A 56,225-nucleotide genomic window follows, 5' to 3' on the forward strand; every position below is an offset into this window, starting at 1 on the left:
GAGAAAGCCTTGCTGCTTCGACCCCACACCGAGCGATGCCAGATAGCGGTGAGGACGGTGGGATCGAGCGGTTCCGACGCCGTGCAGCCAGGCTCACACAGCCCTGAAGAGACCGAGGCCCGAGGAGATATTGATGGCGAAGCCGCCCGCGAACGCGACCGCGACGATATCGCCCGCTCCGGTGAACACCGGCACCGGCGCCGGGGCGCAGTCGCAGGGCCGCTGCGCCGTTTCCCGATCCGCCACGTCGACCATGCCGGACGCTCCGGTCGTCGTGTTCGACCAGTAGATCCGGGCGTGGGAGTCGAAAATGCTGCCACCGCCGAAGGGGCTGGGATTGGCGACGCCGAAGGTGGTGACGCCGGGTTGGTCACCGACGGTCGCCGTCAGGTAGACGTTGAATTGCGATGGAATACCCCATGTTTGGGTCAACTTCATCAGCGGAAGCTGGAACGTGGTCGTCTGCGCGGCGTGAGCGACGGTGTGCTGTCCCAGCACCAGCGCACCGGCCACCGTACCCGCGACACCCAGCTTGACGCCCGCGCCGGCAGCCCGGCGAACCACGTTATTCGTCACTAGCCCTCCTCACAGTCGATTCCGGCCCGCATCCGTGCCGGTGACGCCGTGACGATCGATGACATGATCGGATCAGCGTTGCCGACGGCCGCATTCACCGCGCTGCCTGCGCATTCGGCACGGAGCGGTAACGAGCACCTGCCAGTAAACAGCCCGGCGTGCGATATTCACGGCATCGACCCGCCCAGACTTGCGGCTCGCCGGTCGGCTGGACATCAGTGCTCCAGGAACGGCCTTGCCCACTCGGTGAACCGCTCCCCCAGCCCCGCCTGCGCCGCCGCGAGAACGGCCGCGGGGTCCTCCGCCACCGGCAGGCCGAAGTGCTCGTCGAGCCACGTCACGAACTCGTCGTGCCCGTCGCTGTACTCCTCGTCCTCCTCGCGGTAGAAGTACACCTCGTCCCAATCGACTCGTATCTCCGAGTCGAAGCCGAGGAGCTGAAACAACTCCCGCAGATGACGGGCGACGACATGCTGCCCGCCCTCGTCTCCGAAGACGACGACGGGCAGCGTCGCCGGATCGTCTCGGTCGTCGAAACGCCACAGCGCGTAGAACGAACCGGAACCGTTGGCCTGCGCGAAGGGAATCAGCCGGTCGGTGAACTCCGGATCCTTCGACCAGCCCGCCACCAGGCCCGAGAGGTCTCCGAAGTCGGTCAGGCCGAAACCGTCGGCGTAATTCTCGTAGCCGAGTCTCTCCTGCAACTCCATCAGCAGGTTGAGCTCCGCAACAGGCGAGTACGGGCTGTTCAATGCGTTCTCCAAGCAGGCATGTAGGGCAGTCCTGTTGTGGCCGCCCGGATTTCGAGATCATAAACTCCCACGCCCGGACGTTCTTCGCAGCTCGACCGCAACTTGTCGATGCCGATCACGACTTCTGTTCACCCGCAACGCCTTCGCAGGCTCCCGCGCCACCTCACGCGCCCAGATCGCGGCCTGGGTCGCGGAGCGAAGCGGCCCGGCCAACGACCCATAGCCGCGGCGACAGGGCGCGAACCCGGTCACATTCCTGTTGTGCCCCGCAAGCGGCCGCCGATACCCGGACGACAGCAGACGTTTTCACGGAGAGGCGGAGACACATGGCCGGTCGGCATCGTGCGATGAGCAGGCGCAGCAAAGTTCTGCGCGGAATACCGGTTGCGATGGCGCTGCCTGCTGCCGTCAGCCTCGGCGATCTGGGTGTCACTACGGCGCACGCCGCCCCCGCGCAGGCTGTCGAGCACGCGCCCGACACCGCCACGCTCGTATACGCGACCCAGTCACCGGCGGCGATCCCAGCCCACTTCGTTCCGAGCTCGGCCGTATCGAATCCGGTGGCCGAAAGTGTCGAGCCCTCGGCGGTAGAGCCGCTCCCCCAGGCCGCACCGGTCGCTCACGCGACGGCGATCGCGAGCCCGAACGAGAACGGCACCTACATCGGCCAGACCGCGGGCCAGGTGATCGGAGGCGTGACCGGAGCGGTGCTCGGCGGCACCGTCGGAGCCGCGCTCGCCACGCCTCTCGCCGGGCCGACGGGTGGTTCGGCCGTACCGATCGGAGTCGTCGCAGGCGGTGTGATCGGCGGCGTGGTCGGCACCTACGCCGGTTACTACGCGGGCTCGTTCATCGGATCGGCAGTGGCGGAGCAGGCTCCGGAGCTCATTCCGAACGTCCTCCCCTGAGCCCGTCCGACGGCTGATCCGGTGGCTGACGACCTGGCGATGATCGGCGATCGGATCGGCATGGGATTCCAGCTTGTCCGCGCACCGCGCCTAGGCGGCGGCCGCCCAGGCGCGGTGCGCGCTGGGTCCGCCGCACTGCTGGTCACGGGGAGGTTCTCGACCTGCCGTAAACCCGAGTAGTGAACTACCCGCGACATCCGCATTCGTATCGTTCAGGCTCGCATATCGCAGCCCCATACGTCTCGGCTCGGGAGATCTTCCATGTGCGCACAGCCTGCCGCTGCTCTGGAGCAGCCGGCTCGCGGACAGGGGGCGTCGTTCGACTACGACGCCTTCATCTCCTATACCCACCGCGATCGACCGGTCGCCGCCGGAATTCAGAAAGGCCTGCACCGCATCGGCCGGCGCATGGGCCACCTGCACGCACTGCGTGTGTTTCGCGACGCTACCGACCTCACCGCCAGTCCCGACCTGTGGGGCAAGGTCGCCGAAGCGATGGACCGGGCCCGGTTCCTGGTCGTCGTCCTCTCCCCGCACGCGGCCGCCTCGGGCTGGGTCGACAAGGAAGTCGCGCACTGGCTGGCGCGCCGCGGATCGGACAACCTGCTGTTCGTCGTCACCGGAGGACGCCTGATCTGGGACGAGAAGACCGGGCGGTTCGACCCGGACCGATCCGACGTGGCCCTGCCGGTGCTGACACGACCGGGTGTCCTGACGACCGAACCGTTCTACGTCGACGTCACCGACGATGCGCCGTGGGACCCGCGCGCACCGATGTTCCGGGAGAAGGTCATCGATCTGGCCGCCCCCGTCCACGGCAAGCCCAAATACGAACTGGCCAGCGAAGACCTGCGTGAGCAACGTCGCTTCCGGCGGTTGCGTCGTGCCGCTGTCACCGGATTGGCCCTGCTGACCGTCATCGCCCTCGCCGCCGCGACCATCGCGCTCGATCAACGGCGGGAAGCGATCCACCAGCAGCACGAGGCGGAACGACAACGCAACGAGGCGGTCGCTCTCGCCCTGGCCGCGGCCTCCCGCGATGCCGCGCCCGGCAACGCCGGGCTCGCACTCGCGCTTGCCGCCGAGAGCAGCCGAGCGACGCCGGCCCCGCTGTGGCAGGCCACCAGCGCACTGGTCAACGCCCGCATCGCCTTCGGCAAGGCCCCCGGGCAGCAAGCCGCCGCACCGCTCACCGGCCACACCGACTGGGTGAACGACGTGACGTTCAGCCCGGACGGAACCCGGCTGGCCTCCGCGAGCATGGATGGCACTGTGCGACTGTGGGATCCGGCGACCGGCGCGCCGGTCGGCGACCCACTCACCGGCGACCAAGAGCGGGTGTACTCGGTAGCTTTCAGCCCGGACGGCAGCCGGCTGGCCACGGCCGGCGCGGACAACACCGTCCGACTGTGGGACACCGCCCTCGGCAGGCAGGTCGGTCCCCCACTCACCGGACACATCGACAGGGTGAACGGGGTGGCGTTCAGCCCGGACGGCACAGTGCTGGCCTCCGCAAGCTGGGACGGAACGGTGCGGCTGTGGAATCCGGCGACCGGACAGCAAGTCGGTGAACCGATCGTCGGCGACTCCAACGCGGTGTCCGACGTGGCGTTCAACTCGGATGGCACTCGCTTGGCCACCGCGGGCGCCGATCACACCGTGCGGTTGTGGGACCCGGCGACCGGCGGACAGGTCGGTCCCGCGCTCACCGGCCACACGGACTGGGTGGCGGACGTGGCGTTCAGCCCGGACAGCGCCGTGCTGGCCTCCGCCAGTGGAGACAACACCGTGCGATTGTGGGACGCCACCACCGGTCAGCCGCTCGGCACCCCGCTCACCGGCCACACCGCCACGGTGCACTCCGTGGCATTCAGCCCGGATGGGACCCGGCTGGCCACCGCAGGCAACGACACCACCGTCCGTCTATGGGACCTCGCCACCGGTCATTCCCTCGGTGAACCGATCACCGGCCACACCGGCGAGGTGAACGCGGTGGCGTTCGACCCGGAAGGCACTCGGCTGGCCACCGGCGGTGATGACGACGCGGTGCGGCTTTGGGACGTCAGTACTCGCGCGCCGGTCGGTGCACCGCTCACCGGACACACCGACGGGGTGCTCGACGTGGCGTTCAGTCCGGACGACACCCGCTTGGCCACCGTCAGCCGGGATGGCGCTGTGCGGATCTGGGACCCGGCCACCGGCAAGCCGATCGGTGCACCGCTCACCGGACACACTGGCCCGGTAGCTGCGGTGGCATTCAGCCCCGACGGCACTCGGCTGGCGACCGCGGGCGCAGACAACACCGTGCGACTGTGGGACCCCGTTACCGGACAACCCGTCGGCCCTCCGCTCACCGGCCACACCGAGGCGGTGCTCGATGTGGCCTTCAGCCCGGACGGCACGCGGTTGGCCACCGCAGGACAGGATCGGACTGTGCGGCTGTGGGATCCCACCGGCGGACGGCCTATCGGTGCGCCGCTCACCGGCCACACCGGTCCGGTGTACTCGTTGGCGTTCAGCCCAGACGGTTCCCGACTGGTCACCGCAGGACTCTTCGACGACCATCCCGTGCGGCTGTGGGACCCGGCCACCGGCAAGCCGGTCGACGGACCACTCATCGACCACACCGGCGGGGTCTCCGCGGTGGCGTTCAGCCACGACGGCACCCGGCTGGCCACCGCCGACACCGACCACACCGTGCGGCTGTGGAACGCGACCGACGGACAACCCACAGGTCCGCCGCTCATCGGCCACACCGACGGGGTGAACAACGTCGCGTTCGCCCCGTCCGATACCTTGTCGGCCACCGCAGGCTCGGACAACACCGTGCGGTTGTGGGACCCGACTACCGGTAGGCCGATCGGTCCCCCACTCACCGGCCACACCGCCGCCGTGTACGCGGTGGCGTTCAGCCCGGATGGCATGCGGCTGGCCACCGCCGGCGCCGATCACACCGTGCGACTGTGGGACCGCCCCTGGGACGCGAACAAGGCGTGCGAACTCGCCACTCCGTTCGTGACCCGAGCCCAAGTACAGACCTACGTGCCATCCGGCTGGAAGATGACGTGCCGTTATGCCAGCTGAATCCAAAGCCTTTGCAAACCAAGCAGTTCGGCGCCGAAGCGGAGTCCGCACCTACCGGCCACGCCTCCGGAAGAGACGGATCGAGCCGGACGCCCAGAACGACACGAGGAGGTCGGCGGTGCACCACGACGATCAGCGATCCGAGCTTCGCACCCGACTCTGGAACGACGCACCGGAAGACTCCGACAACCGCACCGCCACCTTCGAGAGTGCGGTGCTCGAACAGTACCGGCTCTGCGTCGAGATGGCCGACCGGGTGAGCGCTAGGCGCGGCCTGGCGAACTCCTTCTTCCTGACACTCAACACCGGCATCTTCACCTTCACGGCCGCCTTCGGGAAAGCCCCGCCGAACGACAAGGTCTGGTGGCTGGCGATCCCCTTGGCCGCGATCCTCGGCCAGTGTTTCGCGTGGTTCTACCTGGTCCGCAGCTACCGGCTCCTCAACAGTGCCAAGTACCAGGTCGTCGGCGCCCTGGAGGAACGACTCCCCGCCTCCCCCTTCTGGCGTGCCGAATGGTGGGCGCTGGGTGAAGGAAAGGACCGAGCACGGTACTGGCCCCTCTCGCACATCGAGGAGTGGATCCCCATCCTCTTCGCGCTCGCCTACACCTCCGGGTTCCTGGCCCTCGTTTTCACCTGAATCCGGCTCTGTCCCAAGCATCTCGGGACCGAATCGGAAACAGTAACCACCCGGGTTCCGACGACCTCGATGCCTTCAGACCAGCGCGGCCCTGGTCTGCGCGTACGCGATGACGTTCTCTTCGTAGGCCGCCGCATCATGCTCCGACAAGCACACTCGGAGCCGGCGTATCGCGTCATCGAGTTGGGGCCCCGAACCACGATCGGCGAGCAGAACCACGATCACCTCCCACTCCCCGATCCCCTTGTCCGGCCGATCCAGCAGCTCATCCAGGTACCGATCCGGCTCCACCAGCTGCAATGCGCGGCGCGCGTAAGCGTGTACGCGGCGGGGCAACTCGGTGCGAATGGCATCGATATCGGCTTGCAGGACGTGCTGACCCGGTTGCTCCGGGTCGAGTCGCACCGACCACAGCGCGGTCAGCTCGTCCGGCAGACGATGGGAGGTGAGCAGGTCCGGGCCCGCGGCCTTCTCCAGCGGCGTCGGCGGCAGACCCAGCCGAGCGTCGCGCCAGTTGCAGAATTCCCACCAAGCCGTCGGCGTGGCGTTCAGCTCCAGCCCGAATGCGAGGACTTGCTGTCCACCGGTCCACGTGCGGGTCACCCGGGTGCGGCCGACGGAGGCGACACCACCCGGCTCGATCCGCACCCACACCGGATCCGAACCATGAAACCCATACGGCTGTAGCAACTTTCCTGTCTCACGCAGCACACGACGCAGCGCCGAATCGGGACTGACCATCCCGGCAGACTATCGGCGCGCCCCGACAGACCGGGCAGCTGCCGGGCGGCGCGGCGAACTCCACGGTGCAAGACCCGCCCGAAGTAGGATTCCCGCAGGAAAGTGCGGCTGTCAGCCGGACCGGCGCATCCAGGCCGTGATCTGACTGCGGTTGTTGACGCCGAGCTTGGTAAGGATGTGCTGGACGTGGTTCTGTGCCGTCCGTTCGGAGATGATCAGGATGCGCGCGATGTCGCGGTTGGTCGCGCCGGTGGCGACCAGTTCGGCGACCTCGAGCTCGCGGGGTGACAGTGTCGTCGACTGCGCGTACACGCCGATGATCGTTCGCAGGCGCTGCGCCCACGGCGCCATGCCGCAGCTCTCCGCGAGGGGCAGAGCTCTTTTCGCCAAAGCCAGAGCTTCCTCGGGTGCGTCCGCCACGACCAGTTCGGCGAGCTCGCAGTCGGCCTCGACCGCGAAGCACCGGGCGCCGATGTCACGGCAGATCCGTCCCGCGCTGCGCAGGTCGGCTGCGGCGGAGTCGGCGTCACCCAGCGCGGCAGCGAACTTACCCAGCCACAATTCGACCGGTCCGAGGTAGTGACCGCTTCCACCGGTGCCCGCCACGTGGAATCCGCGATGCTCGCCGAGGCGGTCGGCGAAATACCGGATATCGTCGACAGCCCCGAGCCTGCTGGCGACCGCACCTCCGGTCACCAGGGCATCCAGCAGGAAATAGGGCGGGATCTCCCACTTCTGCGGAGGCCCGAGGCTGCGGTACAACGATTCGCCTTCGTGCAGCCGGCCGAGTTCCACCAGCGGAAACGCCATGCCCAGTGCCGCGAACAATGCGTTGCGCACCTCGCCGCTCATGCGCGGCGGAGGCGGCGTGCACGAGACGTCGGACTGGCCGCCGTGATGGCCGATCACCGTGAGCAATGCGCGGTAGGCGCCTTCGCCCGCCGGGTGGGCGACCGACTCTGCCAGCCGGTATGCCTCCTCGCCGAGGCGTGTCGCTTCCGCGAGATCACCACGCCCTTGGGCGAGCGCGGCCTCGGCGATCAAGAGATGCCAGTTCGCCATCGGGCCGCCGGTGTGCCGCACGCACCAGCGCAGCCGGGACAGTTCGGTCGCGATGCCGGTGATCGCTCCGCGCGCCCAGAGGCTGTCGATGGTCCACAGGTGGCCCCACATCTCGGCCGCGGCGTCGCCCGTGCGGACACCGGCGGACACCATCTCGGCGGCGAGGACGGCGTACTCGTCGCGATGTTCCGGCCCGGTGCAGGCGAGCTGACGCGCGCGCAGCGCCGCCACCCTGGTTTCGTCGTCCGCCACTGTGGCGGCGAGAGCCATTGCCGCACCGCTGGTTTCGGCTACTTCATCGAGTTGCCCGAGATAGACGGCAGCCTCGGTGAGGCGGGCCAGCAGTCGTGCCCGCAGCAGGTCGGGGACATCGCCCGCCAGCGCCTCGGCGCACCACGCGTGAATGTCACGGTCCCACAACCGATCTCCGATCGGTTCGAGGACCAGTGCGCACTCGGCGGACAACGTCGCGTCGTTCGTGCGGCGGGCCAGGGCCACGGCCGCCGAGCAATCGGCGCGCGCCGCGGCCAGATCACCGGCCCGCTGGCTTGCCGTGGCCCGGGCAAGCAGCATCCGGCTCCGCTTGCCGGGCGGCGCGTCGTCGGCATTGGCCACCGCGAGCCCGTACAGCCGGACGGCCTCCTCGAAAGCCAGTTCACGCAACGCCAGATCGCCCGCGCGAAGCGCCCACCGCCGGGCGGGCTCGCGATCTCCGGCGATCGCCGCCTCCGCGTAGTGCCATGCCAGCGCTGCCGAAAACGCGTCCAGCGCATCGGGATACAACGCCTCGATGGCGTTCGCCGCACGCGTGTGCCATACCACGCGCTGTTGTAGCGGCAGCCCCTCCCGCAACGCCTCCTTGACCAGTGCGTGCCCGAATCGCATCGAGCCGGGCTCGGTCGTGGTGGTCAACAACCCGGTTGCGGCGGCCTCGTCCACGGCGGACAGGCATTCGGCTGCCGGTCGCCCGATCAGGCGGGCGACGACGGCGATCGCGAACTGGTCGCCCATGATCGAGGCGGCGCGCAGGAACTCCTGCGCCCGGGGTGACGACCGCGCCACTCGGCCCTGGATCACCTGCCGCAGGGTGGCGGGCACGGGCAGCCGGCGGTCCGCGCCGTCCCGGAACGCGCGGCCGAATTCTCTCAGGTAGAACGGATTTCCGCCGGTTGCCGCATGGACGCGCGCGGCGAGCTCGTCCGGCACCGGCTGCCCCGCCTCCGCCGCGAGACACGCCGCGGCCGCTGTCGAAGTGAGGCCGGCGAGGTGGATCGTGCGGGCCGCTGCCTCCCTCAGCAGCTCCGGTTTGATCACTCGCCAGCCCGGCGCCGCGTCGGCGAGGGTGTCGCGCTCGGTGACACACACCAGGATTCGCTGTGTCCGCAGCTGACGCACCACGTGCAACAGGCCGAGCAGCGAGGGTTCGTCGGCCCATTGCACATCATCGATGACGAACAGTGTCGGGGTCCCGTCGGAATCGAGCCGTGCCGCGAACCTCTCGAACAATGCCGCACGGCCGGAGATCGGTTCATCGCCGAAGCCGTCGCCGAGCACCGGTTGCCACAGCCGGAAGGGCGGCGCGTCGGGCAATTCCATCGCTCTCGACCAGAGGGTGCGTATGCCCCTGCTGCGCGCGCGTCCGGCGAGCTCCGTCATCAGCCTGGTCTTGCCGATGCCCGCCTCACCGGAGCACGTCACCAGCTGCGGGATTCCGCCGACCGCCCCGTCCAGGCTGCGGAGCAGATCGGCGAGCTCGCGGTCACGACCGATCAATCCGGATGTCACTCGCCGCCTCCTCCACCGGGTCAATCCATTGTGCCCCGGATGATTTCGGTGTCGAAGACCTCCCATCGCGTATCGGGACCCAGCCGCACTCCGGCCTTCTCGAACGCCGGGAACAGTCTCTCGGCCGCGTACCGATCGGCCGACACCGACGAATCCCAGACATCGACCACGTGCAGGACGCCGTCGGATTCCCCGACGATGTGCAGCAGGTTCCCCGTCACCGGTTCCGGGCCGAGCGCTTCGACCACGGCACGGTATTCCGTCAAACCGGCGCCAGGGGCATGGGTGATGTGAATGTATGGCATAGCTTCTCCGCCTTTCGCGAACTCACGGTGTTGACGCACCGAACGCTACGAGCGCCGACGTTTCGGTGACATCGGCCGAACTACTCAATGGCACTACTCATTCGGCGCCCCGCGGGAACGACGGAATGAGCAGCGAGGCTGAGTATTTCGGCGGATTCGACGCGTCCTCCGGGTCGATAGCGTCACAGTGTCGGTGACACCGATCTCGAAAGGACTTCACCGCCATGACATCTCCCCATTGGGACGGAGCCGAAGCGGCCGCCCGCGCGAGAGGGGCCGCGGAAGAATCCGGCAGGCTCGCTCGAAGCTACGGCGACGGCTGCCTCATGAGCACGGCGCTCGCGCAGGTGGTCGCCACTGTCTTGGCGGCCGTCGCGGCGCCGATCGTGGTGCAGGTGCTGAACCGCGTCGGTCTCCGGAGATCCGCGACGACCGACCACCGGTCACTCTGATCGGAAGCTCGAGCTAGCATGCTAGCAAGCTAGCGTGCTAGCATCCTCTCGTGGGCGACGAGGATGTGAAGCAGTTCAACGTCTATCTGCCGATCGGGCTGATCAAGCAGGTCAAATTGCAGGCGATCGAGTCGGGAATGTCGTTGTCGGCGCTTGTTGCCGCCGCGCTGCGCGCGTACCTCGGCGACACCCACCCGCAGTCACCATCAGGAGAGGATCAGCAATGAGGACCGAGGGCATCGATGCCGTGTTCCTGGAGACCCACAATTGGGGCAAGCAGGCCAGGTTTCTGCAGGAGCTGGGATTCGAGGTCGAGTTCGAGACCGGCCACGGTTCGGGTCAGTTTCGCAACGGTGACGGCCCATCCGTCTTCGTGGCCGAGGTCCCGCCGACCCAGGATCCGCGGACACTGCTGGTCATGAAGGTCGCCGACACGCAGAGCCGCCCCGGCGGCGATGTCGAGATCGTCACCGAATTCGAGCAGACCCACTACGGGACCCAGGAGATGACCGTCCGCGACCCGGACGGGCGGCAGTGGAATCTACAGGCACCGGGCAAGGAGTGAGCGCGATGCCGAACGAGCTGACGATCGCCCCGGATCAGACCGCGATCCGGACCGCGCTGTGGCGGGCGCTGCACGTGCGGATCGATGCGGCCCCGCATGTTTTCGACGACGAGATCGGGCTGCGGCTCGCGGGGCCCGAGGACGGCTGGGAGCAGCGCCCGGATATGGATCCGCAGACCACCGGCCCGATGCGCGCGGGCATGGTGTCCCGCGCTCGCTTCGTCGAGGATCTGCTCGCCGAACAGGTCGGCCAGGGCGTGGATCAGTACGTCCTGCTCGGCGCAGGACTGGACACCTTCGCCCAGCGCAGGCCCGAGTCGGCCGCGCGGTTGACGGTGTTCGAGGTCGACCAGCCCGGCCCGCAGGCGTGGAAGCGCCAACGCCTCGCCGAGCTCGGGTTCGACCTCACGGACCAGTTGCGGCTGGTACCCGTCGATTTCGAGGTGGACTCGTGGTGGGAGCGTCTGCTGGCCGCCGGTTTCGATCCGAGCAGGCCCGCGGTCGTGGCGTCCACCGGCGTCTCGATGTACCTCACGAGAGAGGCGAATATCGCCACCCTGCGTCAGATTTCGACACTCGCGCCCGGGTCCACCCTGGCCATGACATTCATGCTGCCGTTCGAACTCGTCGGCTCCGGCGAACAGCAGATGCGCCGGTTCGCCGAACAGGGCGCCCGCGCCTCGGGCACTCCGTTCATCAGCTTCTTCCGCCCCGACGAGGTCGTGTCGCTCGCCGAGGAAGCGGGTTTCCCTGCCGCCCAGCATATTTCGTCCGAAGAGCTGACGCGCCGCTACTTCGCCGACCGCGCCGACGGTCTGCGGCCCGCGGAATCGGAGCAGATCCTGGTGGCAACCTGCTGATGTCCCGGAGCCGCGCGCATTGTGGAGCGATGCAGTAGAGCGCGTGCCCGGGACAAGACCTCGTCGCCGCGGAGCGCTGCAGTGTCGAGAGCGACGGCCCTGACCGCGGCAGCGCCGAGCGGCGGCCGGTGCACGCCACTCGGTGATCGAAGCGAGGGGAAACGGTCCGTGATCGACTGACGCGGTGGTCGCAGCAGACGCGTCGCTACCTTCGACCGAGCGGATCCGGCCGAACCCCTCCGCGGTGGCGCAACGGCGCCCGAGGCCCAGGTCAGGGGCGATTGTGGCCGCACATCGAATCGAAACCCGGCCGCCGAAATGCTTGACTCGTTCCAGAAACCGGACGAGACTTCCGAGCGTGCCCACGGCCACGGAATTCCAGCAAATGCTGCGGGAAGTTTCGCTGCGCGTGACCGCTCCGCGTGTCGCGGTGCTGAGCGCGGTGCACGATCGTCCGCACGCCGACACGGATTCGATCATCCGCGCCGTGCGGTCCCGTCTGTCGGCGGTATCCCACCAGGCGGTGTACGACTCGTTGCGCGTGCTCACCGCGACAGGCTTGATCCGTTGTATCCAGCCGTCCGGCTCGGTGGCGCGTTACGAGTCGCGAGTCGGCGACAATCACCACCACGTCGTATGCCGGACCTGCGGGTTGATCGCCGACGTCGATTGCGCGGTCGGCGAGTCCCCGTGTTTGACCGCGTCCGACGATCGCGGCTTCTCGATCGACGAAGCCGAGGTCATCTACTGGGGCCTGTGCCCCGACTGTGCGGCATCACCACCTCGCTGATCGCAGCCCGCACCACCTCTCAGGAAGGAATGTCGTGACATCCGATAGCCGTCCATCCACTCCTGACGCCGGAACTCGAAGCACGAGTGAGAGCGAGAACCCGGCGATCACGTCCCCAACTCCCCAGACCGGCCATCGCCCCCGCACCAACGAAGACTGGTGGCCGGAGCAGATCGATGTCTCGGTGCTGCACGCCCACTCGTCCAAATCCAACCCGTTGGGCGAGGATTTCGACTACGCGAAAGAATTCGAGAAGCTCGATGTCGACGCCCTGAAGGCCGACGTCGCCGCGGTCATGACCGATTCGCAGGACTGGTGGCCCGCCGACTACGGAAACTACGGTGGCCTGTTCATCAGGATGAGCTGGCACGCGGCGGGCACCTACCGGATCGCCGACGGACGCGGCGGCGGCGGTCAGGGCGCGCAACGCTTCGCGCCGCTCAACAGCTGGCCGGACAACGCCAGCCTGGACAAGGCGCGCAGGCTGCTGTGGCCGGTCAAGCAGAAGTACGGCACCAAGATCTCGTGGGCCGATCTGCTGGTGTTCGCGGGCAACGTAGCCCTCGAGTCGATGGGGTTCCAGACCTTCGGCTTCGGCTTCGGTCGCCCGGATATCTGGGAGGCCGAAGAGGTCTACTGGGGCCCGGAGGACACCTGGCTCGGCGATGAACGCTACAGCGGTGACCGTGAGCTGGCGCGCCCGTTCGGCGCCGTCCAGATGGGCCTGATCTACGTCAATCCGGAAGGGCCCAACGGCAAGCCCGACCCGGTGGCCGCGGCACGGGACATCCGAGAGACGTTCCGCCGCATGGCGATGAACGACGTGGAGACCGCCGCACTGATCGTCGGCGGCCACACCTTCGGCAAGACCCACGGCGCGGGCGACCCCGATCTCGTCGGCGCGGAACCCGAAGCCGCCCCGATCGAGCAGCAGGGCCTGGGCTGGAAGAGCGCCTACGGCACGGGCAAAGGCAAAGACGCCATCACGAGCGGCCTGGAGGTCATCTGGACAGCCGCCCCGACCCAGTGGGACAACGGCTTCCTGAAAAACCTCTACGGCTACGAATGGGAGCTCACCAAGAGCCCGGCCGGGGCGTGGCAGTACAAGGCGAAGGACGGCGCCGGCGAAGGCACGATCCCGGATCCGTTCGGCGGACCCTCTCGGGCCCCCACCATGCTGACCACGGACCTGTCCCTGCGGGAAGACCCGATCTACCGGGAGATCACCCGCCGCTGGCTGGATCACCCCGAGGAACTCGCCGAGGCGTTCGCCAAGGCATGGTACAAGCTGCTGCACCGCGACATGGGACCGATCAGCCGCTATCTCGGGCCGTGGGTTGCCGAACCGCAGCTGTGGCAGGATCCGGTGCCCGCGGTCGACCACGAGCTGATCGACGAGCAGGACATCGCGGCGCTGAAGGGCAAGGTGCTCGAGTCCGGCCTGTCGGTCTCCCAGCTGGTCAAGACCGCCTGGGCGTCGGCGGCGACCTTCCGCAGTACCGACAAGCGCGGCGGCGCCAACGGCGCAAGGATCCGGCTGGAGCCGCAGAAGAGCTGGGAGATCAACGAGCCGGCCGAGCTGACCGAGGTGCTCCCGATGCTCGAGCAGATCCAGCAGGATTTCAACAGGTCGGCCTCGGGCGGCAAGAAGGTCTCGCTCGCCGACCTGATCATCCTCGCCGGGTCCGCGGCGGTCGAGAAGGCCGCGAAGGACGCGGGCTACGACGTCACGGTGCCGTTCGCGCCCGGACGAACCGACGCCACGCAGGAGAACACCGATGTGGAGTCGTTCGCGGTGCTCGAACCGCGGGCCGACGGGTTCCGCAACTACGTGCGCGAGGGCGAGAAGGCCCCGCTCGAGCGACTGCTGCTCGAACGGGCGTACATGCTCGACGTGACGGCTCCGGAGCTGACGGTACTGATCGGCGGCCTGCGCGCCCTCGGCGCCAATTTCGGCGGAACCTCGCACGGCGTCTTCACCGACCGGCCGGGCACCCTGACGAACGACTTCTTCGTCAACCTGCTCGACCAGGGCACGGAGTGGAAGGCGTCCGAGTCGACGGAGAACGTCTACGAAGGTTCCGACCGGCGCACCGGCCAGACCAAGTGGACGGCCACCGCCAACGATCTCGTCTTCGGATCGCACTCGGTGCTGCGCGCGGTGGCCGAGGTGTATGCGCAGGAGGGCGGCGAGGGGAGGTTCGTCGACGACTTCGTCGCCGCGTGGGCCAAGGTGGTCGACAACGATCGCTTCGACCTGGCCTGATCGATATCGACGATCCCCAGGCCGACCTTGCCGGGTCGGCCTGGGGATTTATTTGTCGCACAAGCGAATACGCGGGCGCGACCCTGAGAGATTGTCGTAGGACCGCAGGCTAGGTGGACGCTTGCATGTCGGCCACGATCCTCGCGACCCGTTCGCTGGCCTGTGTCGCCCAGGTGGGGTGAGTGGTCACGTAGAGGCGATCGGCCTCGACCGCGCCCAGGATGATCTCCGCGGCCTGCGCCGCGGGCATGGCCTCGTCCGCCAAGTGGGCGATGACGCCCAGCCCGGGTGCGAGACGCTCCCATTGCTCGGGAGTGAGCGTGCCGAGCCATCCTTCCTCGGGCTGTGTGGTAACGCTGTCGCCGAGCAGGGATCCGATGCCGTCGGTGATCCCGCGCAACATTTGGGTGTCGACCGGGCCCGGGCACACCACAGTGACACCGATCCCGGGCGCGAGTACGGCCAGTTCGCCGTGCAGCGCCTCGGTCAGCGAGACGACCGCGTGCTTGCTCGCGGTGTAGGGGGCGTTGAACATACCGGTGGTGACACCCGCCAGGGACGAGGTGTTGACGACGTGGCCGCGTCCCGCCGCGATCAGGTGCGGGACGAAGGCACGCATCCCGTTGACGACGCCCTGCACATTGACCGCCCAGATCCGCTGCCAGTCCTCGGGTTCCACCAGCCAGATCGGTCCGCCCACGGCCATTCCGGCATTGTTGAACACCAGATCGACCCGCCCGAAACGCGCCAGGGTGGTGTCGGCCAGTTGCCGAACCTGTTGTGGATCAGCGACATCCGTTCGCACCGCGAGAGCGTCGGGCCCGAGCTCGTCGGCGGCTGTCGCGACCGCGTCGCCATCGATATCGGCGAGCACCACTCGTATCCCGCGGTCGCACAATGCCTGCGCCACAGCTCGTCCGATTCCATTGGCGGCGCCGGTCACCACCGCGACCTGGCCTGTTTCCAGTTTCATGTGCTCCCTTTCGGTTTCGACCATCATGGAGTTCGGACGTCAGTCAGTCGGTAGCGCGCGCGGGTTCCGGAGTGGTCGCCCGGCCGAAACCGAGCCCACACGCCGGCTAGGGCAGCCACCGCAGCGCCGCGTCGGCGCAGTCCTCGGGGCTGTTGTTGAAGGCGATGGCCGCGTCGGGCGCGTGCTGCCGGACCAGGTTGACCATCTTCTCGAACAACTCGAGCAGCGGCTCGTGCTTGCGGATGCCGCCGCCGATCACCACGCAGGCGTAGTTGTTGCGGTTCAGCGCCGCCACGATCGTTCCTTCGGGGTTCTCGTCGAGGGCCACCAAGCACCAGTCGGCCTCGATACCGAGATCGTCGAATCGGGCCCGGCCGCGTGCCATCGCCGCCTCGACCGGCGCCGGATCCCAGCCCTCGAACGTCGCGGGATTTACACCGACCACAAGCACTCGCGCCTCTGTCATGCTTCCACCCTTCTCACGGAGCGTTTCCACGCCGGAACCCTCGCCACGGTACGCACTCGGGCACCGAAGGTGGAGCGATCGCCGGTTCGAGCGGACACCGCCAACGCGTGCCGTCGAGAAATCGAGTACCGGCTACTCGTGTGCGCCTCGGGGGTCCGAGCGGATAGTGCACGTGACGCACGAATCGTGCGGGTCCGCTGCCCGCCGGTCGGCGTCCCGACAAGTGTCGACCCCGTCGCGAGACCGCGTGGCGAGTGTCCAGGCCAGTGCGAATGCGAGGCGAGACATGAGCTTGATGTCGAAACGATTCTCCGGCGATCCGGTGCTGGAGAAGTGCTTGGCGGGTTCCCACCGAATGATGGAGCCCGAGGAAAACCTCTCCGTCATGCGGGTGCAGGAAGCACTGCGCAGGTTGGACAAAGACCCCGGAATACTCGACGGCATCTTCGGGGTGAAGACCGGCGCGGCGGTCAGCGAATTCAAGCGGGAACAGCGCCTGTTCCCGGACGATCCGGTCGTCGGCGAGGGCACTTCGGGCCGCCTGGACATGTTCATGTTCCACGATCCCGTCATCTCGGGGGACGCCGATTTCGGTGAACTCGCCGGTTTCGTCGCCGAGCACCGCGTGGAACCCTTCGTCGGATTGGAGCTCGCGAACCTGCTGCGGAAGTCGTTCGAGAGCCAACGCCACGACCTCGGCCGCGCGATGCTCGACAGGCTCACCTCCGGTGACTGCTCGGCCATCGTCGCGGCGAGCCGGGCCCGTGGCTTGAACGACGATCGAATACCGGAGAACGTCATCGAGGAACTCGCCGAACTACCCCGGGACGCATCCGGTGTCACGGTCTCGTTCGAGGATTCGAATGGGCGGCAGCGTAGCGCAATCGCGCTGAACGACTTGTTGATTCGCGGACGCATGGTCCTGACCCACCACCCGGACGGACGCCAGGCGAAGGCCAGCTTCCGTGGCCAGCTCGCCCACGAGCTGACGCACATGCGCAATGAGGGTGCGAACCTGGAGCACACGCCGACCTTCGATACCGATACCTTCCTGGACCCGGTCCTCGCGGCGAACTTGCCGAATACCGCCTTCGTCTTCATGCATTTCGCGAACGAAATGAACGCCCGCCACGTCACATGGATCACCGAGCGTGAGGACGCGGGCGATCCCTTCGCCGCGAGATTCCTGCCGCCGGCCGAGTTGTGCGCGGCCGCGCATTTCTACTTCGCCGAGACCGGCCTTCGCTTGTTCTTCGACAACGGCTACATGGCGAACATGGTGCAGAGCCATGAGAAGACCTACCGGCAGCTCGCATTGTGGCTTCGTCGAACAGCTCAGCTGACCTTCACCAGCAAGCCGGAGCAGCAGGAGATCAGTGCGCGGCTGTTCCGCGACGCCGCCGACGTGGCCGACGTCATCGCCGCCGACCCGAATACGCACCGTCCCATCGGAAGGGGCCTGTTCCCGGAACCCGGCGACTTTCACTGAATCCGAACTCGGAAGGAACCGAAATGCTCGAGGCAGTACAAATCTTCTGGTCATCCAGCGGTGTCGGCATACCGTCACTCGATTCGAAGGCCTTGGTGGACATCCACGACGGCGACACACCGAGCATCCGGATGCCCGTGCGGATGCTGTCGATCGACACACCGGAAGTCACCGCCGGTTCGCCACAAGGCGCGGTGGGGGTGGACGAGAAGTTCGCTCAACTCGCGGAGTGGATCCAGCAACGGCCGGCCGACGTACCCGTCTCACGCCGGTTCGCCGATTTCCTCCTCCCGAGACTCTCCACCGGCAAGGCGGGAACCATCCAGTTCACCCAGGGCACGCAGGCGGCCGATTTCGCCAAAGCCAATGCCGCCCAGCGACTGACACGGCCGGACGGGACCCGGCGAAACCTGTTCGTGCACACCGCGGACGCACCGTTCGACGGCAACGGACGACTGCTCGCCTACCTCGCCCCGAACTACTCGAAGCCGGAACTGGCGACACTGACCCGCGAACAACGCTCGACCTTCAACCTCGACATGGTGCGCTCGGGCTGGGCTGCGACGTTCATCATCTACCCATCGATCCCCGGCGAACTCGACTTGCCCCTGTTCCTCAGCGCCGCCGACGAGGCGGTCACCGCCAGACGCGGAATCTGGGACGAGCCGACGACCATGCCCGCATACGAATACCGTTGCGTGGAAAGGCTGTACGCGATCGCCAAATCGATCATCGTCGACAGGAAGCCGGTACCCGATCCTTTCGCCTGGCGCGAACGATACTGCGCCGACATGCGCACGCGAGTGCTGGTCGGCCCCGAGGACTATTTCGACATCGACCCGACCTACCGGCTCTTCATCTGGCCGACCGACGTCCGCGCGGCCGTCGGCAGCCTCAACCTGACACCCTCCCCTAGGCTGGTCGGTATCCACTGAGGCGCCGAGTGCCTGCGCGACCAGGCGCGTCGACGAGAATTCGAGTAGTCGCATACTCGCAACAGCGCGCCTGGTGAGCTCATTCTCGAGCGCGACCATCGTCGGGATCGCCGACAGGAGCCGGTTGGAGGGCGCGGATCACGTGGGCGACGAGGTGGTCGACGAACTCGGCGTCGGGGTGGTCGCCGGTGAGCAGGTTGCGGAAATGGATGGGCGCGATCAGCAGTTCGATGGCGAGGCGGGCGTCGGTGTCCGGCGGGAGTTCGCCGCGTGCCACAGCGTGGCCGATCATGAGCGTGGTCACGCGATATCGGGTGGCCCAGAAAGTCTTTCGCGCCTCGACGACTTCCTCGGAGTCGGTGACGAAGGCCAGCGCACGGAACAGACCGTGGCCCAGCGGACTGTCGAGGAGATCGATGAGAGCGGTGCCGAAGGCGGTGAGGTCGCCGCGCAGCGTCCCGGTGTCGGGCAGCGGCAGGGTGCGCTCGCTCGCGGCGAGCAGTGCGTCGAGGATCAGATTCTCACGGCTGCCCCAGCGTCGGTAGATGGAGCTGTCGCGCACGCCCGCGCGGCGGCTGACCTCCGGGATCCCGACCTTGTCGACGCCGTGCTCGGTCACGACGTCGAGGACCGCTCTGTGGACGGCTTCCCGCACTCGAGCTGCGCGACCTCCCGGTCGTCGCTGCGGCACGGCGTTCTCGAGTTCGGTCACGCAGAAATTCTAAAGCAGAATCTCTTGCTTTTAGCCGCGCCGGCTACCTAGGCTTACTAAAGCAGAATATTCTGCGAATCAGCGGCTAGGTGGAAGGCTCAGCAATGATGTCGTTGCCGGAACTGGCGAAAACGGGTCTGCACGATCATTCGGCCGTCCGCGAGACCGTCGTGGCGGTGACGCGATGAACGATTCTCCGACGCTGCTGCCGCGGATGCGGCGAACGCTCGACCTCGCCGAACGGCGGATCGAAGTGCACATCGACACCGGTGACGGCTGGCAGTCCGCAGACGAAATAGACAGTTCTACAGAGGCTTTCGCTATTCCATCGGCGTTCACCACGGAATTCGAGCTCGCCCGCTACGACAGCATGGGACTGGCCGACGGTGCCACGGTACTGCCGGTGTGCCCGGCGTCCTTCCGCGACTTCATGGTGTTCGAAGAGCACGCCATCGCCGCCGCCCGTGGTCTGGCGCGACGCTTCGTGCCTGCCGCCCACCGGCTCGGACGCGCCTTCGAAACACTGACCCGCCGCACTTTTCCCGCCTTCCGGCCGCACGCGCTCTGGTACCGTCAGCCGATCTACTACATGTCCAACGCGCTGACCATCGTCCCCTCCGGCGTCCCGATCACCTGCCCGGCCTACAGCCGCGCACTGGATTTCGAGCTCGAACTCGGGGTCGTGCTGGCCGCACCGCTGCGCGATGCCACCGTCGAGCAAGCCGCCGCCGCGATCGGCGCGGTGGTCGTCGTCAACGACTTCTCGGCGCGCGACGTGCAACTCGCGGAAATGCGTTCCGGGTTCGGTCCGCAGAAGTCCAAGCACTTCACCACCTCGATGTCGGCGACCGCGGTCGCCGGTGCGGCGGTGGCCGACCGGCTCGATCGCTTGACGGCCACCGTGAGGATCAACGGAAACACGGTCTCGCGGACCGGAACTCAGGGAATGCGATACTCGATGGCCGAGGCGATCGCGCACGCCTCCCGAAGCGAGCAGCTCTATCCCGGTGAACTCCTGTCCAGCGGCACCCTGCCAGGAGGCTGCGGGATGGAACTGGGCCGCTGGCTGGCGCCCGGCGACGAACTGCGCCTGGAGATCGACGGCGTCGGCGTCATCGAACACCGCATCGAGCAGTGAGGACACACCCGTGAAGATCGACCAGGTCTCCGACTCCGTCTACGTCGTGGCCGGAACGAACGTCAACTGGGCACTGGTCAGCGACGGATCCGGCGTCACCGTCGTCGACGCCGGATACCCTTCCGACACCGACGACGTCCTGAGCTCGGTACGCCAGATCGGCCACGAGCTCGCCGACATCGCCGCCGTCCTGCTGACCCACGCCCATCTCGATCACATGGGCGCCATCCCCACCCTCGTCGAACGGACCGGGGCGCCCGTCTACACCGGCGCCGAGGAAGTCCGGCACGCGAAACGCGAATACCTGCAACAAATCACCCCCGCCCAGATGCTCGGGCTCCTCCGCACCCGCCGGGGCCGTCGATGGGTGGTCCAGACCCTGCGAGCGGTGCGGGGCCATCTCGGTACCAGCGTGCCGTCCGCCACCGCCGCCGACGACACCACCCTGTCGTCGCTGCCCGGCGGCTTCGTCGCGATACCGACCCCCGGCCACACCGACGGCCACACCGCCTACTTCATGCCGTCCGAAGCGGTCCTGTTCACCGGCGACGCCCTGGTCACCGGACACCCCCTCGTCCGGGAGACCGGACCGCAACTGCTGCCGAAGGTGTTCAACCACGACGAAACCCGCACCCTCGACAGCGCTCATATCCTGGCCGCCCAGCCGGCCCGGATCATCGTCCCCGGACACGGGCTGCCGACACAGCGCGACCCGGCGACGCCGATGAGCATCCTCCAGCAGCCGTGAACGCCTCCCACCCGGGCGAATCACGCCGCGCGAAACCCGCGATGTGATGGGACAGTCTCAGATCGCGCCCTGTTCACGAGCGCGTGCCACCGCCGAGGTGCGGGAGCGGACCCCGAGCTTGGCGTAGATGTGCACGAGGTGGGATTTCACGGTGGTCTCGCTCAGGAACAGTTCCTTGGCGATCTCCCGGTTCGACCGTCCGTCGGCGACGAGCCGGAGCACCTCGATCTCGCGCGGGCTCAACGTGGTGTCGGCACGCCGGACCCGCGTCATGAGTTTGGACGCGACCGCGGGCGAGAGCACACTCTCCCCCGCGGCGGCGGAACGCACCGCCGAGAGCAGCTCGGGCGGCGGGGTGTCCTTGAGGATGTACCCGCAGGCGCCCGCCTCGATCGCGCCGAGGATGTGAGCGTCGGTGTCGTAGTTGGTCACCACCAGGACGTTCGCCGGGCGCGGCAGCGCGCGGATCTCCGCGGTGGCGTCCACGCCGGAACGCCCGCCACCGAAACTCAGGTCCATCAACACGAGGTCGACGGGCGTCGTGGCGCAGAACGCCACGGCCGCTTCGGCGGTCGCCGCCTCCCCCACGACCTCGACGTCGTCGGCACCGGTGAGCAGCGCGCGCAAGCCCGCGCGCATGATGGCGTGATCGTCGGCCAGCAGCAGCCGGATCATCCGTCGGCCGCCGAATCTGCCTCGGCGACAACGGTTCCCGGCACGAGCGGAAACGATACCGAGACGGCGGTGTGCCCGGGTTCCGACTCCACCGCCATGCTGCCGCCCTGCTGCTCGACCCGCGCCCGCATCGCAGGCAACCCGAAGCCGCCGGACTTGGTGCGCACCGAAACCTCGGGGTCCATGCCGATTCCGTCGTCGACTACGTCCATGTGCACGTCGGTGTCGGCGTAGGTCAGGGTGAGACGCATTCGACCGGCGTTCGCGTGCTGTACCACGTTGGCGACCGCGCCCTGCGCGATGCGCACCAGGGCCGCCTCGATCGGCATGGCCAGCCGCTCGGGCTCGCCCTCCACCACCAGCTGGGTGCGCAGACTCGGCGTTTCGGCGCGACGGCAGATCCGTTCCAGCGCCTCGGCCAGCGACGAGCCCTCCAGCGGCACCGGCGCGAGTTCGGCGATGAGACCACGGGTCTCGGCCAGGTTCTCGGCCGCCGTCTCGCGAGCGAGCCGAATCTGCGGCAGGGCGGGATGCCGCGGATCGGCCTGTTCTGCCGCGTGCAACAGCAGCTGGATGCTGCTCAGCCCCTGGGCGACGGTGTCGTGGATCTCCTGGGCGAGGCGCTCACGCTCGGCGAGCCTGCCCGCGGTGTGTTCGCGGTCCGCGAGAGCGGCCCTGGTGCTGAGCAATTCGTCGATGAGCCGCTGTCGTTCCGCGAATTCCCGGAACAGCGCCTCGTATCCGAGCCCGATGCCCACCGCCACGGCGGCCCCGATGACCGGACCGACCACGCCGGCGACCGACCACCCGGTGTGCACGCCGAACCCGGTGACCGCGACCGCGGTCGCCGCCGCCACCGCGAGCAGGCTCCACGGACGCGGCAGCAGGTGCAAGTAGAGGAAGAACAATCCGAAGGCCAGGTACCCGGCGTCGGGTGCGAGGACGACCAGGCCGAGCCACAGCAAGGTCAGCGCCCCGAGCCACACCGGCAGCGCGGCGCCCCGCTGATCACCGAAGAACGCGCCCGCGAAATAGACGAGCAGAAACGCCGCCGTCAGCACGACCACCGGCACCGAATGCGGCGCGCCCGGCAGCAGCGCGCGCACCACGACCACCGCGGCGAGCACCGTCACCAACAGGTGCAAGCCCAGCCGCAACGCGGTGACGACAGGGGTGAGCGGCGACGGGTGCACGCTGCCAGCTTATGTGCGGTTATCCGGGCGGCATCCATCGAAAGGTGGAAAACCGCCTCCACCCTTCGTCCGCCGCCGGTTCCTTCCCGCGTGCGATGGCGCACCGGCCGCGCACCGCGAGAGTGGAGGCATGTTCCTCGCACTCCGGGATTTGCGCGTCGCCCGCGGCCGTTTCCTGCTCATCACGCTGGTCGTCACGCTGGTGGCGTTGCTGGTGAGTTTCCTGAGCGGTCTCACCGCCGGGCTCGCGCACCAGAACATTTCCGCGGTCCAGGCCATCTCCGCCGAGCAACTGGTGTTCGCCGACAGCGGCGGTGATCCGTCCTTCGACACGTCCGCGCTCACCGAGCGGCAGGTCGAGATCTGGCGAGCCGCCGCGCGGACGGTGGACCCGGTCGGCATCGGACGCGCCGAGGCGGTCGGGTCCGGCGCCCCCGCGCGCGTCGCCCTGTTCGGCGCGCGGGAATCCACGGTCGGCAATCGCGCCGCAACCGAGCAGGGATCGGTCGTGCTCAGCGAAGGCGCGGCGCGAGAACTGAAGACGGCGGCGGGTGACATTCTGCATCTCGGCGAGCGCGACTTCACCGTGGCGGCGGTCCGCGGCGACGATTGGTACAGCCACACGCCGGTGGTCTGGATGACGGTCGAGGACTGGCGCTCGGTCAGCCCGCGCGGTGGTGTGGCCACGGTGCTCGCGGTCTCCGGCGTGTCCGACGCCGCGGCCGCGAACGCCGCCGCGCGGACCACCGCGACCAGCGTCTCCGGGTCACTGGACGCGCTCGGCTCCTACCGCGCCGAGAACGGTTCGCTGACCCTGATGACCGTGCTGCTCTTCGCCATCTCGGCGCTGGTGATCGGGGCGTTCTTCACCGTGTGGACGATCCAGCGCACGCCCGACATCGCGACACTGAAGGCGCTCGGGGCGACCTCGGGATCGCTGGTCCGCGACGCGCTCGGCCAAGCCGCCGTCGTGCTTGTCGCGGGCGTCGTCGCCGGACTCGGAATCACCCTGGCGGCAGCGTCTTTCGTCGGCGAAGCGGTCCCGTTCGTGGTGACGCCCGCGACCACGGTGCTGCCCGCGGCCGCGCTCGTCGTGCTGGGCTTGCTCGGCGCCGCGTTCGCCCTGCGCTTCCTCTTCACCACCGACCCGCTCGCCGCGCTCGGCGCGGCCCGCTGACACACCGGAGCACCTCATGACCCTCACCGTCGACGACGTCACCCTCACCTACCCCGACGGCGCGGACCGGCTCACCGCACTCGACCGTGTGAGCCTTCGCGTGGACGCGGGCACCGTCGCCGCGATCACCGGCCCCTCGGGCTCGGGCAAATCCAGCCTGCTCGCCGTGGTCGCGACGCTGACCCGACCCGATTCCGGCCGGGTGCTGCTCGAAACCTCCTCGACCGCAGTCGATTTGGTATCGCTCAGCCGCCGCGAGGCGGCCGCGCTACGCCGCTCGTCCATCGGCATCGTCTTCCAGCAGGCCAATCTCGTTCCCGCGCTCACCGCCCTCGAACAGCTCGAGATGATGCACCATCTCGGCGGACGAGTCTTCACGACACCGGCTCGACGCCGCGAAGCCCGCGCCAAGGCAAGGGAACTCCTGGATGCCGTCGGGCTGGCGGAGCATGCGGCGAAGCGCCCCGCGCAGCTGTCCGGCGGCCAACGTCAGCGCGTGAACATCGCCCGCGCGCTGATGAACGATCCGGCGCTGCTCGTCGTCGACGAGCCGACCAGCGCACTGGATTCCGAACGCGGCGCGGCGATCATCGACCTCATCCTGACCGTCGCCGACGACCACCGCGCCGCCACCCTCCTCGTCACCCACGACCACACCCACCTGCCTCGCATGGACGCGGTCTACCGCATGACCGACGGCGCGCTCACCCGCGACCGGACCGCCCACGCCGCCGCCTGAGTACGGAGGGCTGACAGCGCGGCAACGGACGCGGCCGCGCTGTCTGTCGATCATGCTGGGCTCCACACGAACTCAACCGGCCGACGCCGGTCGAGGGCGCCCGGTCAGGACACCGCGGGAGACGCGACCGGCGTCGAACATCGGGTCACCGCAGGGGCCGGGCGACCGTGTCTGGGATATGGCGTGTCCGCCGAGACCGCGCGGAAGCACGCCACGGGCCGGTGATTTCGCAGCATCCGCTCGTAGGTCCGCGCCGAGGCCGGCCACGGGTTGGTGACGCGCCCGGCGCGATCCTTGTACCAGCTCGGCCCGGTGATGGGCCACACCGTCTTGGCGATCGCCCGATCGAGCCATCGCCGATGGGCGCGCATCGCCTCCTCGTCGACTTCGATCGCCGCGGCGCCGAGCCGGTCGCGCAAGCGCAGGCAGTCGAGGATGTAGTCGATTTGACGTTCTTTCATGGCGGGGTTGCTGCCCGCGGGGTTGAACGAATTGGGCCCGGCGATCAGGAAGGCGTTCGGATAGCCGGGGACGGCCAAGCCGAAGAACGCGCTCGCGCCGGTGCGCCATTGCTCGTGCAACACCCTCCCTTCCCGCCCGCGCACCACGACCGGGACGAGGAATTCCGGCGCCCGGAAACCCGTGGCGTAGACGATCACATCGACTCGATGGCAGGTCCCGTCGGCGGTCACCAGACCGTCGCCGACGATGCCCGTGACCGGCTCGGTGACCAGTTCGACGTTGGGGCGGTTGAGGGTCGGGTAGTAGTGGCTGTCGAAGATGATGCGTTTGCCACCGATGGGATAGTCGGGTGTGAGTTTCGCACGCAATGCGGGGTCGGGGACCTGGCGGTGCAGGTACCGGCGGGCCAGCCATGCGGCGGGCCGCGCCGACCACCCCCGCCGCATGATCGGCGCCAGCAGGGCGTCCGCACCGTGGTCGAGCGCCTGCCGGTAAAAGTGGTGCGCGCCAGGCAGACTCAGGCCCGCTCGGGCCAACGGCCCGAACTCGGCCGGAGGCTTCGGCAGCACCCAGTGCGGTGTGCGCTGGAACAGGCGTACCCGCGCGGCGGCGGCCGCGAGGGTCGGCAGGATCTGGGCGGCGCTGGATCCCGTGCCGATCACCGCGATGTCGCGACCGCGCAAGTCGTGCCGGTGATCCCATTCGGCGGTGTGGAACGACAACCCGGCGAAGTCGGTCCGCCCCTCGATGTCGGGCAGATACGGGCGGTGCAGCTGGCCGACTGCGAAGACGACCACATCGGCCACCGACCGGCCCGTGGCCGTGGCCAGCTCCCAGCGGCCCTGCTGCTCGAGGTAGGTGGCCGCGGTGATGGCTGTGCCCAGCCGAAGGTGCGGCATCAGATCGCACTCGACAGCGACCCGACGCAGGTACTCGAGGATCTGTCGCTGTCCGGGATAGCGGATGTGCCTGTCGCGATAGGGCGCGAAGGTGAACGAATACAGGTGCGAGGGGACATCGCAGTTGCAACCCGGATAGGTGTTGTCCCGCCAGACCCCGCCGACGTCGGCGCTCTTCTCGAAGATCACGAAATCCTCGAATCCCGCCCGCTTCAGAGCCACTCCCATCCCGATACCACCGAATCCGGCTCCGATCACGGCCACGCGGCAACTCGACATTCCGTTACCACCTCCCTTTCATTGTGAGTGAATATTCAGCTACCTCACTATTCGTGCGGCGGAATGGGACGGATGGGAGGCATTACCTCCTTGCCGAAACAGACCGAGCGGAATCCGAGAAACAGCGGCTACCAAGGTGGTTCGCCCTCGACGTAGGTACCACCAAGCGGTCGATTGATATCGAGCGAGTCGGCCCCCCTGCAGCGAAATTCCCCCGGTGGCACACCTTCGGCTAACCCGTTGAAGACGTGCGCCTCATGTCGATCGTCGGCGTCGAACCGCGCAGCGCCGACTACCCGACGGCCGGCCCGCGACGCGCCACCACCTTGCGGTAGCCGATGCGCCACCCCCGCGGCTCCCGCAGCAGCACGTCTTCATACACCGCGGACGCGCTCGTCCCGTCGGCCGCGACCGCCAGCGCCTTCGACCGCACCCGCACGTTCTCGCGATCCTGGCCGACGATGACGATATTGGTGACGTGATGCCCCATCGGCTGATTCGCCGCATCCCGACTGCCGCGCGCCAGGTCCCGCATCGCCCGCAGTCCATGCAGCGTGCCGTAGCCGTAGTCCGTCAGGTCGAAGACCACGTCGTCGGCGAACACTTCATCGAGCCGATCCCACGCACGATCGTCGGCCAAATGCCCGTGCAGGGCGATCGTTTCGTGAATCGCGACGCGGTCCGCCACGGTGATGTCCGGCATCTCGTCACCTTTCGGAATCCGTGGGCCGATTCGACGAGCGCATCGGACGCGACGCGAAACGGAGGGCCCACCCCATTTATCGCCGGGTACGATACGGGGTGCCCACCCCATTTAGCAAGAAGGCAGTCGAACAGATGGGAGAGAACCCCAGCTCATCGGGTCGCATGCGGGCCGATGCGCGACGCAACCGCGACAGGCTGGTGACGGCGGCGAGTGCCGTGATCGCCGAGGCCGGGGCCGACGCGTCCCTGGAGGAGATCGCCCGCCGCGCCGGGGTCGGATCGGCCACCTTGCACCGGCACTTCCCGAGCCGCGAGATGCTGCTGGAAGCGGTGCTGCGCGAACGCGTCGAGGTCTTGTGCACACGGGCCGAGGATCTGCTGACCGCGCCGAATGCCAGTGCGGCCCTGGTGATGTGGCTGCGCGATGTCGTGGCGCACGCGGCCACCGCACGAGGTCTCGGACCGGCGCTGACGGGGTACAACTCCGATCCGGGGTTCTCGCCCCACGCCATGATCAGGGAAGCGGCACGACAACTCGTCGATCGCGCCCGACGCGAGGGCTCGATCGCCTCCGGTGTCGCGGTCGACGACGTCCTGCAACTCGCCAACGGCATATCCCTGGCCACCGAATCCCTTCCCGATCCGGCACAACGCGCCGAGACCCTGCTCGGTCTCGCCGCCAACGGACTCCTTCGCCGCGCCGACGACAAGTGACAGGTTCACCATGCCCGACGACAACGATTTCTCCCCCACCAGCCGACGGCGGCACATCGTGCGGCTCGCGGTGTCCGTCGCGTTCCTGCTCGCGATGTTCTATCTCGTCGCCATCGCGCGAGTGATCGACGTCGACGGCGTGCGCGGCATGATCGCGGCGACCGGGCCCGCGGCGCCATTGGCCTACGTGGTGGTGTCGGCCGCGCTCGGCGCCGTCTTCGTTCCCGGCCCGATTCTGGCGGCTGGGAGCGGGTTTCTTTTCGGACCGCTGCTCGGAACGTTCGTGACGCTGGGGTCGGCCGTCGGGACGGCGGTCATCACCAGCTTCCTCGGGCGCCGGGCGGGCCGCGAGAGTACGCGCGGGTTGCTCGGCGCCGAACGCGCCGCTCGTATCGACGCGCAGATCGAGCAGCGCGGCTTGTGGGCCGTCGTCGGGCAACGCTTCGTCCCCGGTATCTCGGATGCGCTGGCGTCGTATGTGTTCGGCGCCTTCGGAGTTCCGTTGTGGCAGATGGCCGTCGGATCGTTCATCGGATCGGCGCCGCGGGCATTCGTCTACACCGCGCTCGGCGCGTCGATCGGCGATCTGTCGGCGCCCCTTGCCTATTCCGCCATCGCGGTCTGGTGCGTCACCGCGATCATCGGAGCCTTCGCCGTGCATCGCGGATATCGGAGCTGGCGGGTCCGCGGCGCAGAGCGGGAGCGCGAAGCGGTGTCGGACGGCGCCGCGGAATCGGCCGGCTGAACCGAGGTCGTGCGGTCTGGTTCTTCGTCCGGCACCTCGGCCGCGTCGGAACGTCACCGGCCTGACATGACGGGAGCGGCGTCCGACCATCAGCCGGGCGCCGCTCCGACGGCGAATGCTTCCGCTATTTCATGAACTTCAGCAGGCCCAGGTTCGGTTCGAGCGCACCGTCCTGACCGAGCGCCAGGAAGTCCGCCTCCACCTCCGAGCGTTCGAGCTTCCCCGCGCGCACCGCGCGGTAGCGCACGAACGACCACAGGAACACGTCGAGGTTGTCGAAACGGGTGCCACCCTCCAGCACCTCCTCTTCGTGAAACCACACGGCCACTTGACCGTTCGCGAGCACGACATACAGATTGCCGCCGCCGTCCGCGCCGACCGAGTAGACATCGTCGTCGGTGAGCTCGGTCGTGTAGTCCGAATCGCGTATGCCGCAATCGTTTTCCGCGAACTCGAAACCGTAGGACCAGTCGAAGATGTCCAAGAACTGCGGCAACCGGCCCGAGCGGACCCGGCGGTCGAGCGCGGCCAAGGCCGTCGCGTCGGCGGGGGCCAGGCGCTCGAGAAACGGTGCGACCGAGCGGGTTTCCTCCGGCACGTGGACGGGACTGGCATCGGGGAACCACCGGGCCAGGTCGGCGTCGAGATCACGGTCGGTGTAGCCGACGAGGTCGGCGAGGGTGAGCGTCACGGACGGATTGTAGAAACACCTGCCGACAACCGGAGACGCGCGACAACTACATCGGCACTGTCGCTTTCCGGGGTGCGCCGAACCAGCACGACAGCGCTTCACTCGCCCACTCCCCTCGGAGTCCTTCGTCGCGTCCTCGGTCGTCGACAACTCACGCATGCTCGCTACTCCCCTTCTCGCAGATTCCGACGTTCGGCCGGCGATTCTGCGGCACACCCGGGGTTTTGCCGCAAGGCCCCGGGTGCGACTCTCGGAGACTTCTCACCGGGCTGGGCACGCTCGCCGAGCAAGCGACGAGAACGATCAGGAATCGAGAAGCGCAGGTCACCGGGCCGTAGCTAACGTTCTCGCTATCGACGTCCACCCGGCAGATCGCCGGGTTGCTCGCCTTCGGAGGAGGACTCAATGAACTGGAACAAGCGGATTCGGCTGACGCACCGGTGGCTGGCCATCGCCTTCACCGCGACCGTCGTCGTCACCATCGCCGCCTTGGCGCTAGAGGGTCCGGTCTGGGTGTCGTATCTACCGCTGCTCCCGCTCGCCCTGCTCCTGTTCTCCGGCCTCTACCTCTTCGTGTTGCCGTATGCCATCGGACGCAATCGACGAGCCGCGGACATCCCATCCCGGCAGGCCGCTGCGAACCGAGGTCGCTCGACGGCCCAGTGGATCCGGCAGCTGCACCGCTGGTCGGCGATCGTTTTCCTCTCGACCGTTCTCGCCACCTTCGTGGCCTTGGCGCCGGAAGAGCCGATCGTCTGGGTGTCCTACCTCCCGCTGCTCCCGCTCGCCGCACTCCTGTTCTCCGGTCTCTACATGTTCGTACAGCCGTATGCCGCCAAGCGGCGCGGCGCCCGTCGGACACTCTCCGCTCCGGCCGACGCGTAGGTACAGGCTGCCGAAACGCTCGTCGCGTCGCCCGCCACCGAGCGCGGTGTCGCTGCCCTGTGCTCCCGATCCCACCGGCGACAGTCGGGCCGGCTCGGAGCGTGGCGGCGTTCCCACGGCCGACGGGGAAGCGATCCGTCCTCCGCATCGACATGCGGAGGACGGATCGCAACGAATCACGGACAGCGCGGCGGAAATTCCCGCACCGCGTGCCGAAGCATCAGCCGACCGTCACCAGCTCCTCGGTCGCGCTCGCGGCGGGAGCCGGTGCGGGCTTGCGCCGCGCCGGGAGCAGGACCCCGACGGTGACGGTGCCGATCGCGAGCACGATCGCCGCGATCAGACTGGTCTGCGAGACCGCGTGGGCGAAGGCCGCATCGGCGGCGGAGACGAGTTGCGCGGCCTGCTCCGGCATTCCGGCCGCACCGATCCGCTCGGCCACGATGAGCGCGCCGCCGATCGAATCCTGCGCCGCGTCGGCCGCTTCCGCGGGCAGACGGCCCGCGACGACAGGACCGATCTCGTCGCTGTAGGCACTCGCCAGCAGGGAACCCAGGATGGCGATGCCCAGCGTGCCGCCGAGTTCGACGGAGGTATCGTTCACCGCGCCTCCCACGCCGAGCAGCCGTTCGGGGAAGGCGTCCATGATGGCGTCGGTGGCCGGGGAGACGCTGAGCCCGATCGCGAGGCCGAGCAGCATCAGCGGCCCGACGAACGCCGCGTACCCCGACTCGGCATCGACGCGGGTGAGGATCATCAGCGCCAGAGTCCCGACCGTCATACCCGCGACAACCATCGTCCGCAGTCCGAGCCGAGGGGTCAGCACACCGGTGATCGCCGAGCCGACGAACACCGCGCCCGCCAGCGGCAGCAGCCGCACACCCGTGTCCAGCGGGTCGTAGCCGAGGACGAACTGCAGGTGCTGCGTGATGTAGTAGATCGCGCCGAACGCGGCCAGGAAGAACAGCAGCACAGCGAGATTCGCGCCCGCGAACGCGCGGTCACCGAACTTGCGGATGTCCAGCATCGGGTTGGGGTGGCGCAGTTCCCAGGCGGTGAACGCGGCGGCGGCGAGAGCGGCCAGCGCACCGGCGATCACCGCGGAGGTGTGCCAGCCGTTGCGCGGGCCTTCGATGATCATGTAGACCAGCGCCGCGACGGCCACGACCGACAACGCACCGCCCATCAGGTCCAGCCGCTGCGTCGCCTGCGCCCGCGAGGGCGGGACCAGCGCCAGCGCCGCGACGAACGAGCCGACGGCGATGGGAACGTTGATGAGGAAGGTCGACGCCCATCCGTTGTCGATGAGCAGCCAGCCCGCCACCAGCGGCCCGACCGCGATGGCCAGGCCGGTGGTCGCCGTCCAGATCGTAATCGCCACGGCGCGTTCGCGTTTGGGGAAGGTCGCCACGAGCAGCGACAGCGTCGCGGGCATGATCATCGCGGCCGCCGTGCCCATGATCGCGCGGGCGACGATCACCAGGTCCGCGCTGTCGACGACCGATCCCAGCACCGCGCCGCCCGCGAAGACGGCGAGGCCGAGCAGCAGCATGCCGCGGCGGCTGTACTTGTCGCCGATCGCGCCCATGAGCAGCATCAACGCGGCATAGGGGATGGTGTACGCGTCGATGATCCACTGCAGATCCTGGCTCGACAATCCCAGGTCGACGGTCATATCCGGCGCGGCGACGATCAGCGACGTATTGGTCATGACGCCGATCAGCACACTCAGGCACAGCACCGCCAGCGCGGCCCATCGCCTGCCGTAGACGGCGCCCGGTTCCACCGGCGTGGTGACTAGCAGAGACACGTCCGTTCCTCTCGGTAAATGCACACTGCCGTGCAATTGCACGTTGTTGTGCAATCTACGGAATTTGCACAGCAACGTGCAACCGTGCGACCCTGGAACGTGAAGGGACTCACACGACGACGACAGGAACCATGACTTCATCCGCGACACCGGGCACCCGCGCGCATGCCAATCGACGGCACATCCTCGACGTCGCAGCGGGCGAGCTGGCACGCAACCCCGCGGCCAGCATGGAGGAAATCGCGTCCGCCGCAGGCGTTGTGCGCCGAACCCTGTACGGCCACTTCCCCACCCGCGAGGCATTGATCGACGGCATCCTCGACCTGGCCTCGGAGGACATCGCCCGAACCCTGCGCTCGCTCGACCCCGACGAACCGGTCGCCGTCACCTCGGCGCGCTGCACGATCGCCCTGTGGCGAGTCGGCGACAAGTACCGCCTGCTACTCAGACTCGCGGAAACGACGCTGGGGACGCGCATCGAAGAGCGACTGGCGCCGGTGCACGAGAACGGCGCCGAGACGCTGCGCCACGGACAGCACCTCGGCGTCTTCTCCGACCACCTTCCCGCCGAGGTACTGTCCCGCGCCCTCGCCGGCCTGGTCCTCGCCCTGCTCGAGGCGCGCAACGACGAAACCTGGACCGACCCCGAGCCCGAGGTGGCCGCGGCCCGCGCTTGCTTGATCACCTTGGGCGTCCCCCCCGTCGAAGCAGGCGAAATTGCCAGAGCAGCAGCTTCTTTGGAGAAATATGAGCCGACACCGGCACACAGCCCCGCCGGTTAGAGCACTCGGCCGACACCCCACAATTTGACCCATTCCATCATGGATGATGAAATCATCATCATCATCGGGCTGGAGTCTGCCGCCGCCAACCCGATCACGCGCCGCCGATGTCGCATCGAATCGCCGCCGAGCGCAAGGGGAACATCGTGGGTCGCCAGAAGAGAAGCAAGCACCTCCGTATCGACGAGTCGTTCTGGGTCTGGCTCGAATCGCCCACGACGCCGATGCACGTCGCGGCGCTCGCGACGTTCGAGACGGACGGCGAACCGGCCGCGGAGGTCGTGCGACGCATTCTGGCGGACTTCAGGAAGCGGACCGACGTCGATCCCCGGTTCCGGACGGTCATCCGCATGCGGCGGTTCCCCCGGCGAGCTCGGCGCGCACTGGTCGACGACATCGACCTCGACTTCCACCTCCGCCATCACACACTCTCGGCCGCCGGGGGCGAATCCGAACTGGCACAACTCGTTTCACAACTGCGGTCGAGCCGGTTCGATACCCGCCGCCCGATGTGGCAGGTCCATGTCATCGAAGGACTGTCCGGGAATCGATTCGCCGTCTACCTGGCGGCCCATCACGCGCTGATCAACGGCGTCGACGCGGTCCGCTTGCTGAGCCGCTCCCTCGCCACCGATGGGGGCGCGCCGGTGGCGACTCCGGTCTGGACGATCGGCCGTCCGCGACCGACCGATATCGAGGCCCGTCGAGCAACGAAATCCCGGCCGAATCCGGCCAGAGCGTTGTTCGCCGCGGCGAAGGCCGTCGGCACGCTGTTCCTGGCGTGGCGAACCAACGCACCGCTGACCGGTCCGTTCACCGCACCGAGGTCGCGTCTCAATGTCGACATCGGCCCGCGACGCCGCGTCTGCACGGCCTCGATCGATCTGAACAGGATCAAGGATCTCTCGAAGGCCAGCGGAGCGAGTCCCAACGACATCGTGCTCGCCGCGTGTTCCACCGCGTTGCGCCGCTACCTGCTCGACATCGGCGGACTGCCGGACAAGCCGCTGATAGCGGGCTGCCCGGTCTCCATCGCGGCGCCGGAGGGATCGAACGCGGACAGTTCGATAGGCATCATGTTCGCCGACCTCGCCACGGACCAGCCCGATCCCGCCGCCCGGCTGACGACGATTTCCCGCTCGACGACCGCGGCCAAGAACCATCAGGCCGCCCTGCCGCACGCGGCGCCGCTCCCCTACTCGATTCTCGCCATGGCGCCGCACACGATCCGGCAGCTCACACCCGGCGCCGTCGAGCGCCTCGCACCGGCGTTCAACCTGATCGTCTCGAACGTGCCGGGGCCATCGCAGCCTCGCTACCTCGCCGGCGCGAGGATGGCGGGCCTCTACCCGCTGTCGCTGCTGTTCAAGGGTGAAGCACTCAACATCACCGCGGTGTCCTACGCCGGTCGAATGCACCTCGGCTTCACCGCGTGCCCGACGGCGTTGCCCGAGGTCCAGCTCCTGGCCCGCTACATCGACGACGCCGTCGACGAGCTCGAAGACCGCTACGCCACCGCGATTCCCGACCTTCCCAAACCCGCGTGAGGCCGGGAACGCATCCCCGGATTGCTATAGAATTGCTGGACGAATTCGACGCTCGAGCCTGATCGAAGGCGATGTGCACCCGGTGTGTCGAGGGTGCGGCAAGTAGCGCCCGGCCGCACGGCGGTCTTCGCGCGGAACTTCAACACGAGGCGGCGCTCATGACAGACGTCGACTATTGCGTAGTTGGTGGGGGATTTGCCGGATTGGCCGCCGCACTGCGGCTGAAACAGGCGGGTCGATCGGTGGCGATGCTGGAAGCTCGCGACCGGCTCGGCGGACGCACGTTCACCGAGGTGCGTGCGGACGGGTCCTGGATCGATCGTGGCGGCGCCTGGATCGGGCCGGGGCAGGACCGGATCCGGGCGTTGATGACCGAGTTCGGAATATCGAGTTACCAGCAGTACACCGACGGCGAGGCCCTCATGGTGGTCGACGGCAAGCGGCACCGCTACGAGGGCACGATCCCGTGGACGATGAGTCCGTGGGCGGCGCTGAACCTCGGCACGGTACTGCTCGAGCTGGGTCACATGTGCAAGGCGATTCCGCTCGAAAGGCCGTGGGCGGCGAAGCATGCCGACAAGTGGGATCGGGTCAGCCTGGCCCACTGGCTGGACAGCAATGTGCTCTCCAAACCCGCGCGTGAGCTGCTCGAGACCGCGATCGCCGGCCTCTACACCTCCGATGGCTCGGAGGTGTCGTTGCTGTTCGTGCTGTACCAGATGGCGTCGGGAGGCGGGCCCGGCTTCGTCTTGGGGGTCAAAGACGGCGCCCAGGATGCGCGACCGGTCGGAGGCATGGGCGCGATCTCCGGCGCCATGGCGGCACAGCTGGGCGATGCGATCCACTTGTCCCAGCCTGTCCGGCGCATCGATCAGGACGCCGACGGCGTGACGGTCCGCTCCGACGAGTTGACGGTGCGCTCTAGCCGGGTGATCGTTGCGGTTCCCCTGGCGATCGCGAGCCAGATTCTCTACGAGCCGATGCTGCCGGTGAATCGCTCGTTCCTGCATCAGCGCATGCCGAGCGGCTCGATCCTCAAGATCGCTGCCGTGTACGACGAGCCGTTCTGGCGTGACGACGGGCTGACGGGACAGTCGGCGGCGCCGGGCTCACCGGCGACCATCACCATCGATGCGTGCACGAACACCGGACGACCCGGGATCCTGTGTGTCATCACCGAGGGACCCATCGCGCGGCGTATCGGAGGACTCGATCCGGCCGAGCGGAGAAGGGCGATACTCGGCTCGCTCGCCGAACGTTTCGGCGACAAGGCAAGCCTGCCCGTCGATTACGTCGAGCAGGACTGGAGTGCCGAGCGGTACTCCGGTGGCGGGATGCTCAGCCACGCGCCGACCGGTGTGCTGACGCAGTTCGGTCCTGCCCTGCGCGAACCGTGCGGCCGCGTCCACTGGGCAGGCACCGAGAGCTCCGCCGTCATGTGCGGTTGGGTAGACGGAGCCGTTCGCTCGGGCGAGCGGGCGGCGAGCGAAGTACTGCAACAGGAGACGGTGACCGCGGCCGGAGCCCAGGCGTGACGCTCACTCCGACCCGGCTCGGCTCGCTGCACGTCCGCACGCTCGGCTCCGGTCCGCCCGCGCTGCTGTGGCACAGTCTCTTCGTCGACTCCACCACCTGGGCCCGCGTCGAAAACCGCCTCGCCCAGAGCCGCACGCTCCTCCTCGTCGACGGGCCGTGCCACGGCGGGAACCCGCCACCCACGCGCCGCTTCACCCTCGACCACTGCGTGGGCGTCGCGGAGGACGTCCTCGACCACCTGGGTATCGACGAGCCCGTCGACTGGCTCGGCAACGCCTGGGGCGGACATGTCGGCATCCTGTTCGCGGCCGCGCATCCGCGCCGCTGCCGGACGCTCGCGGCCGTGGGCGCGCCGATCCCGGCGCTCACCCCGGCCGAGCGACGCCGGGTCCGGTCGCTGACCGTGCTCTATCTCCTGGTCGGCGCCCGGCCGATCCGATCCCTTCTCGTCGATGTCCTGCTCGGTCCCGACGCCCGCGCGGCGGACCCCGCGGGCGCGGCACTGGTCGGCGACGCGTTTCGCCGAGCCCGCCGCACCGACATGCTGCACGCGGTCTCGGCGTTGAGCCTGGCCCGGCCGAACCTCACGCCGGTCCTCGCCACCATCGAGACGCCCACCCTGCTCACCACCGGACCCGCGGATCCGATGTGGACCGTCGCGGACGCGAAAACCGCGGCTCACCGGCTCCGCAACGGCTCGCTCGTCCTGTTCCCCGCCGCCGGGCACGTCGGTCCCCTCATCCGAGCACCCGAACTGCTGGCCGACCTCGTCACCGCCTTCTGGCGCGACCCCGCGGCAACCCTCGAAACCTTCGGCGGCGCCGCGTTCGAGGGGCGGGACCCCGGAACAGAACACTGAGTCGTCCCGATTCGGTCGTAGTCTCTTGTCGGCACAGGGTGAAAAGAATTGGAACCGGCAAGGCGCCCGCACCACGATGGTCGCATGGACGGCAACGACAACAGCGCGAACCGGATCCGATGGAACGAGCTTCCCGACGTCGTGCGCGCCGAGATCGAGCACCGTTCGGGCGCGCGAGTGCGTGCGGCCACCACGCAACCGGGCGGATTCAGCCACGGCTTGGCCGCCCGGCTCGAATTGAGCGACGGCCGAGACGTTTTCGTCAAGGCGATCGACTCCGACGACAGTCTCGCCGCGATGTACCGGACCGAGCTCGAAACCGCCGCCCGTCTGCCGTCGACGGCTCCCGCGCCGGCGCTGCGATTCAGCCTCGACACCCCCGGTTGGCTCGTCGCGATCTTCGACTACGTACCCGGTCACCATCCCCGGCTCGATCGACCAGCCGAGCTGGCGGCGGTACTGTCCACGATCGAGCAGCTGGCGGCAACTCTCACACCCAGCCCGTTGCCCGATCTGCCGACAATCGCCCAGGATTACGGGCCGCAACTACAGGGCTGGCGGAGATTCGCCGAACACCAGCCACCCGCCGACCTGGACGACTGGTCGCGGCGCAACCTCGACAAGCTCGCCGAGCTGGAATCGACCTGGACCGACCACGCCGCAGGCGAAACACTGCTGCACACCGACCTGCGCCCGGACAACATGCTGCTCCGACCCGACGGCGCCATCGCGGTCCTCGACTGGGCATGGCCCTGCCGCGGAGCCGCGTGGATCGACCTAGTCGCACTCAGCCCGGCCATCGCCGCGCACGGAATCGATACCGATCGGCTCCTCGCCACCCATCCGGTGACCAGTGACATCGATCCTGTCGCGGTCTCGGCATTCCTCTGCGCCTTGGCCGGCTACTGGGCCGCGAAAAGCCGTGAGCCCGCGCCACCACGATCACCCAGCCTCCGCCGGTACCAAGCCCGCTCGGCCAGGGTCACCACTGACTGGCTCGGTCGGCGACTCCGTTGGTGAAAAACCCACGCGAACAATGGTTCCTGCGGTGTGATTCAGTGCGGGAGCGGCAGGATCTCGACCAGAGAACCCCGGCCTACCCCGGGTGGCAACAGCGCCAGTGCGTGCGCGCCGAGCAGATCGGCCAGATGCGGAGTGCTCACCGCACCGTTGGTCCGCCAGACGCCGCCGTCGACCTGCCAGGCGGGCACGACCCGGGTCAGTTCACGGTCCGGCGCCGCCGCGTCGAGGATCCACCCTCGCAGCGGGGGTGACGGGCGGCGGCCCGTGAGAGCGCGCACCACCGATCTGCCGGTCACCAGCGTGGCCGCGATGGCCGCCAAGGGATTTCCGGGCAGCGCCAGCAGGACCCGCCCGTCGGCGAGGCGGGCGACGATCTGCGAGCCACCGGGCCGCATGCGCACGCCGTCGATCAGGATGTGCGCCCCGATCTCGTCGAGCACGTCGCGTAGCCGATCGGCCGTGCCCCGGCCCGTGGCGCCGACGCTGATGACGAACTCCGCGTCGGTGTCGAGTTCGAACCAGGATCGCAGCAGCGCGCGGTCATCGGGCAGCCGCCACAGCTTGCGGCAACCGATATCACAGCCGCCGACCTGTACCTCCAGATCGCGCCCGGCACCGATCTCGCACTACTGAACGGGCTGCTGCATCTGCTCGTCGAGAACGGCCACACCGACACGGAGTTCATCGCCGAGTTCACCGAGGGCTGGGAGGTGATGCCGGAGTTCTTGCGCGACTACCCGCCCGCCACGGTCGCCGAGATCACCGGGCTGGCCGCCGACGACATCCGGCGGGCCGCCGAACTGATCGGCGCCGCCGACAACTGGATGAGTTGCTGGACAATGGGACTCAACCAGTCCACGCACGGCACCTGGAACACCAACACTGATCAATCTGCATGTGGCGACGGGTGCGATCTGCCGCACAGGGAGTGGCCCGTTCTCGCTGACCGGGCAACCGAACGCGATGGGCGGGCGGGAAATGGGCTACATGGGCCCCGGCCTGCCCGGCCAGCGGTCGGTGCTGGTCGACGCCGACCGCGAGTTCGTCGAACGGCTCTGGGACCTGCCGCAGGGCACACTGCGCACCGACGTCGGCACCGGCACCGTCGACATGTTCGCCAGGATGGCGGCCGGTGAGATCAAAGCCTGCTGGATCATCTGCACCAATCCCGTTGCCACCGTGGCGAATCGGAAGACCGTACTGGCGGGACTCGAAGCCGCGGAACTGGTCGTCACCCAGGACGTCTTCGTCGACACCGAGACCAACGCCTACGCCGATATCACGCTGCCCGCCACCCTCTGGGTCGAGGGCGAAGGGGTGATGATCAACTCCGAGCGCAACCTCACCCTCGTGCGGAAGGCGCTGCCCGCACCCGGCGAAGCCATCCCCGATTGGCAGATCATCGCGCGCATCGCCTGTGCGATGGGATACTCCGATGCCTTCGGCTACACGCATGCCGAGGAGATCCTCGACGAGATCAAGCGGGCCTGGAATCCGAAGACCGGCTACGACCTACGCGGGGTCAGCTACCAGCGGCTGCGCGAAGGCCCGCTGCAATGGCCGATCGCCCCGGATGGGCCCGCGCGCAACCCGATCCGCTACCACAACGACGGCATCAGCCAGGAAGTACGCGCGCACCCGGACGGGTCGACGCCACGGCTGTGGTTCCCCACCGCCTCGACCTCGCATTCTCCCGCGACCTGCGCACCAAGGTCTACGTCCAGGACCGGATGCGCGAACACGGCGCCCACCTCTGGAGATGGCTCGACGACGGGGCGCATTTCTACATCTGCGGCGACGCCACCCGCATGGCCAAGGACGTCGACACCGCGCTGCGCGAGATCGTCGCGCACCACGGCCACATGACGGCCGAGGATGCCGACGCCTACGTCAAGCGACTCACCGACGACAAACGCTACGTGCGCGATGTCTACTGAACTCGCCGACCGGCGCGGCGATACCGAACGGCCGCGACGGCGGCGCGTATCGTCGCGCCCATGCGCCTGAGCACCCGCAACCAACTCGACGGAACCGTGGTCTCGGTCACCCGCGGTGAAGCGATGGCCGTCGTTCGCGTCCGCCTCACGGGAGGCGACGAGATCACCTCGTCGATCACTCGCGCCGCCGCCGACGACCTCGGCCTCGCCGAGGGCTCGGTGGTCAAGGTTCTGATCAAGGCGACCGAGGTCACTCTCGGTATCGAGTAACCTCATCTACGGTGAATACAGGCCAACAATCACTCATTCACGGCGATACTTCCGCAAATTCCCCTAATCTGGGGGAATGAGCGCGCCGCATCTTCCGTCCGAGTTGGTCGATCTGATCGGTCGGTACGAGCTCGCCTTCCTGGTCAGCATCGGCGACTGGGGACCGCACACCACGCCGCAGCATCCCGTCCTGGACAGCGACCGGTTCCATATCGCCGCGCCCGGCCCGGTGACCTGCCGAAACATCATCGCCAACCCGGCCGTCACCCTGCTGTGGCCGCCCCACACGCCGGGTGGGCACGTGCTCATCGTCGACGGTCACGCCGCGCTGCGGGATTACACCCTCGAGATCGTCCCGACCCAGGCGGTTCTCCACCACACGGGCACGGCCGACTCGATGTCGCGGAAGTGCGCCGACTGCCGCCGGTACAACCTCGCTCCCCCGTACATGCCGAGTCGAACCGATCAACTCCCTCGCACCAGTCGGGGCTGACTTCGGTTGCGCCCCCGGCGATCCGCCGCTCTAGGTGCTCGCCTGGGACGACATGCCCTGTGGCAGAACGATTTCTACTGCCCCTCAGCAGCCGCACGCCATTGCGTGGGACTGCACCCATAGCGTTGGCGGAACCAGCGGGAGAAGTTGCCGGGCGAGGAGAAGGCGAGCAGTTCGGCGACCTCGGTCAGCGAGTGACGGCGACTGGCGACCATATGCTGGGCGAGCTCGGCACGAGTGGCATCCACCAGCGAGGTGAAGGTTTCGCCTTCGGCGGCGAGATGGCGGTGGATGGTGCGCCGGTCGACGCCGAGGCTCCTGGCGATCTGGTCGGCCGAGCAGCGGCCTGCCGGGAGGAGCAGTTCGATGAGTTCGCGAACCCGATCCACCGTTGTCGCGGCCGGAGTGCTCGGGGCCGAGTCGAACTGCTGCTGGGCGTAGAGCCGGAGCTGGGGGTCCGACATCGCGTTCGGCGCGTCGAGATCGGTTGTGTAGGTGATGATTCCGTGGAAATCCTGATCGAAGGCGACGTGTGGCCCGAACAGCCGGTGGTGGGTGCCGCTGTCGCGCGGCGCGGCGTGGGCGAAGCGGACTTCCCTTGGCTGCCACTCGGTTCCGAGGAACCCCCGCAGGAGTCCGTGCAGCACGCCGATCGCCAGTTCGGTCGATTGCCTGGCCTCTCCCGGCTCGCCGAGGTCGAGGACAAGGCGAATGGTGGCGATGCCGTTGCGCTCGGTGAGACGCGTGTGGATGGCCTCGTTGTACAGGTGCTCGTGCCGGGACATGATGCGCAGCGCGCTACGGGCATCGGGTTCATCGCGGATGACCAGGCTCAGCGGCCCGAGGTTGGCGAAGCGGCGACGTTCGGCCAGGCGCAGCCCGAAGTCCTCGCGCCCCGAGGCGCGCGCGGAGCGTTCGAGCAGGTCAGCGATGGCGGCGGCCGGAACCCAGCGATCCTGCATGCTCACGCCCGCCGGATCGAGACCGGCTTCCCTGATCAACCCGACCGGGTCGATGCCGAGCGACCGGCCGAGCTCCACATAACTGTGCAGCGCGGCGTAGCGAGCCAGCGGCTTCAACACGACCTCCTGATGTCCCGGAATGAACATGAACTCGTCCCCTAAGGATAAGCACTTCCGGCTCGCCCGCCCTACTGTGGATGACATACCCCGACGGTGACCAGCGGAAAAGGATACGACCTTCCGCAGCTCCGCCGCCGATAGTCACGACCCGCGCACGCCGGGTGTGGATGGCGGATTCCGGACACCGTTCGTCGGAGACAAGAGACCCGCCGCGCCATCGCGGTGCGGCATCGAGGAGGAGATCCACTGTGGCACAAGCTGTTCGCTTCTACGAGACCGGCGGACCCGAGGTGCTGCGCTGGGAGGATGTCGAAGTGGGCGAGCCCGGCGTCGGCGAAGTACGCATCCGGCACGAAGCCGTCGGACTGAATTTCGCCGACACCTACTTCCGCAGCGGGCTCTACCCGTCGCCGCTGCCCGCGGGCATGGGTGTCGAGGCCGCGGGTGTGATCGAAGCCGTCGGCCCCGGCGTGCGCGATTTCCGGCCCGGCGACCGTGCCACTTACACCGGTAGCCCGCTGGGCGCGTACAGCACCGAGCGGGTGATGCCCGCCGAGCATCTGATCGGATTGCCGGACAGGATCGGTTTCGATGTGGCCGCCTCGATGACGATGCGCGGCCTGACGACGGCCTATCTGCTGCGCCGCATTCATCCACTGCACGCCGGGGACACCGTGCTGCTGCACGCCGCCGCGGGCGGCGTGGGACTGATCTTCACGCAGTGGGCGAAGCTGTTGGGGCTCACCGTGATCGGAACGGTGTCGAGTCCGGAGAAGGCCGAGATCGCCCGCGCGTACGGCTGCGATCACGTGCTGATCCACACCCGCGAGGACGTCCCGGCCAGAGTCCGCGAGATCACCGACGGCGCCGGTGTGCCCGTCGTGTACGACAGCATCGGCAAGGCCACGTTCGCGTCGTCGCTGGATTCGCTGTCGCGCCGAGGGCTGCTGGTGTGCTTCGGCACGGCCTCGGGGCCGGTGCCGCCCATCGATGCCATGCAGTTGGCGGTCAAGGGGTCACTGTTCGTCACCCGGCCCGCCCTCGCGGATTACATCGCCGATCCCGCCGAGCGCGCCGAACTGGCCGACGAACTGTTCTCCCACGTCGCCGCGGGACGAATCCGCATCGAAGTCAACCAGCGCTACGAGCTTCCCGACGCCGCGCACGCCCACCGCGACCTGGAATCCGGCCGGAGCATCGGCTCCTCGGTGTTCACGCTCTGACGCACAACCGTAGCCACGACTCGACCCAGAGGAGAAGATTCTCATGACAAGCATTGCCCCCCAGAGGAATTCGACAGTCCGCAGGTCGATCGGGGCGCGGCCCCTGACCTGCACGATCGGCGCCGAACTGTACGACGTCGACCTCGCGCAGGCGGCTCGCGACGACGCCCTGTTCGCCGAACTGCGCGCCCTGCTCCTCGAGTACAAAGTGCTGTTCGTCCGCGACCAGGACATCAGCCGCGCCGAGCACGTCGCTCTCGCACGCCGCTTCGGTCCGCTGGAGGACCACCCCGTGGCGGGCAGCGACCCGGACCATCCGGGGCTGGTCCGCATCTACAAGGACCTCGACAGCCCGCCCGAGCACTTCGAGAACGCCTACCACTGCGATGCGACCTGGCGGCAGCACCCGCCCATGGGGTGCGTCCTGCGCTGCGTGGAGACACCGCCGGTCGGCGGGGACACCATCTGGGTGAACATGGCCGAGGCGCACCGGCGGCTGCCCGACCGGGTCAAGGAGCGCATTCGCGGCCTGCGGGCCCGGCACAGCATCGAAGCCAGCTTCGGCGCGGCCATGCCGATCGACGAGCGGCACGACCTCGCACGACGGTTCCCCGACGCCGAACACCCCGTGGTGCGCACCCACCCCGAGACCGGTGAGCAGATCCTGTTCGTCAACTCCTTCACCACGCACCTGGTCAACTACCACACCCCGGAGAACGTGCGCTTCGGCGCCGACTACGCCCCGGGGGCCGCCGAGTTGCTGCACTACCTGATGCGACAGGCGAGCATCCCCGAGTACCAGGTGCGCTGGAGGTGGACGAAGAACAGCTTCGCCATCTGGGACAACCGGTCCACCCAGCACTACGCGGTCCAGGACTACTGGCCCGCGGTCCGGAAGATGGAGCGCGCCGGGATCGTCGGCGACGCGACCTTCTGAGCACGCCTCGGCCGAGTGCACCCGGCGTGTGACGCGCCCCACTCCGGCCGTCGCGACCTCCTCCTACCGTCAGAGGGGGCAGACGAAGGAAAGTACGCTACCGGGGAGTTGTGGATGGTCCCGTTAGCGATGACGGATTCGAGTTTGGAGAGATGACAGTGGAGCTGGTCGGAGTGATCGGTGGCGGCACCATGGGCGCCGGCATCGCGGAAGTATGCGCCAAGGCCGGGAGCTCGGTGCTCGTGCTCGAGACCAAGCAGGAGTACGCGGATGCCGCGCAGCAGCGCATCGCCGCGTCGATCTCTCGCGGCGTCGCGCGGGGCAAGATCACCCAGGAGGAGGCGGACGCGGCGATCGCCCGCGTGCGCGTCACCCTCGACATCGACGAGTTCGCGGACCGCGACCTGGTCATCGAGGCCGCCCCGGAGATCGAGTCGCTGAAGTACGAGATCTTCGGCAAGCTCGACAAGATCGTCAAGCCGTCCGGCATCCTGGCCACCAACACGTCCTCGATCCCGGTGATCAAGGTCGCGGGCGCCACCCAGCGCCCCGAGCGGGTCGTCGGCGTGCACTTCTTCAACCCGGTCCCCGTGATGCCGCTGGTCGAGATCATCTCCACCCTCGTGACCGCGCCGGAGACGGCCGCCGCCGTCACCGACTACGCGAAGAACACCCTCGGCAAGACCACCGTGCAGGCGGGCGACCGGTCGGGCTTCATCGTCAACGCGCTGCTCATCCCCTACCTGTGCCAGGCGGTGCGGATGCTGGAGTCGGGGTACGCCACCGCCGAGGACATCGACGCGGCCATGAAGGGCGGCTGCGGCTACCCCATGGGCCCGCTGACCCTGCTCGACACCGTCGGCCTCGACATCGCCCTGGCCGCCGCGGAGTCGCTGTACGCGGAGTTCGCCGAGCCGCACTACGCCCCGCCCGCGCTGCTGCGCCGGATGGTCGACGCGGGCCGCCTCGGCCGCAAGACCGGCCGCGGTTTCTACAACTACAGCTGACACGTAGTCGCGTCCGTCCTCACGCTGGAAGACGGGGACACGGGCGACATCACACGAGATCGGGCAGGACCGACACACCGCATCGGCCCTGCCCGACCCGTTTCCAGGGGTGGGCCCGCCCGGATTCCCCGCCGACGGCCTTTCGGATAAACATGAATCTGACGTCACATTCGCCTATGCTGAGCGCTGCGCGCCACTGAGCCGCCCGGCGGCCTCGCGCGCACATCCACGGCGCACCGGCACGCCATCGCACCGGTCGACGCCCACCCGCGCGACCCTCAGGAGGCCTCCGTGAACGCCCCGCACATCGCAGCCATCGGTCCGCAGTCCGAAGGCGCGGCCTTGCCGACGCCGCCGACGTTCGATTCGATCGAGGCCGAACGCCAGTACCGCAAAGAACAGCTCGCCGCGGGATTCCGCCTCTTCGGCAGATTCGGTTTCGCCGAAGGGGTCGCGGGACACATCACCGTCCGCGACCCCGAGAACCCGGACTACTTCTGGGTCAATCCATTCGGCATGAGCTTCAGCCATATCAAGGCCTCGGACCTAGTGCTGGTGGATCACCGAGGCGCAGTGCTACATGGCGACCGGCCCGTCAACAGGGCGGCTTTCGTGATCCATTCGCACGTCCATGCCGCCCGTCCCGATGTGGTGGCGGCGGCGCACTCGCATTCCGTACACGGCAAGGCGTTCTCCAGCCTGGGCATCCCGCTCGATCCGATCACCCAGGACGCGTGCGCGTTCTTCGAGGACCACGCTGTCTACAGCGACTACCGCGGCGTCGTCAACGAAGCCGAGGAGGGACGCAGGATCGCCGGCGCGCTGGGTTCCTGCAAGGCCGTCATCTTGCAGAACCACGGCCTGCTCACGGTCGGGCACTCCGTGGCCGAGGCCGTGTGGTGGTTCATCACGATGGAACGCTCCTGCCAGGCTCAGCTCCTGGCGATGGCCGCGGGACGTCCCAAGCTGATCGACCGGGAGACGGCTCTGATCACGCGAGAACAGGTCGGCACCCACCGTGCGGGCTGGTTCCAGGCCCAGCCGCTGTGGGATCAGATCACCGCTTCCGACCCCGACCTGTTCGTCTGAGGCGTGGCGGGCAGCCACCGCCGCACGACCCGTCGAGCTAGTTGAATTCGACGTCAAAATTGAATACCGTCGATGAGCGACACAGCATCCGAACACGAGGTGGACCCCGGGATGGAAACACGCAATCTGCTGGATGAGTGGCTGCGACTCGGCAGCCGCCAGGTCGCGACGAATGGGATCGAGTTGCGGGTCGTCGACCACGGCGAGGGGCCCGCGGTCGTCTTCTGCCACGGCTTCCCCGAGCTCGGATTTTCCTGGCGCCATCAGGTTTTCGCGTTCGCCGAGGCAGGCTTCCGTACGCTGACCCCGGATATGCGCGGGTACGGCGGCAGCGCCCGCCCGGACCGGATCGAGGACTACGACGTCACCGCCCTGTGCGCCGATCTGGTCGGCCTGCTCGACGACGCGGGTCTCGACGACGCGATCTTCGTCGGCCACGACTGGGGCGCGTCGGTGGTCTGGCAATTCGCCCTTCGGTATCCGAGCCGGGTGCGGGCGGTCGCGGGCCTGAGCGTTCCGGTCACTCCGCGCTCCTCGGCGCCGCCGATGACGATCCTGCGGTCCCGGCTCGGCGACGACTTCTACATGTGCTGGTTCCAGGAGCCGGGCGTAGCCGACGCCGCGCTGGCGGCGGACGTGCGACGCACCCTGCTCATGGACGACGTCATCAGCGCCCGTGCTCTGGTCGGCGCGGAGCCCGCGGTCCCGGACTGGACGAGCGAAGCCGAACTGGGCTACTACGTCGAGACTTTCACCGCCACCGGCTTCACCGGCGGGCTCAACTACTACCGCAACCTGGACCGGAACTGGGAGCTCACCGCGGACCTGGCCGACGCGAAGATCGACCGGCCCGCGCTGTTCATCGCCGGGTCGGAGGACCCGGTCATCCGGTTCACCCCGACCGCCAAGATGACCTCCGTGCTGTCCGACCTGCGCGGGTCGATCATCCTGGAGGGTGCGGGGCACTGGATCCAACAGGAACGCGCGGCCGAAGTGAACGCCGCTCTGATCGACTTCGCCCGCAGCCTCGGCTGAATCGAAGAGAGCGGGACCGCAACAGCTTTCAGCGCGCGGCCCGATCGGGCGGCGGCGTCGCGAAGCCGCTACGCCGCCGCCCGGAGCCGCTCAGTCCCGCGCCCGGACCGTCGTCGGGCGCAATTCGAGCACGCCGTTCTCGGGACCGAAACCGAGCGACCGAGCGCGCGCGATCGATGCGTCCAAGGCCCCGGCGACGGTGTCCTCGAACTCCGCAGGGCGACGAGACACCCGATCGACGTTCATGCTCAGAAATTCGAACGAGCTCGCGACCTCGCCGACGCTGCGATTGACCAAGTACGAGATGCCGCGCATGACCTTGTCGGTGCGCCCCAGATCGCACACGTGCACCGAGACCTCGTGTCCCACCAGCACTTCCCGGTAATAGGCGACGTGCTGCTCCATCGCGAACAGACCGAACCTGCCCGACCCGGCGTAACCGAGCGCACGGTGTTGCTGCCACATCGCCTCGCCGTGCAGCCCGAAGTAGTGCGTCACGTTCATGTGCCGGTTGCCGTCCTCGAACTCCGGCGGGATCTCCCTGACCACGGCCGGGGGAATCGCGAGTACCTGGGTGATCTCCGGTCGCACCGCCGCCACATTCGCCCGCCTCACCGAGATCCGGCCTGGATCTGCCGGTAGCGCTCCGACAGCGCAGGCGGAAATCCCAGGCCGCCTTCGATGACCCGGATCGCCAACGACGAGGTCAGCGCACGCAGCCGTGCGCACCCCTCTTCGCCGATCGCCTCGTACGGATAGACCGCCAGCTCGTCGGTCTTCTCCTCGATCGCCCCGCGCCGGGCTGCGCCGTGCTCATTCAGTGCGAGATCCCCGTCCGCCAACCATCCCCGACCACGGAGCCGGTCCACGCCGGAAGCCCAGTCCTCCTCGCTCCAGGCTCGGCTCACGCGCAGCACCTCTGCCGCGATCTCGCCGGTCGCACTGTGCGTGATCAACGCTTCGACACCGTCGAGCCCCTCCGTCGCGAGCAGGGCCACGTGGGCGTCGCCTCGGTACTCCCGCAGCAAGGTCTGGGCATGCCAGAGCACCAGGTGCGGCTCGTCGGGCCAGGGCAGCGCCGCGTGGGCCGCGAACAGCGCACGCCCCTGGGGCCGCTCGCAGGCGCGTTCGGCGGCTCGCCGGGCCAGATCGGCGGCCTCGCGCACGTCGGCGCCGGTGACGTCATCGCCCCACGCCTGTCGCAGCGATCGGTCCGCGGCGACCGACCTGGCGCGCAGAATCGCCGCGGGAGTGGCGATTTCCCACGCGGCCGGGAGGACGGCGTGCACCGCGGCCGGATTGAAGTTGAAGAACGCGGCCACGGTGACATCGGCCGCCACCGGACCGAAGGCAGCGGACCTGGATGCGAAGTACATCATCCGCGGATTCGTGATGCCCAGGTCGCGATACGCGTCGGCGCCGTGCGGGGTGAAGTAGATCATTCCGTGGATGGGCTCGAGGGCGCGGAAGGTCAGACGAGCACTGTGCGGGGAGACCGTTGTCAAGAGACTGCTCCGATATCTCGTTGTACTGAAAACTCGACTTCGACAATTACCCGAATCCGATGTCAAGTTCAAGAGATGGAGTGGAGGCAGTCGCACCGAGTCGGTGGCTTCACGGGCGCAGCCCGCGAATCCGCGGCAGGTCAGGTGTCCCGTTTCCGCGCGCCGACGATGCGCAGGCCGAGGTCGACGTAGTAGTCGCCGATCTCCTCGGGTGACCACGGACCGTCGTCCCGGTACCACCGCGCGAGGTCGATGCCGAGCGAAAGCAGCGCGATCGCCGCCATGCGCGGATTCGGGTTGTCGAAGACGCCCGCCGCGACGCCGCGCTCGATCAGGCTGCGCACCTCGCGGTCGATGAGCCGCCGGATCGCCGTGATCTCCCGCTGATGTTCCGGACTCAGCGCGGCGAGCTCGTAGTTGATGACCCTGGCCACGGTGTGCGCGCGGGCATGATGGATCGAGAATTCCCGCATCACCGCGATCAACTGGCCCACCGGGTCGTCCGCGGAGGCGACGGCCCCCCGGATTCTGCCCAGGGTGTCCTGGTGACCCGCACGCGAGACCTGGTAGAGCAACTCCTCCTTGGAACGGTGATGAACGTAGATCGCCGCGGCGCTGAGGCCGGCGATCGAGGTGATGTCGCGGGTCGTCGAGCCGTGGAAGCCACGCTCGGCGAACGCGGCGACAGCGGCTTCCAACAGCCGTGCTCGCGTCTCGTCCGCGCGCGAGCGGTCTTCTGATCCGGTCACCGGCACAGTCTCGCATCCATCCGTCCGAAACCTGCGGACCGGTATGGCCCGCCGGGTCACACCGCCGAGCAAAACGCCCGCTCACGGTCGGCAATCGGGATTGAACATGAACTCAGATTCAACTACGCTCGATTCCGGAAACGAAACTGGACACTCGCACCAAGCGCTCGGCCGCGCCGCCGCCAGCCGCACGCACTCGACACCATGACGCCCCGTCCGGTCCGGCGGCACCGAGCGGAAAGGGAATCCCATGACCAGTCCGACACTCGCAACCACCGAGCACCCCGTCCGGGCGACCGCTGTGCTGTTCGACTTCGGGGGTGTGCTGACGTCCAGCGTCTTCGACGCGTTCCAGGCCTTCGGCGAGTCGCTCGGCTGCGACCCACGCTTACCGCTGCGCCTGTTCAGGGACGACGCGGAGGCGCGGGAACTGCTGGTCGCGCACGAGGAAGGGCGCATGCGCGAGCGAGAGTTCGAACAGGGCTTCGCCGTGCGGCTGCGGGCACACGGCGTCGAGGTGGACGGCACCGGGCTCGTGCGCCGTATTCAGTCCGGAATGCGCGCCGACCACGCCATGATCGAGCTGGTGGCCGAAGTCAGGGATGCCGGGTTCCGCGTGGGGCTGCTGTCGAATTCACTGGGCGACGACTGCTACGCCGGATTCGATCTCGCTTCGATGTTCGACGCCGTCACCATCTCCGGCGAGATCGGAGTGCGCAAGCCCTCCCGGCGCGCGTACGACATCGCCTGCGCCCGTTTGGATGTCGATCCCGAAGCGACCGTGATGGTGGACGACCTGCCGCAGAATATCGTCGCGGCCGAGCGCGCCGGACTCGCGGGCGTCCTGCACCGCGACGCGGCGGACACCACTCAGCGGCTCTGGGCCGCTCTCGGCCGATCGTGAGCCCGGTGATCCACCGACCTCCACCCGGAAGCACCTGTCAGCGAGCACGACGAAGGGACACGGCGATGAGCACGACCGCCCAGGCATCCACCGACACCGTTCTGGCCGAGAAACGCGGCCCGGTACTGATATTGACGCTCAACCGGCCGGACCGGCTCAACGCCTGGAACGACACGCTCGAGCGCCGCTACTTCGAATTGCTGGACGGTGCGGAGAACGACCCTGAGGTCCGAGCCATCGTCGTCACCGGGGCGGGGCGGGGCTTCTGCGCCGGAGCGGACATGGACGATCTGGCCGCAGCGAGTTCGGCGACGGATCTCACCGCCCCGGAACGGCAGCGCCCCCGCGAGTTCCCGCTCTCGGTACGCAAACCGTTGATCGCGGCGATCAACGGCGCGGTCGCCGGACTCGGACTGGTCGAGGCACTCTATTGCGACCTGCGATTCAGCACCCCCGACGCGAAGTTCACGACGGCATTCGTTCGCCGCGGCTTGATCGCGGAGTACGGGATCGCCTGGCTGCTCCCCCGCGTGATCGGCCGCAGCCGTGCGCTGGATCTGCTGCTGTCCGGCCGAGTGATTCGCGGTGACGAGGCCCATGCGATGGGGCTCGTCGACCGCCTCTGTCCGCAGGAGACGCTGCTGCAATCCGCGGTCGACTACGCGACCGACCTGGCGAACTTCTGCTCCCCCGCCTCGATGAGCATCGTCAAGAGCCAGGTCCATCGCGCCATGGATTCCGACTTCGCGGCCGCGGTAGCCCTGGCCGACGATCTGATGCTCGCGGCGTTCGCCCATCCGGACGCGACCGAAGGCGTCACGAGCTACCTCGACCGCAGACCGCCTGCCTTCGCCCCCCTCGGACCCGCCTCGGTCGACTGAATTCTCGGGAACCGGCTCTGCGCCATCGACCAGCGACGCAGAGCTGGATCCACGTCGGTGCCCCGGCCACGACCTGAACTGGACGATCCGCTAGGCAAAGTGAACGCCCCGGCGGCCGCCGGAAAGGGCCCCGCGCGGTGTCGCGCGGGGCCCTGACGCCTCGAATTCAGAGCGCTAGCACGAGCTTTCCGACGTTCGCTCCGGCGAACAGCATGTTGAGCGTCTCACCGAACCGTCCGACGCCGCCCTCGACGACGTGCTCGCGGCTCTTGAGCGTCCCGTCGGCCAGCCATTGCGAGATCTCCGCGACGGCCTCACCGTAGCGGTCGGCGTAGTCCATGACGACGAATCCGGTCATGGACGCGCGGAAGACCAACAGCGACATGTAACGCGACGGCCCGGGCGGCAGCTTGTCGTCGTTGTAGGCCGAGATCGCCCCGCACAGCACAACCCGGGCGCCGAAGCGGAGATTGGCGAGCGCGGCGTCGAGGATGTCGCCGCCCACATTGTCGAAGTAGACGTCGATCCCCTTGGGGGCCACTTCGCGCAACCGCCGCAGGACGTCCTCGTTCCGATAGTCGACGGCCGCGTCGAAACCGAGCTCCTCGGTGAGCCACCGGCACTTCTCCGCTCCACCGGCGATGCCGATGACGGTGGCGCCCTTGGCTTTCGCGATCTGCCCCACCACGCTGCCGACGGCTCCGGCCGCGGCCGACACGACGACGGTCTCCCCCGCGCGCAGCTTCCCGACCTCGAGCAGGCCGAAATAGGCTGTCATGCCCGGCATTCCGAGCGTGCCGAGCCAGGTGGGCCCCGATGCCACGCCCGCGTCGACCTTCTGGACGCCCTTCCCGTCGCTGATCGCGAACTCGGTCACCCCGAAGGTTCCGCTGACGGTGTCGCCGGCGGAGAAGTCCGGGTGCGTCGACTCGACGACCGTCGCGATGTCCAGCGATCGCATCACCTCGCCGATCCCGACCGGCGGCAGGTACGAGCGCACGTCGTTGAGCCATCCGCGCATCGCGGGATCGAGGGAGATGAAGTCGATCTTGACCAGAATCTGTCCCGCGGCGAGCTCGGGAAGCTCCTCGGTCGTCACGTTCCAGGTGTCGGCGTCGGGCAGTCCCGACGGGCGCCGCGCGAGGCGCACCTGCTGAGTTTTCGTCATGAGATCTCTTCTCGTTCGTGACGTCGTGCCGCGAGCCATCTCGCGGCACGACGTCCAACGCCGTCGAGCCGACTCGCCCGACCGGCGAGTTCTGATATCAGAGCGCTCCCAGTTCGGGATCGCCCGCGGGCAACGCGTCGAAGACCAGCACCTCGGCCGGACCGGTGAGCGCGTCGCTCAATGCCGCACCGACCTCACGCAGTGCGGCGCCCTGGCCGTGGGTGCGCAGCGCTTCCTTCGATTCCCATTTCTCGATCATCACGAAACGGCCGGGTTCACCGATCCGTCGATGCAGGGCGTACAGCAGACAGCCAGGCTCGGCGTGGACGGCGGGCGCGGCCGCCCGCAACGTCTTCTCCACCAGCTCTTCCTGGCCCGGCTTCGCGATCATGGTCGCCACCACCACGCAGGGTTCGGCCATCGGTTCCTCCTCTTGGAGTGGGTTGTGTCGGTTCTTCCGTTCGGTTACTTTCGCTTGCCCCACGAGGGGTCGCGGCGGCGCAGCTCCATCTGGGCGATCGTGCGCTTGTGCACCTCGTCCGGCCCGTCGGCCAGACGCAACGTCCGCAGGTGCGCGTACATGCTCGCCAAGGGGAAGTCCTCGGAGACGCCGCCGCCGCCGTGGACCTGAATGGCGCGGTCGACCACTTTCAGCGCGACCTCAGGCGCGGCCACCTTGATCGCGGCGATCTCGACGCGCGCATTGCGGTTGCCGACGGTGTCCATCAGATAGGCGGCCTTGAGGGTCAGCAATCGCGCCATCTCGATCTCGATGCGGGACTCGGCGATCCAATCCTGGATGTTGGCGCGGTCGGCCACCGGCGCGCCGAACGTCGTCCGCGACTGCGCCCGATCGATCATCAGGTCCAGCGCCCGTTCGGCCATGCCGATCGCGCGCATGCAATGGTGGATCCGTCCCGGCCCGAGCCGGGCCTGGCTGATCATGAACCCGTCGCCCTCACCGGCCAGCAGCGCGGTGCGCGGCACGCGGACGTTCTCGAACACCACCTCCGCGTGCCCCTCCCGGTCCTGGTACCCGAAGACCGGCAGGTTGCGCAGGACCGTCACGCCCGGGGTGTCGATCGGGACGACCATCATGCTCTGCTGACGGTGCACGGGCCCGTCCGGATCCGTCTTGCCCATGACGATGAGGACCTTGCAGTTCTTGTGCAAGGCGTTGGAGGTCCACCACTTCCGGCCGTTGAGCACGTACTCGTCGCCGTCGGGCCGCATGCGTAGCTCGATATTGGTGGCATCCGAGCTGGCGACCGCGGGCTCGGTCATCGCGAACGCCGAGGCGATCTCGCCGTCCAGCAGCGGCCGCAGCCACGTCTCCTTGTGCTCGGGCGTGCCGAACAGCGTCAGGACTTCCATGTTCCCGGTGTCCGGCGCGTTGCAGTTGGTCGCCTCCGGCGCCAGGTGTGCGCTGCGGCCCATGATCTCGGCGAGCGGCGCGTATTCCAGGTTGGTCAGGCCCGGCCCCCACTCCGGGTGCGGGTGGAACAGATTCCACAGACCGCGCTTGCGCGCTTCGGTCTTGAGTTCTTCGAGAATCGGCGGATGGAAGTGCGGATCACCCGACTCCGTCATCTGCGCGTGATAGATCGACTCCGCGGGATAGACGTGCTCGTCCATGAAGGTGAGCAAGTCCTCCTGGTATCGGCGCGCTCGCTCCGAGAACTCGAACATGGCAACTCCTCGTGGTGACTGTTGGGTTCCTTCGCACCGTACTTGAATTCGACATCGGATTCAACTTTGGGCCGCGCGACGAGACGCGGCACAGACACGAACGGTGCCGTGACAGGGCATGTCACGGCACCGTTCGATGGTGGGATCGCCGGCTCGGGCTCAATCGCCGACCTGGATGAGCGCCTTGCCGAAATTGCGGCCTGCCAGCATGGCCCGGAACGCCTCGGGTGCGTTCTCGAGCCCTTCCACGACGTCTTCCCGGTATCGGACCGAGCCGTCGCGGATCCACCCCGACATGTCGCGGAGGAAGTCCGCTTGCCGGGTGGGGATGAACTCGTCCTGGATGAAGCCGCGCACCGTCAGGCTCAGTGTCAGGATCTGCCGCATGAATCCGGGCAATCGGTCGGGGCCCGCGGGCAGTTCCGTGGCGTTGTACTGCGCCACCAGGCCGCACACCGGCATCCGGGCGAAGCGATTGAGCAGCGGGACGACGGCCTCGGCCACCTGTCCCCCGACGTTCTCGAAATACACGTCGATGCCGTCCGGCACCGCCTCGGCCAGTCGCTCCGCGAAATCGGGCGCACGGTGGTCGACCGCCGCGTCGAATCCGAATTCGTCGAGCAGGGCGCGGCACTTCTCGGGTCCGCCCGCGATACCGACGGCGCGCGCGCCTTTGATTCGGGCGATCTGCCCGACGGCCGAGCCGACCGGACCGGTGGCCGCCGCGACCACGACGGTCTCACCGGGCTGCGGGCGGCCGATTTCGAGCAGGCCCCCGTACGCGGTGAACCCGGGCATGCCGAGAACGCCGAGCGCGGTCGAGACCGGCGCGGACTCCGGGTCCAATTTCCGTACGTGACGAGCGCCGGCGACCGCATGGCTCTGCCAGCCCGAGTACGACAGCACCACGTCCCCCGGCACGAGCGAATCCGCTCGGGACTCGACCACCTTGCAGACGGTGGCGCCGACCATCACCTCGCCCAATTCCACGGGCGCGGCGTAGGACTTGGCCGCACTCATCCTGCCCCGCATGTACGGATCCAGCGACAGGTAGAGCACACGAAGCAGCACCTGACCGTCTTCGAGTTCCGGCAGGTCGACCGTCGCGACAGCGAAGTCGCTGTCTTTGGGCTCGCCTTCGGGCCGGGCGGCGAGCCGGATCTGTGTCGATTCCATGGATTCAGTCCTCTCCCAGCCGTAGATCGATGAGCTCGGTGAGCACCGACCGGTTGCTCACCGGGACTGCCGAGGCCGACGCGCACGCGCCGACGCAGGTCGTCGAGAACCGTGCCGGTCATCGAGTGTTCTCCGCGAGGGCGTCGATACCGGTGCGCAGCAGGGGTTCGACCCCGGATCCCACGGTCTCGAAGCCGGAACCCACGGTTTGCCCGTGGAGATGACGGTAGTGGATGCCCTCGAGGATCGCCGCGAGTTTGAAGGCGGCCAGCCCCAGATAGAAACCGAAGTGCGCGAGGTCGCGGCCGCTGCGTTCGGCGTACCGGTCGAGCAGTTCGGTCTCGGTGAGAAACCCCGGTGCGAGGGCCACGTCGCTCACACCGGTGACGCCGATATCGCCGAGGCGCTGGTACAGCAGCAGGAGCGCCACATCGGTGAGCGGATCACCCAGGGTGGCCATCTCCCAATCGATGATGGCGACCACCCGGTCCCCGGAGTCCACCAGGATGTTGTCGAGCCGGTAGTCGCCGTGCACGATTCCGTCCGGAGACTGCGGGGGTTGGTGGGCCGCCAGCTTTCCGTACAGCTCGTCCGCGCTCGGCAGTTCCCGGGAGTAGGAGGCGTCCATTTGCTTCTTCCAGCGGTGCACCTGCCGCGCGAGGAATCCGCTCGGGCGTCCGAAATCCGCGAGTCCAGCCTTCGCCGGATCGACGGTGTGGAGATCGGCCAGCGCGTCGACCATTCCGGCCGAGATGGTTCGCGTCCGTTCCGCGCCGACCGCCGTCAGCTCGGCCGCCGTGCGGTACGGCGTCCCGATCACCCGCTCCATCAGATAGAAGGGGGCGCCGAGGACCTCGGGATCCTCGCAGAGCGCGTAGGTGATGGGAACGGGTACGCCGGTGTCGGCCAGCGCGGTCATGACCCGGTATTCCCTGGACATGTCGTGCGCGGTCGCCAGCACGTGACCGAGCGGCGGCCGCCGCACGATCCATGCCGATTTGCCGTCGCTGATCTCGTAGGTCAGATTGGATCTCCCACCGGCGATCAAGCGACCGGTGAGCGGCCCGGTGAGCAGGCCCGGCTCGACATCGTCCAGCCATGCCGTCAGGCGA

Annotated in this window: 57 protein-coding genes and 1 pseudogene (1 of these 58 only partly in view); 34 read left to right on the forward strand and 24 right to left on the reverse strand. The window is 68.1% G+C overall.

Translation table 11 applies throughout. The features are described 5' to 3' along the window. Positions 1-93: 93 nt before the first annotated feature. Positions 94-576, reverse strand: a complete 483-nt coding sequence (locus ACRWNM_RS24790; protein WP_431970483.1) for a hypothetical protein — start codon at positions 574-576, stop codon at positions 94-96. 215 nt (positions 577-791) lie between these two features. Continuing rightward, on the reverse strand, positions 792-1,340 hold the full coding sequence (locus ACRWNM_RS24795) for a hypothetical protein (RefSeq protein WP_431970484.1): 549 nt from the start codon (positions 1,338-1,340) through the stop codon (positions 792-794). A gap of 377 nt (positions 1,341-1,717) precedes the next feature. Between ACRWNM_RS24795 and ACRWNM_RS24800 the strand changes: the two genes are divergently transcribed. From ACRWNM_RS24800 to ACRWNM_RS24810, 3 genes are all read left to right on the forward strand, one after another. After that, positions 1,718-2,236 carry a hypothetical protein gene (locus ACRWNM_RS24800; protein WP_431970485.1) on the forward strand — a complete coding sequence of 173 codons (519 nt, stop codon included), beginning with the start codon at positions 1,718-1,720 and terminating at the stop codon, positions 2,234-2,236. Positions 2,237-2,497: 261 nt separating this feature from the next. Then, complete coding sequence (locus tag ACRWNM_RS24805; protein WP_431970486.1) at positions 2,498-5,320, forward strand: TIR domain-containing protein; 2,823 nt, start codon at positions 2,498-2,500, stop codon at positions 5,318-5,320. Positions 5,321-5,438: 118 nt separating this feature from the next. Further along, complete coding sequence (locus ACRWNM_RS24810) at positions 5,439-5,960, forward strand: RipA family octameric membrane protein (RefSeq protein ID WP_431970487.1); 522 nt, start codon at positions 5,439-5,441, stop codon at positions 5,958-5,960. Positions 5,961-6,035: 75 nt separating this feature from the next. Here the strand turns inward: ACRWNM_RS24810 and ACRWNM_RS24815 are convergent, their stop codons facing one another. The 3 genes from ACRWNM_RS24815 to ACRWNM_RS24825 all read right to left on the reverse strand — a co-directional run bounded on the left by ACRWNM_RS24815 (position 6,036) and on the right by ACRWNM_RS24825 (position 9,853). Further along, on the reverse strand, positions 6,036-6,701 hold the full coding sequence (locus tag ACRWNM_RS24815; protein WP_431970488.1) for a hypothetical protein: 666 nt from the start codon (positions 6,699-6,701) through the stop codon (positions 6,036-6,038). A gap of 111 nt (positions 6,702-6,812) precedes the next feature. After that, the gene (locus ACRWNM_RS24820; RefSeq protein WP_431970489.1) at positions 6,813-9,548 is read right to left on the reverse strand and encodes a helix-turn-helix transcriptional regulator; all 2,736 of its coding nucleotides are present in this window, start codon (positions 9,546-9,548) and stop codon (positions 6,813-6,815) included. A 20-nt stretch (positions 9,549-9,568) separates the two neighbouring features. Next, positions 9,569-9,853, reverse strand: coding sequence for a hypothetical protein (locus ACRWNM_RS24825; RefSeq protein ID WP_431970490.1), 285 nt, complete (start codon positions 9,851-9,853; stop codon positions 9,569-9,571). 224 nt (positions 9,854-10,077) lie between these two features. On the opposite strand from ACRWNM_RS24825, the gene ACRWNM_RS24830 reads away from it, so the two are divergent. The 6 genes from ACRWNM_RS24830 (at position 10,078) to katG (ending at position 14,786) form a co-directional block, all read left to right on the forward strand. Beyond that, complete coding sequence (locus ACRWNM_RS24830) at positions 10,078-10,305, forward strand: hypothetical protein (protein ID WP_431970491.1); 228 nt, start codon at positions 10,078-10,080, stop codon at positions 10,303-10,305. Between the two features lie 50 nt (positions 10,306-10,355). Beyond that, the gene (locus ACRWNM_RS24835; protein WP_431970492.1) at positions 10,356-10,532 is read left to right on the forward strand and encodes a CopG family transcriptional regulator; all 177 of its coding nucleotides are present in this window, start codon (positions 10,356-10,358) and stop codon (positions 10,530-10,532) included. Beyond that, positions 10,529-10,870, forward strand: coding sequence for a VOC family protein (locus tag ACRWNM_RS24840; protein ID WP_431970493.1), 342 nt, complete (start codon positions 10,529-10,531; stop codon positions 10,868-10,870). Before ACRWNM_RS24835 ends, ACRWNM_RS24840 begins: the two co-directional genes overlap by 4 nt. A gap of 5 nt (positions 10,871-10,875) precedes the next feature. Next, positions 10,876-11,730, forward strand: a complete 855-nt coding sequence (locus ACRWNM_RS24845) for a class I SAM-dependent methyltransferase (protein WP_431970494.1) — start codon at positions 10,876-10,878, stop codon at positions 11,728-11,730. Between the two features lie 385 nt (positions 11,731-12,115). Then, on the forward strand, positions 12,116-12,520 hold the full coding sequence (locus ACRWNM_RS24850; protein WP_431970626.1) for a Fur family transcriptional regulator: 405 nt from the start codon (positions 12,116-12,118) through the stop codon (positions 12,518-12,520). Between the two features lie 34 nt (positions 12,521-12,554). After that, positions 12,555-14,786: a catalase/peroxidase HPI gene (katG, locus tag ACRWNM_RS24855; RefSeq protein WP_431970495.1), complete on the forward strand. Its 2,232-nt coding sequence runs from the start codon at positions 12,555-12,557 to the stop codon at positions 14,784-14,786. 109 nt (positions 14,787-14,895) lie between these two features. On the opposite strand, the gene ACRWNM_RS24860 is transcribed toward katG, so the two are convergent. After that, complete coding sequence (locus tag ACRWNM_RS24860; RefSeq protein WP_431970496.1) at positions 14,896-15,759, reverse strand: SDR family oxidoreductase; 864 nt, start codon at positions 15,757-15,759, stop codon at positions 14,896-14,898. A 106-nt stretch (positions 15,760-15,865) separates the two neighbouring features. Continuing rightward, positions 15,866-16,225 (reverse strand): hypothetical protein, encoded by a 360-nt coding sequence (locus ACRWNM_RS24865; RefSeq protein WP_431970497.1) that lies wholly within the window; start codon positions 16,223-16,225, stop codon positions 15,866-15,868. Between the two features lie 286 nt (positions 16,226-16,511). Here ACRWNM_RS24865 and ACRWNM_RS24870 point away from each other — a divergent pair, with 286 nt between their 5' ends. Together ACRWNM_RS24870 and ACRWNM_RS24875 are read left to right on the forward strand one after the other, a co-directional pair. Next, a complete protein-coding gene (locus ACRWNM_RS24870; RefSeq protein WP_431970498.1) occupies positions 16,512-17,714 on the forward strand; it encodes a peptidoglycan-binding protein in 1,203 nt (400 codons plus the stop codon). Positions 17,715-17,737: 23 nt separating this feature from the next. Continuing rightward, the gene (locus ACRWNM_RS24875) at positions 17,738-18,649 is read left to right on the forward strand and encodes a thermonuclease family protein (RefSeq protein ID WP_431970499.1); all 912 of its coding nucleotides are present in this window, start codon (positions 17,738-17,740) and stop codon (positions 18,647-18,649) included. A 79-nt stretch (positions 18,650-18,728) separates the two neighbouring features. Here the strand turns inward: ACRWNM_RS24875 and ACRWNM_RS24880 are convergent, their stop codons facing one another. After that, complete coding sequence (locus ACRWNM_RS24880; protein WP_431970500.1) at positions 18,729-19,361, reverse strand: TetR/AcrR family transcriptional regulator; 633 nt, start codon at positions 19,359-19,361, stop codon at positions 18,729-18,731. Between the two features lie 184 nt (positions 19,362-19,545). On the opposite strand from ACRWNM_RS24880, the gene ACRWNM_RS24885 reads away from it, so the two are divergent. Continuing rightward, positions 19,546-20,499 (forward strand): fumarylacetoacetate hydrolase family protein, encoded by a 954-nt coding sequence (locus ACRWNM_RS24885; RefSeq protein WP_431970501.1) that lies wholly within the window; start codon positions 19,546-19,548, stop codon positions 20,497-20,499. A 10-nt stretch (positions 20,500-20,509) separates the two neighbouring features. Then, positions 20,510-21,247, forward strand: a complete 738-nt coding sequence (locus ACRWNM_RS24890) for an MBL fold metallo-hydrolase (protein WP_431970502.1) — start codon at positions 20,510-20,512, stop codon at positions 21,245-21,247. 57 nt (positions 21,248-21,304) lie between these two features. Here ACRWNM_RS24890 and ACRWNM_RS24895 read toward each other — a convergent pair whose 3' ends face one another. Together ACRWNM_RS24895 and ACRWNM_RS24900 are read right to left on the reverse strand one after the other, a co-directional pair. Further along, positions 21,305-21,922, reverse strand: a complete 618-nt coding sequence (locus ACRWNM_RS24895) for a LuxR C-terminal-related transcriptional regulator (RefSeq protein ID WP_431970503.1) — start codon at positions 21,920-21,922, stop codon at positions 21,305-21,307. After that, entirely contained in the window at positions 21,919-23,115 is a 1,197-nt protein-coding gene (locus ACRWNM_RS24900; RefSeq protein ID WP_431970504.1) for a sensor histidine kinase, read from the reverse strand. Before ACRWNM_RS24900 ends, ACRWNM_RS24895 begins: the two co-directional genes overlap by 4 nt. A gap of 130 nt (positions 23,116-23,245) precedes the next feature. On the opposite strand from ACRWNM_RS24900, the gene ACRWNM_RS24905 reads away from it, so the two are divergent. Next, positions 23,246-24,292, forward strand: a complete 1,047-nt coding sequence (locus ACRWNM_RS24905) for an ABC transporter permease (protein ID WP_431970505.1) — start codon at positions 23,246-23,248, stop codon at positions 24,290-24,292. 16 nt (positions 24,293-24,308) lie between these two features. Continuing rightward, a complete protein-coding gene (locus tag ACRWNM_RS24910) occupies positions 24,309-25,031 on the forward strand; it encodes an ABC transporter ATP-binding protein (protein ID WP_431970506.1) in 723 nt (240 codons plus the stop codon). A gap of 104 nt (positions 25,032-25,135) precedes the next feature. Here the strand turns inward: ACRWNM_RS24910 and ACRWNM_RS24915 are convergent, their stop codons facing one another. Continuing rightward, the gene (locus ACRWNM_RS24915; protein ID WP_431970507.1) at positions 25,136-26,656 is read right to left on the reverse strand and encodes a flavin-containing monooxygenase; all 1,521 of its coding nucleotides are present in this window, start codon (positions 26,654-26,656) and stop codon (positions 25,136-25,138) included. A gap of 307 nt (positions 26,657-26,963) precedes the next feature. Then, positions 26,964-27,374 carry a nuclear transport factor 2 family protein gene (locus ACRWNM_RS24920; RefSeq protein ID WP_431970508.1) on the reverse strand — a complete coding sequence of 137 codons (411 nt, stop codon included), beginning with the start codon at positions 27,372-27,374 and terminating at the stop codon, positions 26,964-26,966. Between the two features lie 134 nt (positions 27,375-27,508). Between ACRWNM_RS24920 and ACRWNM_RS24925 the strand changes: the two genes are divergently transcribed. Then, positions 27,509-28,090: a TetR/AcrR family transcriptional regulator gene (locus tag ACRWNM_RS24925; protein ID WP_431970509.1), complete on the forward strand. Its 582-nt coding sequence runs from the start codon at positions 27,509-27,511 to the stop codon at positions 28,088-28,090. A 10-nt stretch (positions 28,091-28,100) separates the two neighbouring features. Continuing rightward, on the forward strand, positions 28,101-28,835 hold the full coding sequence (locus tag ACRWNM_RS24930; RefSeq protein ID WP_431970510.1) for a TVP38/TMEM64 family protein: 735 nt from the start codon (positions 28,101-28,103) through the stop codon (positions 28,833-28,835). Between the two features lie 124 nt (positions 28,836-28,959). On the opposite strand, the gene ACRWNM_RS24935 is transcribed toward ACRWNM_RS24930, so the two are convergent. Beyond that, positions 28,960-29,685, reverse strand: coding sequence for a hypothetical protein (locus ACRWNM_RS24935; RefSeq protein ID WP_431970511.1), 726 nt, complete (start codon positions 29,683-29,685; stop codon positions 28,960-28,962). A 246-nt stretch (positions 29,686-29,931) separates the two neighbouring features. Between ACRWNM_RS24935 and ACRWNM_RS24940 the strand changes: the two genes are divergently transcribed. Further along, positions 29,932-30,411, forward strand: coding sequence for a hypothetical protein (locus ACRWNM_RS24940; protein ID WP_431970512.1), 480 nt, complete (start codon positions 29,932-29,934; stop codon positions 30,409-30,411). Positions 30,412-30,631: 220 nt separating this feature from the next. Here the strand turns inward: ACRWNM_RS24940 and ACRWNM_RS24945 are convergent, their stop codons facing one another. Further along, a complete protein-coding gene (locus tag ACRWNM_RS24945) occupies positions 30,632-32,221 on the reverse strand; it encodes an MFS transporter (protein ID WP_431970513.1) in 1,590 nt (529 codons plus the stop codon). 131 nt (positions 32,222-32,352) lie between these two features. Here ACRWNM_RS24945 and ACRWNM_RS24950 point away from each other — a divergent pair, with 131 nt between their 5' ends. The 5 genes from ACRWNM_RS24950 to ACRWNM_RS24970 all read left to right on the forward strand — a co-directional run bounded on the left by ACRWNM_RS24950 (position 32,353) and on the right by ACRWNM_RS24970 (position 37,965). Then, positions 32,353-33,003 carry a TetR/AcrR family transcriptional regulator gene (locus ACRWNM_RS24950; protein WP_431970514.1) on the forward strand — a complete coding sequence of 217 codons (651 nt, stop codon included), beginning with the start codon at positions 32,353-32,355 and terminating at the stop codon, positions 33,001-33,003. A 107-nt stretch (positions 33,004-33,110) separates the two neighbouring features. Beyond that, entirely contained in the window at positions 33,111-34,550 is a 1,440-nt protein-coding gene (locus tag ACRWNM_RS24955) for a wax ester/triacylglycerol synthase family O-acyltransferase (RefSeq protein WP_431970515.1), read from the forward strand. 158 nt (positions 34,551-34,708) lie between these two features. Next, complete coding sequence (locus ACRWNM_RS24960; protein ID WP_431970516.1) at positions 34,709-36,085, forward strand: flavin monoamine oxidase family protein; 1,377 nt, start codon at positions 34,709-34,711, stop codon at positions 36,083-36,085. Beyond that, the gene (locus tag ACRWNM_RS24965; protein WP_431970517.1) at positions 36,082-36,945 is read left to right on the forward strand and encodes an alpha/beta fold hydrolase; all 864 of its coding nucleotides are present in this window, start codon (positions 36,082-36,084) and stop codon (positions 36,943-36,945) included. The genes ACRWNM_RS24960 and ACRWNM_RS24965 overlap by 4 nt, the downstream gene beginning before the upstream one ends. Before the next feature lie 84 nt (positions 36,946-37,029). Next, positions 37,030-37,965, forward strand: a complete 936-nt coding sequence (locus ACRWNM_RS24970; protein ID WP_431970518.1) for a phosphotransferase — start codon at positions 37,030-37,032, stop codon at positions 37,963-37,965. 35 nt (positions 37,966-38,000) lie between these two features. On the opposite strand, the gene ACRWNM_RS24975 is transcribed toward ACRWNM_RS24970, so the two are convergent. Then, the gene (locus ACRWNM_RS24975; protein WP_431970627.1) at positions 38,001-38,588 is read right to left on the reverse strand and encodes a molybdopterin-binding protein; all 588 of its coding nucleotides are present in this window, start codon (positions 38,586-38,588) and stop codon (positions 38,001-38,003) included. Here ACRWNM_RS24975 and ACRWNM_RS24980 point away from each other — a divergent pair. From ACRWNM_RS24980 to ACRWNM_RS24995, 4 genes and pseudogenes are all read left to right on the forward strand, one after another. After that, positions 38,553-39,648, forward strand: a pseudogene (locus ACRWNM_RS24980) (molybdopterin-dependent oxidoreductase); the annotation flags it as partial. The gene ACRWNM_RS24975 and the pseudogene ACRWNM_RS24980 overlap by 36 nt on opposite strands. 128 nt (positions 39,649-39,776) lie before the next feature. Next, entirely contained in the window at positions 39,777-39,905 is a 129-nt protein-coding gene (locus ACRWNM_RS24985; protein WP_431970519.1) for a hypothetical protein, read from the forward strand. 60 nt (positions 39,906-39,965) lie between these two features. Then, positions 39,966-40,175: a TOBE domain-containing protein gene (locus tag ACRWNM_RS24990; RefSeq protein WP_431970520.1), complete on the forward strand. Its 210-nt coding sequence runs from the start codon at positions 39,966-39,968 to the stop codon at positions 40,173-40,175. A 76-nt stretch (positions 40,176-40,251) separates the two neighbouring features. Next, complete coding sequence (locus ACRWNM_RS24995) at positions 40,252-40,668, forward strand: pyridoxamine 5'-phosphate oxidase family protein (protein WP_431970521.1); 417 nt, start codon at positions 40,252-40,254, stop codon at positions 40,666-40,668. A 74-nt stretch (positions 40,669-40,742) separates the two neighbouring features. On the opposite strand, the gene ACRWNM_RS25000 is transcribed toward ACRWNM_RS24995, so the two are convergent. Then, the gene (locus ACRWNM_RS25000) at positions 40,743-41,747 is read right to left on the reverse strand and encodes an AraC family transcriptional regulator (protein WP_431970628.1); all 1,005 of its coding nucleotides are present in this window, start codon (positions 41,745-41,747) and stop codon (positions 40,743-40,745) included. A 251-nt stretch (positions 41,748-41,998) separates the two neighbouring features. Between ACRWNM_RS25000 and ACRWNM_RS25005 the strand changes: the two genes are divergently transcribed. The 5 genes from ACRWNM_RS25005 to ACRWNM_RS25025 all read left to right on the forward strand — a co-directional run bounded on the left by ACRWNM_RS25005 (position 41,999) and on the right by ACRWNM_RS25025 (position 47,041). Continuing rightward, entirely contained in the window at positions 41,999-42,973 is a 975-nt protein-coding gene (locus ACRWNM_RS25005; protein ID WP_431970522.1) for a quinone oxidoreductase family protein, read from the forward strand. Between the two features lie 43 nt (positions 42,974-43,016). Continuing rightward, positions 43,017-43,910, forward strand: a complete 894-nt coding sequence (locus ACRWNM_RS25010) for a TauD/TfdA dioxygenase family protein (protein WP_431970523.1) — start codon at positions 43,017-43,019, stop codon at positions 43,908-43,910. Positions 43,911-44,068: 158 nt separating this feature from the next. Then, positions 44,069-44,917 carry a 3-hydroxybutyryl-CoA dehydrogenase gene (locus ACRWNM_RS25015; RefSeq protein WP_431970629.1) on the forward strand — a complete coding sequence of 283 codons (849 nt, stop codon included), beginning with the start codon at positions 44,069-44,071 and terminating at the stop codon, positions 44,915-44,917. Between the two features lie 291 nt (positions 44,918-45,208). Next, positions 45,209-46,006 (forward strand): class II aldolase/adducin family protein, encoded by a 798-nt coding sequence (locus tag ACRWNM_RS25020; RefSeq protein ID WP_431970524.1) that lies wholly within the window; start codon positions 45,209-45,211, stop codon positions 46,004-46,006. Between the two features lie 111 nt (positions 46,007-46,117). Continuing rightward, positions 46,118-47,041: an alpha/beta fold hydrolase gene (locus ACRWNM_RS25025; protein WP_431970630.1), complete on the forward strand. Its 924-nt coding sequence runs from the start codon at positions 46,118-46,120 to the stop codon at positions 47,039-47,041. A gap of 90 nt (positions 47,042-47,131) precedes the next feature. Here the strand turns inward: ACRWNM_RS25025 and ACRWNM_RS25030 are convergent, their stop codons facing one another. The 3 genes from ACRWNM_RS25030 to ACRWNM_RS25040 all read right to left on the reverse strand — a co-directional run bounded on the left by ACRWNM_RS25030 (position 47,132) and on the right by ACRWNM_RS25040 (position 49,295). Beyond that, a complete protein-coding gene (locus ACRWNM_RS25030; RefSeq protein WP_431970525.1) occupies positions 47,132-47,641 on the reverse strand; it encodes a thioesterase family protein in 510 nt (169 codons plus the stop codon). Positions 47,642-47,652: 11 nt separating this feature from the next. Further along, entirely contained in the window at positions 47,653-48,546 is an 894-nt protein-coding gene (locus ACRWNM_RS25035; RefSeq protein ID WP_431970526.1) for an SCO6745 family protein, read from the reverse strand. Positions 48,547-48,686: 140 nt separating this feature from the next. Next, positions 48,687-49,295, reverse strand: coding sequence for a TetR/AcrR family transcriptional regulator (locus ACRWNM_RS25040; protein ID WP_431970527.1), 609 nt, complete (start codon positions 49,293-49,295; stop codon positions 48,687-48,689). A 250-nt stretch (positions 49,296-49,545) separates the two neighbouring features. Here ACRWNM_RS25040 and ACRWNM_RS25045 point away from each other — a divergent pair, with 250 nt between their 5' ends. Next, positions 49,546-50,199 (forward strand): HAD family hydrolase, encoded by a 654-nt coding sequence (locus ACRWNM_RS25045; RefSeq protein ID WP_431970528.1) that lies wholly within the window; start codon positions 49,546-49,548, stop codon positions 50,197-50,199. A gap of 65 nt (positions 50,200-50,264) precedes the next feature. Further along, positions 50,265-51,080 (forward strand): enoyl-CoA hydratase-related protein, encoded by an 816-nt coding sequence (locus ACRWNM_RS25050; protein WP_431970529.1) that lies wholly within the window; start codon positions 50,265-50,267, stop codon positions 51,078-51,080. A gap of 166 nt (positions 51,081-51,246) precedes the next feature. On the opposite strand, the gene ACRWNM_RS25055 is transcribed toward ACRWNM_RS25050, so the two are convergent. From ACRWNM_RS25055 to ACRWNM_RS25075, 5 genes are all read right to left on the reverse strand, one after another. Continuing rightward, positions 51,247-52,248: an NADP-dependent oxidoreductase gene (locus ACRWNM_RS25055; RefSeq protein WP_431970530.1), complete on the reverse strand. Its 1,002-nt coding sequence runs from the start codon at positions 52,246-52,248 to the stop codon at positions 51,247-51,249. Positions 52,249-52,345: 97 nt separating this feature from the next. Then, positions 52,346-52,669 (reverse strand): putative quinol monooxygenase, encoded by a 324-nt coding sequence (locus ACRWNM_RS25060; RefSeq protein ID WP_431970531.1) that lies wholly within the window; start codon positions 52,667-52,669, stop codon positions 52,346-52,348. 44 nt (positions 52,670-52,713) lie between these two features. Beyond that, positions 52,714-53,937 (reverse strand): acyl-CoA dehydrogenase family protein, encoded by a 1,224-nt coding sequence (locus tag ACRWNM_RS25065; protein ID WP_431970532.1) that lies wholly within the window; start codon positions 53,935-53,937, stop codon positions 52,714-52,716. 159 nt (positions 53,938-54,096) lie between these two features. Then, positions 54,097-55,113: an NADP-dependent oxidoreductase gene (locus ACRWNM_RS25070; RefSeq protein ID WP_431970533.1), complete on the reverse strand. Its 1,017-nt coding sequence runs from the start codon at positions 55,111-55,113 to the stop codon at positions 54,097-54,099. Positions 55,114-55,231: 118 nt separating this feature from the next. Then, on the reverse strand, positions 55,232-56,225 hold the 3' portion of the coding sequence (locus tag ACRWNM_RS25075; protein WP_431970534.1) for a phosphotransferase family protein. It continues 44 nt past the right edge of the window; the window shows 994 of its 1,038 coding nt (coding positions 45-1,038); the start codon falls outside the window, past its right edge — the gene reads right to left on this strand; it ends in the stop codon at positions 55,232-55,234.

It is taken from the genome of Nocardia sp. bgisy134 (genome assembly GCF_965341865.1).
In the GTDB taxonomy this organism is placed as follows: Bacteria; Actinomycetota; Actinomycetes; order Mycobacteriales; family Mycobacteriaceae; genus Nocardia.

Coding starts and splice junctions, on each gene's coding strand:
- ACRWNM_RS25060 (WP_431970531.1), bottom strand. CDS start 52,669: ATGGCCGAACCCTGCGTGGTGGTGGCGACCATGATCGCGAAGCCGGGC.
- ACRWNM_RS24955 (WP_431970515.1), top strand. CDS start 33,111: ATGTCGCATCGAATCGCCGCCGAGCGCAAGGGGAACATCGTGGGTCGC.
- ACRWNM_RS24875 (WP_431970499.1), top strand. CDS start 17,738: ATGCTCGAGGCAGTACAAATCTTCTGGTCATCCAGCGGTGTCGGCATA.
- ACRWNM_RS24990 (WP_431970520.1), top strand. CDS start 39,966: ATGCGCCTGAGCACCCGCAACCAACTCGACGGAACCGTGGTCTCGGTC.
- ACRWNM_RS24905 (WP_431970505.1), top strand. CDS start 23,246: ATGTTCCTCGCACTCCGGGATTTGCGCGTCGCCCGCGGCCGTTTCCTG.
- ACRWNM_RS24935 (WP_431970511.1), bottom strand. CDS start 29,685: ATGCGTGAGTTGTCGACGACCGAGGACGCGACGAAGGACTCCGAGGGG.
- ACRWNM_RS24800 (WP_431970485.1), top strand. CDS start 1,718: ATGGCGCTGCCTGCTGCCGTCAGCCTCGGCGATCTGGGTGTCACTACG.
- ACRWNM_RS24940 (WP_431970512.1), top strand. CDS start 29,932: ATGAACTGGAACAAGCGGATTCGGCTGACGCACCGGTGGCTGGCCATC.
- ACRWNM_RS24815 (WP_431970488.1), bottom strand. CDS start 6,701: ATGGTCAGTCCCGATTCGGCGCTGCGTCGTGTGCTGCGTGAGACAGGA.
- ACRWNM_RS25070 (WP_431970533.1), bottom strand. CDS start 55,113: ATGGAATCGACACAGATCCGGCTCGCCGCCCGGCCCGAAGGCGAGCCC.
- ACRWNM_RS24825 (WP_431970490.1), bottom strand. CDS start 9,853: ATGCCATACATTCACATCACCCATGCCCCTGGCGCCGGTTTGACGGAA.
- ACRWNM_RS24885 (WP_431970501.1), top strand. CDS start 19,546: ATGAACGATTCTCCGACGCTGCTGCCGCGGATGCGGCGAACGCTCGAC.
- ACRWNM_RS24840 (WP_431970493.1), top strand. CDS start 10,529: ATGAGGACCGAGGGCATCGATGCCGTGTTCCTGGAGACCCACAATTGG.
- ACRWNM_RS24930 (WP_431970510.1), top strand. CDS start 28,101: ATGCCCGACGACAACGATTTCTCCCCCACCAGCCGACGGCGGCACATC.
- ACRWNM_RS25025 (WP_431970630.1), top strand. CDS start 46,118: ATGGAAACACGCAATCTGCTGGATGAGTGGCTGCGACTCGGCAGCCGC.
- ACRWNM_RS24985 (WP_431970519.1), top strand. CDS start 39,777: ATGGCCAAGGACGTCGACACCGCGCTGCGCGAGATCGTCGCGCACCAC.
- ACRWNM_RS24895 (WP_431970503.1), bottom strand. CDS start 21,922: ATGATCCGGCTGCTGCTGGCCGACGATCACGCCATCATGCGCGCGGGC.
- ACRWNM_RS24860 (WP_431970496.1), bottom strand. CDS start 15,759: ATGAAACTGGAAACAGGCCAGGTCGCGGTGGTGACCGGCGCCGCCAAT.
- ACRWNM_RS24830 (WP_431970491.1), top strand. CDS start 10,078: ATGACATCTCCCCATTGGGACGGAGCCGAAGCGGCCGCCCGCGCGAGA.
- ACRWNM_RS25010 (WP_431970523.1), top strand. CDS start 43,017: ATGACAAGCATTGCCCCCCAGAGGAATTCGACAGTCCGCAGGTCGATC.
- ACRWNM_RS24995 (WP_431970521.1), top strand. CDS start 40,252: ATGAGCGCGCCGCATCTTCCGTCCGAGTTGGTCGATCTGATCGGTCGG.
- ACRWNM_RS24805 (WP_431970486.1), top strand. CDS start 2,498: ATGTGCGCACAGCCTGCCGCTGCTCTGGAGCAGCCGGCTCGCGGACAG.
- ACRWNM_RS25065 (WP_431970532.1), bottom strand. CDS start 53,937: ATGTTCGAGTTCTCGGAGCGAGCGCGCCGATACCAGGAGGACTTGCTC.
- ACRWNM_RS25055 (WP_431970530.1), bottom strand. CDS start 52,248: ATGACGAAAACTCAGCAGGTGCGCCTCGCGCGGCGCCCGTCGGGACTG.
- ACRWNM_RS24920 (WP_431970508.1), bottom strand. CDS start 27,374: ATGCCGGACATCACCGTGGCGGACCGCGTCGCGATTCACGAAACGATC.
- ACRWNM_RS24970 (WP_431970518.1), top strand. CDS start 37,030: ATGGACGGCAACGACAACAGCGCGAACCGGATCCGATGGAACGAGCTT.
- ACRWNM_RS24950 (WP_431970514.1), top strand. CDS start 32,353: ATGACTTCATCCGCGACACCGGGCACCCGCGCGCATGCCAATCGACGG.
- ACRWNM_RS24960 (WP_431970516.1), top strand. CDS start 34,709: ATGACAGACGTCGACTATTGCGTAGTTGGTGGGGGATTTGCCGGATTG.
- ACRWNM_RS25050 (WP_431970529.1), top strand. CDS start 50,265: ATGAGCACGACCGCCCAGGCATCCACCGACACCGTTCTGGCCGAGAAA.
- ACRWNM_RS24865 (WP_431970497.1), bottom strand. CDS start 16,225: ATGACAGAGGCGCGAGTGCTTGTGGTCGGTGTAAATCCCGCGACGTTC.
- ACRWNM_RS24850 (WP_431970626.1), top strand. CDS start 12,116: ATGCTGCGGGAAGTTTCGCTGCGCGTGACCGCTCCGCGTGTCGCGGTG.
- ACRWNM_RS24845 (WP_431970494.1), top strand. CDS start 10,876: ATGCCGAACGAGCTGACGATCGCCCCGGATCAGACCGCGATCCGGACC.
- ACRWNM_RS24870 (WP_431970498.1), top strand. CDS start 16,512: ATGAGCTTGATGTCGAAACGATTCTCCGGCGATCCGGTGCTGGAGAAG.
- ACRWNM_RS24910 (WP_431970506.1), top strand. CDS start 24,309: ATGACCCTCACCGTCGACGACGTCACCCTCACCTACCCCGACGGCGCG.
- ACRWNM_RS24925 (WP_431970509.1), top strand. CDS start 27,509: ATGGGAGAGAACCCCAGCTCATCGGGTCGCATGCGGGCCGATGCGCGA.
- ACRWNM_RS25045 (WP_431970528.1), top strand. CDS start 49,546: ATGACCAGTCCGACACTCGCAACCACCGAGCACCCCGTCCGGGCGACC.